The sequence below is a fragment of the Methylocystis sp. genome, assembly GCF_051061225.1.
Classification (GTDB): domain Bacteria; phylum Pseudomonadota; class Alphaproteobacteria; order Rhizobiales; family Beijerinckiaceae; genus Methylocystis.
In genome coordinates, this window is sequence record NZ_JBPFEB010000093.1 from 1 (window position 1) to 55,828 (window position 55,828).

Here is a 55,828-nt window from a genome sequence, read left to right on the forward strand (position 1 = left end):
TGACTTCATGAGAGGGTTCCCGAACGAAATTTGCAGAACGCAGACCTACGCCCCGAAAGGGGACGCCGTTCCGCCAGTGAAGCGAAACGGCGCCCCGCGTTTCAATTAGTGATGATGACCACCGACGGTGTTGCCGTTGGCGGTCAGCGCGCCGGCGAAGGAGTCGTCGACCGCAATGGCGTTGCCATTGAACGAGTCGTTGATCTTCGTCACGTCGACCTTGGTGACGTCGAGCGTGTTGCCGACATGGTCGAGCTTCAGGCCGCCAGCGACGCCGCCACGATCGGCGACGTTGACCGTCGAGTCGATGGAGATCTTCGACACCGAGGTGTTGTCGATGTGGGTGTTGTTCGAGCCGATCGTGACGATGAAGGCCGAGCCGCGGCCGCCATTGGCGTCGATGCCGTTGCCGATGCCGTCCTGCGAGGCGCCCGCGAGGGTGATCGACTTCTGCGAAGCCAGATTCGCCTGAAGCGCGCCGACCTTCGCGCCAGCCTCGGCCTCGTTGCGGCCAACGCCCACGCCAGCGTTGATGGGCAGGAAGTTGTGGTCCGCGTCCTGCAGAGCCACGCCCTGGCCAGCAACAGCCACCGGGATCGCGATCGCGCCGGCGATGCCGCCCTGGTTGATTTCGTTGCTCGACAGAGCCACAGCCGCGTTCACCGCAATCACGTCAACGTGACCGCCGTTGCCGCCGTTGCCCGAGGCGACGATGCTGCCGATCGTGAAGGCGCCCGGATCGATGTCGACGCGCGCATGCTCCTGGTTGATGGCTTCACGGTCGAGATGGACGACGCCGCCGCCGACGAAGCCAGCGTTCTGCACGACCGCGCCGAGGTTGTTCACGCCGATGTTGGTGACGCTGCCGATGTTCACGCCGTTGGCGGAGGACAGGTTCGGGCCAACCTGAACGCCGACGTCGCCGGCGAAGGCCGGGGCCGCAAGAACGGTGGCAATCGCAACAAGAGAGAGCTTCTTCATGACAGGATCCCTTTGTAAGACTTTTTTCGCTGATGCGAGGGGATGACCATTTGCGCCGGCCATCTGCGTCGACAATAGATCGATCAGGGTCAGTTTCGTCTAGTGACAAAAGAAAATGAAACCGGGTTTCACCCAGGATGTGGCCATAATGTCACGACTTTAACAGTGAATGCGTTCCAATTTCAGGGGTGTGCATGCCGCTGAACGGCCGGTATCCAACTGATTTGCAGGGTGAAAATCCCACGGCCTGGGTCAGGCTGAACCTTGACAATTGAACGGGCAACGCCGGGCTGCCTCGTCAGCGTGCCTCTATGCCTTCTTGTTTTCCCGCAGCGCCCGCCGCATAAATTCGGGCAGCGTTGACCGGAGAACACGCCGTGACATTTTCCAAGGCAATTGCCGCATCTTCCCTAATTTTGTGCCTCCTTTGCGCCGAGGCGCCTTCGGCGATGGCCCAGGCGGACATGGGCGCGACCGGAATCGTCGTGCTGGAAGGCATGATTCGCCAACAAAACAGCCCCTGCGGCGACGGCTGGGCGCCGGATCCGCTCATGGGCCTGTTTACATTTCCCGGCTGCGTGGAGGTGATTGAGCCCGTGGCGCCGCGCGCGCCGATCGCAAGAAGGAAGCGCGCAAGATCGTAACGTCTCGGGTCGCGAGCGAAAGGCGCTGCGTGATGGACGCAGCGCCTCCCTGTCGCGCCTGCTCGAGCGTGGCCTTAGGGATCCTGACTCTTCTTGTTGGGCAGCGGAGCCTGCCACTCTGGCGGCGCTGTCGTGCTCCTGCCAGATGAGAACATCCGCTTCCTCGGCGGAAGTCTTCCAGCCCGCGCGCCTGCATGACTCTGCGAGCGCCGCCCTTCGGCCGCACGCCCGCCCCTTTCTGAAGCGTCCACATCATTTGCCGATTCGGCGGACAAGGACGGCCTGATGCTGGCCAAGGTCTTCTGAACGTCCGCCACTGCGGCGGAAGGCTGGTTCGCTTCCAACTGCACTGCCGCCTGTCTCGCGTCCTCCGCGATGGGCAGCGTCGACTCCGCGGCCGGCGCGCTGGACCCGGCGTTCAAGGCGTCGACCGACTCCTTTGTCATTTCAATCTGGTTGGTTGTCGCGCGCGACGCGACATCAGGCAGTGTCCCGGAGACGATGGATGTCAGAAACACGATGATCCACACCGACGCAGCGCCAATCACGCCGAACTGAACCGTCTCGTCCTCCAGCGGACCGAACATCGCCCAACCCTGTCGCACCACCTTATTTGCAAACAATAGACATAACTTATGCAAATTAATGAACTGATAACCTATCCGGCCCGATCGCCGCTGCGACAGGTTGGCCGCGCATTCTCAAATCCTACTCTCCCGGCCGGCCGGACGGCGGACGCGAGCGTGTGAACGCGACGACGTCGTGATGACGATCCCATGCGTGCTCCTGATAAGACACGATGGCGCCGCTGCATCGTCTCACCACTTTCAACGTCCATCGTGGCGACGCCAGAGAGACCCCATAGTGCTGAACGTCGAGATCGGCGCCGGGGTAATCCGCGTAGCCGAAACCCGTCTGGAAATAAGACTCGGCCATCCGCCAGCCGGCGGCATTGTCGACGCCATAGGCCTCGCCCCCCTGAAGCAGAGACGTCACAATTCGCCCTGCCACATAAGGTCCATGCAAGGAAACGACAGCGACGCCTCTCTCTGTGAGATGCCGCAAGACGAACTCGAAAAACGCCGCAATCGCCCCCGCTGGCAGATGTGTGACCAACGAGCCGACCCAGATGAGATCAAACTGCCGGCCAAATGCAAGCGAGCTGAACTCCGCATGCGAGGAAAGTCCGTGCGCTCCAAAGGCGTCTGCACAGAACTCGACGCAATCCTGATCGATATCAGAGACGTAAAGCGCACTCTCCGGAAACGCCGCTTTCAGCGCCCGACTCACGCGTCCGTGGCCACAAGGCAAATCGAGGATGCTTTCAGGCGTCGGCAGTCCGCAGGTCTTGAGAGCCAGAGAGATGTTGGCGAGAGCCGACAGCCCGACCCCGAGGTAGTGGCCGTGATCCTCTCCTGCCAGCATCTGGTCACGCCCCGAAACAACGTCGAAGACATTGCGATAGGGATAGCTCACCGGAATACGCAGCCGCCGCGCCTTCACCGCTTTTTCTCCGCGTGGATGAGGTCAATCTGCTTCATGGTTATGACCTTTGCTCCTCTCGCCACCAGTTGTACAGAGACCATTTTCTTACTTCGAATGGGTCCGGAAACGCTTCCTGCAAATCCGGGCGCGCTCGATACAGGCGACGAAGCCTTTTGTCGATCGGCGCGCCGTTCGAGAAGAATCCATAAGCGAAATGATCCAGCGCGGGGTCGCGATGGCCATTGGCCGCCAGTTCCCTGCCGTAGGCGTCCCAGAGTTCGAGCGCTTCGATCTGTTGCCCGGCATATTTCAGCAGCATGCCTCGACCATCGCCACTGTCATAGCCTGTAAAGTGATAGAACCGAAGGCGCGCGCCGCCAGCCTCCAGCAGCCCGTCCCCGTTCCGTCTTATCGGACGGCGATGAATGTTCCAGGTCGCGACATTGCATCCCTTGTCGCGTACCACGTATACGCCATCAAAAAACGCGGGAGCGAGGTCCACCCATTTCTGATCCGTGAACAAGCCGTTCTGCGGATCGGCGAGGCAATGTCGCTCGAGTCGCGCCGACCACCAATCGATGAAGCGACGCCCCTGCCCTTTCATGCGGACGCCGAGAAACCCGAGATTGAAGACGCCGTGTCGCAAGACGCAAATCTCATTGTCGACGACCGCCTGCGGGTCAGATTCCGGATCGAGGAGATGAGGCGTCAGCACAATCTCGTGATGGTCAAGCAGCTCGGCGAGCGGCTGCAAGGGTGCGCAGACCAGGATGTCCGGATCGAGATAGATGAGACGGTCCTCGCCGTCGCGATCGGCGAGCAGCTTCGCCGCCGCGCCCTTGACGCCGGTGCAGAGTTCGACAACGTCATGCCCAAACGCCCAAGCCTTCCAGTTGGGGAGTCCGAGCTGATCGAGAGTCACCAGTTCATCGAAAGGCTCGGCAGACACATCGAATCCGGCCGGAGGCGTATCACAGAGAATGACGCACAGCCGCCAATCCGGATTGTGCCGCTTCAGCGATCGCCCGAGCACGCGCGCTTTCGGAAGATAACTCTTGGTAATCGACGTGTAGACCAGCATCAGAGCGCGCGCTCCTCTGCCGCTGTCACAGCGAAGCGCCGCCAGCAAGCCGCCAGCGATCGGAAGATTTCTTCAACAGGAGAGTCAGGCGCAATAACCATCCCTCGTTCGTAGCGCCGCACACGCCTGCCCTGCGCTCCGAGATCATGAGCAACGATGGGCATGCGCATCTCCATCGCCTCACTCAACGCATAGCAGAATGTCTCCGGCACGACGGAGCTGATGAACACAAGATTGATCCCATAAGCTTCCATGATGTCCGGAAGGCGCTGCGCCTCATAGGCTCCATGCACCTGCACGAAAGGATCCACGGTGGCGCGCACGTCGCCGATGACGACGATCGCGCAATCCAGACGCTTCATCCGGGCATGGCGTGCGAGCGAATTGACGACGTCCAATCCTTTCGCAAACGTCAGGGTTCCGAGTATGGCGATCGTTAGCCGGTCCCTGTTCAATATTCTGACAGGTCGCAGCGTCCGACTCGGGCGATGCGGCGCAATTCTGCGGATATGCGTCGGTATGTCGAATATGCGCGAGAGGATTTCCTCGCCGGTTTCGTCAAACACTCTGACTTCGTCACACAGGTCGATGAGCGACTGTGAGAGCAGGCGCCATGTCGACATCTGGAACGTTTCTCGCCATTCGGGAGCGATGTTCTCATTGAGACAGACGCATTCGCGGCATTTCACGGACTCGATGGCAGGAAGACCGCAGTATTTCTGGGACGCGTCGAGCAGATGTTGCGAGGGGCAGGCAAGAAGAAAGTCGTGCATCATCAGACGGACGGGCGCATCATTCCCTTTTCGCATGTTCTCGAGCGCGGCTACGAAGCCGCCGAGTTCGCGATAGATCCCGTAAAGCGAGTTGATAACGACCTCCTTTGGCCGGCATCGGGCAAAGGCCTGACCAAAGCTCTCTCCGGGCGCGCCGAGAAGAAAGCGCCTCGACCCCGGCCTGATCTCCTCGTACACAGGCCTGCCAAGCGTGGGATCTCGGTAAAGGCGAATGACGCTCCGATTCTGCGCCTGATATTCCGCGATCAGGCTCTGCAGAAAGATGTTCGCGCCGCCGCCGATATCGTGATCGATCATCAGCACGTCGCACGCCATATCGTCTCGAGCCCTCCAGGCGCCGGCTTCGTCGAAGAGGTCGCTGACATAGGGCGCTGAGTCCAGGTTTTCGTTCAGCGCGAAGATCGGGAAACGCCGCTCGATCGCATGCGCCATCGTGCCGTCAACCTGCCCCGACTCTTCCGGGAAATCTCCCCAGGCGAGACCAAGCCGGTTCATTGAGCGCATCACCTCGCCGCGCATCCAGCACATGGAGCCAGATGGAAAGGACGAATAGACCAGAGGATCGATCGCTTCCGGCCTGACGCCAATTCTCTTCAGAACGGTTTGCGCGGCAGAGGCATTGCCGCCAAGGCGCATGAAAGGCCGTACGGGCGCGTAGGTCGCAGGGTAGAGAACGCCGAGATTCGGCTTCGACTCAAACGTCCCGATCAGCGCGGCGACATTTTCCGGCGAGCCAAGCAGAGTCTCGATGAGATAATCCAGCCAGCCTGAAAGACGTTCGTTGTGAAGTGATTTCTTCGTGTGAAGGTGAAGGATGTACTCATAGTGAGCAAGCGCCTCGCCACAGGCGACAAGAAAGGGCGCAATGTCTCGCCCCCGGTTTTCCGTCACGATGATTTGCAAACGCTCGAGCCGGGGCATGGCCGAAAAAATGTGCTCGACCGTCTCCCGGCCGTTCGGATTCGTGATCGTCACGTAGAGATCAAATGGAAAGGGAATGTGAGCAAGCGCCCCGGCCAGCTTTGGAGCCAGATCAAGATAGAAAGCATGAACATGCACGGCGACGCGCGGCCAGTTTGGTCGTTTCGTGGGAGCGGGCGTCAAGGAAAGCGGCGCCAGCAACATCCGCCCAATGCTGGCTCGTTCGACGCCATGACCAAGTCGAACGTCATGCAGAAACGCAGCGAGCGGATCGGCGGCCTGCGTCTTCGTTGACAGGCCATAGGCGTGAGGATCGAAGAAGGGACCAGGCCGAAGGCCGGCGAAGCGACCAATCCTCAAGAAATGCGAAAGTGGCCGCTCCCCTTCGGGGATCAGGTGTCTGTGCGTCCGTTCATACCAGATCGGGTCGAAGATGAAATTGGGCTTTGCCCCAATGTCGTCTGACTCGACGAAGTGCAAAAGCGGATTGGCGTCGCCGTCGCCAAGATAGGCGTCCCGGCGCCACGACGTCTGAAAGTGCGGATGCGGATCACGGCCTTCGGATGCGCCCGCCTGCAGATAATGCGTCAGCGGATTGACCTTCGCCTGCGCAACGTCAGGATATTGGCGCAGATACCAGCCAGCATCGAACAGCGGATGCGGCGATCGCCCTCTCAGCCCGCCTTCCTCGACAAAATGCGTCAATGCGCAAGCGCCGGTCGCCGCGATTTCCGGGTTGTGTTCGACATACCATGCCGCATCGAACAGCGGGTGCGGATCAAGCCGCCCGGCCGCCCCTTTCTCCAGATAATGAAGAAAGGGATCATCCGCCGCGCCGTCCTGCGCGTAGCGCGCGGCGTACCATTCGGAGTTGAACAGCGGATGAGGACTTCGCCCTTCATATCTGCCAAAGCAGAGAAAATGGAGAAGTGGATCGCAGCGACGCCGCGCCACGTCAGGATATCTCTCAAGATACCATCGCGCGTCGAAGAGCGGGTGCGGATGACGGGCGCCCCGGCGAATGTAGTGGAGCAGCGGGTTGCCGACGCAGCCATACCGCCTGCGATACCAGAGCGCGTCCAGAAACGGGTTTGGCCGATACCCCAGCTTCCAGCCAATTTTCATGTAGTGGTGAAACGGATCGCTCGCGTCGCCATCCAGATAGCGTCGGGAGTACCAGTTCGCGTCGATGAACGGTTTCGGAGAGAGAAATTGGCGCACGACCCAGCCGATCGCCTTGTCCGAAGCCCGCACAGCGGTCTTGATGTGCGTTCGAGCTTTCACGACGCCTGTCCAGAGTCCCGATTGTCGACGGCGATTACGCCGGCCGGGACGTTATTGACGGAAAAAGCGTCGAATGGTCAAGTCTTAGTTATATTGGCGAACGCCACCATTCCGCCGTGATGGTCGCTCTTGATGGCGCAGGAATGGAAAGCGACGCCATCGCTCGAAGCCGTTCGCCGCAAAGCCGGATTGAGAGGGTCGTGGCAAGGAAACAGATCGTTACACTGGCGTTGACCGCCGTCTTTTCGCTGGCTTTGGGCGGCTGCGCGATGAATTTCCACACGCGCTGTCCCACGCCTGGCGTCTCTCCGCTTGCCTCGAATTGCCCCGCGCCGGACGAGGTGAACGGCCGGTGAAGCGAAGCGCGCCTGCGCCTATTGCGCTCCCGAGGGCCGATCGGGAAGGAACCAGAATGGTTTGCTGACTTCCTGCATCGGCCGCCCCTCTTCGCCGGGTTTTTTGCTGTCGCGGATCAAGGCCACCAGATCGGACCGCACTGCTGGGTCCGAGAGGAAATAGCTGTGTCCGATTAACCCGCCGCCCCCCTGCACGCCGATGAAATCCGCGGCGCCGGCGACATGCGGGAGCATGCGCATTTCATCGGGTTCGGAATGGGCGTCCAGCATGCCAAGCCGCAGCGCGCTCCCGAACAGAAAGGTGGACATGCGCAGCGCCCGGTCCGAGAGAGACGAATAGATCGTGAAATGCAGAGCGCCGGATTTGAAGACCTTCGATCGCAGTGGCGCGGCGCCGAACGGCATGTCCGGATCGGACGGGACGCCGAGCAGCCTGGACAGCGCGACATCGATATCAATGTCCGGCGCCGCCAGGATGATGTTCGCGATCCGCAAACGCGACCAAAGCGAGCCCTGCGCCACATAGCTTTCGATGTTGAGGTGCTGCAGCGCCGAGGTCAGCACGTCCGTGCCGCGGCTATGGGCGAGAAAGTGGATTTTCTGCAACCCCGGCGTGCCCGCGATCATGCGGATCGACTTGCGCACGTCGATCACGGCGAACTCGCCGGACTCGCGATCGACATTGTAACCGAACAGGATGCCCTTCGAACCGCCGGCCGGCCAGGTCAGCGCGACGCAGGTGAAATCCTCGGGGCCGAGATCGTTGCAAATCTGGCCGGTGGATTTCGCGGCGTCATCGAAACTGTTATTGTAACCATGTATGAAAACAACGACTTCCTTGCGCCGGGACGCGGCCACCCGCCGCTGCAGTTCGGCCTGCAACTGCGCAAGGGATTGCTCGTGGGCGGCAATCGTTTCCGAGGCGCGGCGCATGCCGCCGGGGGCGGGTTCGATATCATAGGGCGTCGCCGGGAAACGCCCGATTTCCTGTGGCTCGGCGACGACGGCCTCCGCCGCCTCATGGCCCGCAACCGTCACGGAGCCGAACGCCAGCGAATGGGAACGCCCGGCTCCATAGGAGTGCGCGCCGTTCTCATGAGTCACCGGAGCGCGGTTTGTCACGTAAAAAACGTCGACTGCCGGGCGGTTCTTGTGAGCGACGGCAAGGAAGCTGTCCGGCTGGGGCGAAAGGCAGGCCGAGAGCGCCAGCGCCGCCGCCGCGACGCTCGCGCGCGCCCATTGTGAAGGACGGCCGTTGTTCAGCATACGCTTCCTGCAAATAAGTCGGGAAACCAGACAGTAACTTGACGTAGCACATTTTGTTAAAAACATCGCCAGCAACCGCGCATCCGGGCGCCAGAAAGTTTCAAGGCATGATCGGCGCCCCCCTGCCCCGCGCTGGCGGCGGCGGTGGCGTTCCTGGGCGGCGGCGCCTAAAGTGCGGTCGAGGGCGGCGGGCGCCGGCTCGGATGACGCCGCCCGCGCCGCCTGGAAGGAGTTCGATCATGAGAAGCCTCGCCTTTGCGCTGACCTGCGCCGTAAGCTTTTGCTGGAGCGCGCTTGCCGTCGCGCAATCGCCTGTTCCCGCCGCGCCCGACTGCGCGGCGCAGGCTGTCGAAAAGAAGCTCGCGGGCGCGGCGCTGAACAGCTTCATGAAGAAGTGCGAGCGTGACGCCGCCACGGCTGGCTGCGAGGCCGCGGCGGCCGAGAAGAAACTCTCCGGGGCGGCGCGCGCCAGTTTCACCAGGAAATGCGTGAAGGACGCGACGCCGCAGCCGGCGGAGAAGTAACAGACCGTTGCATTCCGGCGACACCTCGCGACGAACGGAGTTCGCGACCAATTGCTCTGCTTGGCGCAACAGCCTGCGCAGCGCTAGCCTGTGACCGTTTTCAGGGGCGCATTTCAGGGGCGCGGCTCGTCTCCGCCAGCCGGGGGCGAGCCGCCTTTCCACAGTCGCGGGGGCTGCGTCATCGCGCGGAAAGCTCTTGAATTTTATCTGACTTGCCGCCAGACTGCGCATCTGCAGGCGTCAGGGCCTCCTTCTTCAGACCACGACTGCACAAGGAGGGAAACATGGATTTTCGTCCTTCAACCGATCGTGCCGGCCGCCCGCGCGGAGCCGAAGAGGGATCGACCCGGCTTCCGACCTTCGAAGATGACGGGCATGATTTCGATGGGCCGGCCTGGCATAGGCCAAGCGGCGTAACGGGTCGCCGTGACATTTGCCTTTCCGGACCGCGGCTGATCGATCTCGAGCGCCGCGCGCGTTTTGCGCAACTGCCGCTCGATCCACGCTGATCCTTTATGTCCGGCTGAGAAGCTCCGTCGAGCAAGAGGCCGAGCGGGAAGCCGCGAACGAGGGCTGGCGCTGTGCGAGTCTCCTTGTAGGGCGCCGGACGGAAGCCTCGGGATGGCCTGCCCTGGCCTGCCCCTCACCCAATCCCCGTAAACGGGGAGAGGGGATTGGGGCGCCCCTCCCTCTTCTCGGGGGAGAGGGCCGGGGCAAGCCGGAGGGCCGCCGTTGCGTCAAAGGGCTCGCCCGGGCTCCCCGCCGCCCTACCTCCTCGAAGGTCAAATCCTCGAAGGTGGGGGCGGAGATGCCCGCCAGGACGCCCGTCAGCCAGAAGACCCCGCGGGACGATCCCGCGCCCGGCACGCCCGGAACGGGCGAGGACATCTGCCCGGAATGTCACGGAACCGGGAAGGCCACCAACCCGGAAACGGGCGCGCGCGCGGACGCGCCCTGCCCGCGGTGCGACGGCAGCGGGCGCATCATCGAGGGCATTGGCGGCGGCTGAGTAGCGTTGACCGCAAGCGCGGCAGGCGCCAAAAATATTATTGTTGGAAATGCTTTAGCTAGCACAGGAGTTTTCTCGTGCCGCTTCGCCTTCTCGCGCTCGCCGTCCTGGCGCTCCCCCTGCTGGCCGCTGCACAGCCGGCGGCGGCTTTTGACGAAGCCGTGCTGACCTATTGCAAGGACGACGTCCAGCGCCTCTGCGCCGGCGTTCAGCCGGGCGGCGGCCGCATTCTGAAATGCCTGAAAGGTCACAAGGAGGAGATGAGCGTCGGTTGCGCGCAGGGGCTCGCGAAAATGAAGAAAGGCATGGGTCAGTAAGGCCTCCGCGCGCGGCGCGTTACAATCGCGTCGACTCGTCCAATGCGCCGGCCCGGAACGGCGTTTCAAACTCCGCGCCCACGCCGCCTTCGAAGTGACGGACAATGATGGCGGGCGTCGAACCGACGACCACGCTTTCCCCAATGTCGGGGCGGGCCTCGGTTTCGACGCCGGCGCCGGAGAGGGAGATATCCCGGATCTTGGCGATGATCTCCTGGCCGTCCGGCAACCGCAGCAGGGTGCGCTGCATCAGCGGCACGATGCGTTCGTGACGGCGATCCTCCGGCAGGCTGCAACTGTAACGGTTGGCAAACCAGGTGAGCTGGTCGGCCAGCCTGTCCCGCTTGGCCGGCGTCAGGGACATGGTGAGGGCGAAGCCTGTCTCGGTCTCCCGGACCGTCACGCCCGCGAACCGGCCGATCTGATCGAGATAAACCACAACCTTTTCCCCGACCCGGGCTTTCACCGGGGCGAACAGCATCATGTCCCCGGGTGACATTTCGAGCGTCTGGCAAGGGAATTCCCGCCGAGATTCGAGCATGTAGCGCCCGAACAGGGTCACGGGCACGCGCTGAAAGCGCCGCTGTGCGCGGACGTCTTGCAGGTAATCAGGTTCGGATGCGGCCATGTTTTCGCTGATTCTGGGCGTCGGGGACCTCCCTCAATACGTCCGCTTGCCTTAAGGATTGCTTACAAGCCATTGGATTCGATTGAAAACACTAGCTCTTTTCCGGATTGCAGACGACGAGCCGGGGTCGCGGGGGCGACGCGTCCCGTGAGGCGGCCGCGACGACGCGCGGCGCGTCGATCATGCGCATCGAGAGAAATTCGAGCGACCCCACGCGCATCTGCCCGATCGCCTCCGCGCCTCGCATGGGCGACAGGGACCCGAGCACGCGCGAATGCGTGCGGCCAAAATGCCGCAGCGGCAAGAGCAGGAACTCGATTTCCATTTCAACGTCCCCTGGCGCGCAGCCGCGCGCTCCGCCGACAAGCGGCGCGACGCCGTCGACGACGGACATGAGCGCCGCGTGAACGCTGCGTCGATCCTCGTTGCGCCAAAGGTCGAGGAACGACGTCCCCTTCAGATCGGCCAGCCAGAGCGCATTGACGCGCGCGCCTGCAACCCTCAGTGGAAACAATCCGTCCGCGTCCACCTCTATGATGAATGTGTCGGCCAAAATGGAACGTATGGCGAGCGGGTCGACGCTGGCGCGGTCCGGGGCCGCGCGCTCTCCACGCAGCGTGTTCCAGTAATTGAATAATTCCCGATTTATTGTGCGTCTCATGATCCTCGCCGTGCAAAGTCGATTGCGCCAGAATGAAACGGACGTCGCTTGCGCGGGCGTCCATGGCTTTACCACAGCATTGCACGTGCCAGTGGTAGAGCCATTAACCCTTTCTCAAGCGAAACCTTGCAGGCGGGCGGGCCGTGTGAGAGCTTTGCGGTGTGGAGCCGAGGGGGAACTGCTCCGGTCCCGGCCTCGCTTCCGCGCAATTGGCTTTTCGTGAAAAGCCAACTCTGGAACGAATGGATCTGGCGAGGGGGAGCGATGCTCCGGCGCTCCCCCTCCGCTTGATCTTCGCAGTCCTTCTCCCCGTCTCTTCCATGCGCAAATTGATCCTGCCGCCGCGCCATGCGACGAAGCGGATCAGACGAGAAAAGAACGCCGGAGGACGGGTGCGCGACCGTGAGAGACTTCTGAACCTGCCGGGCGTCGTCAGCGCCCTCCTCGGCGCCATGGCGGCGATCCAACTTTTCGTCGCGATCGGACCCAGGCGGCTTGTCGAACCTTTCTTCGACAGCCTCGCCTTCATCCCGCTGCGGCTGAGCTTCCTCATTGCGCCCGAGCGCGTGCTGGCTGCGCTCGGGCCGAAGATCAGCGACGGCGACGGCGGCGAACAGATCGTCGCCCTGCTCAGCGCCGGCCCTGCGACCTGGCTGACGCCTTTCAGCTACGCCTTTCTCCACGGCGGCTGGACACATCTCATGATCAACGCCCTGACGCTCGCGGCCTTTGGGGCGCCCGTCGCCAAGCGCCTGGGACCCTGGCTGTTTCTGTGGTTCTTCATGGCCTGCGCCCTCGCCGGGGCGCTGACGCATCTCGCCTTGCACCCGCTCGACCTGGCGCCCGTGGTCGGCGCCTCGGCCGCGATTTCGGGAACAATGGCTGCGATTGTGCGTTTCGCATTCACCCCCGGCGCGCGGCTGGGTGAATATGGCGCAATTGACGGAAGAGAAGCGCGGACCGCGTCTCTTTCGCAGCTCGGCGAAAACAGGCAGGCGATCTTTTTTCTTGTCGTCTGGTTTGGGGCGAACTTCTTGTTCGGCGCCTTCCCGGAGGCGGCGGGGTCTTCCGAACCGATCGCCTGGGAAGCGCATATCGGGGGCTTCCTCTTCGGGCTTTTTGCGTTCGGCGCCTTCGAGCGCCTGGCGCGGCGCCGTTAGGCGCCCCGTCCAACAGCCGCCATAGCCGCAAGCGCGCCACGCGCCTTGGGGATGAGGGCGCGCGGGACGAGCCGAGGAGGGAGCGATGACCGTTTTGACGATTCTTTCTGAAAAAGGCCGCCAGGTCGTGACGGCGCCGCCGACCATGGCGCTTCAGGATATCGCGCGCGAACTGATACGCCACGGCATCGGCGCGGTCGTCATCGTGGATGGCGTCGGGACCGTCGTCGGCGTCATGTCGGAACGTGACATCGTCTGCGCGATTGCAAACGGCGGGGCGCGGGCGCTGCAAGAGCCGGTCGGCGATCACATGCAGCAAAATCCGGTGACGGCGCATGAGAACGACACGGTCGACTCGACCATGCAGACGATGACGCTCGAACGTCGCCGGCATCTTCCCGTGATGCGCGACGGGCGTCTCTGCGGCCTCGTCTCGATCGGAGACGTGGTGAAACACCGGATCAAGGTCATCGAGGAAGAACACCGCTGCATGCGGGAGTATATCGCGCAGGCCTAGGCGGGCCTCCTCCTGTTCGTCCTGATGCTGACATACAAGCCCCTGTCGCTTCCCGCGAGAGGGGCTTTCCATCGCCCCCCGGGACTCTCTGCCGCTACACTGTCGCGCCGGGAATCGGGATATGCGCGAAGATGTTGGGCAAGGCGCGCTTGGCGGCCGAGCGGCCAACGTTGATGAGCTGGTCCGCCTTGTGGAAATCGAACATGCCGATGTCTTCCATCCGCGCCGTGATGGTCGCGTCCGGCGGATCGCCCGCGAGGCGCGAGCGCAGAATGCGGTCCTGAATGATGTTGAAGGCGTCGATCATCGCCGTCGCCACATTCGGCGCGTCGCCGGCCTGACGGTCGAAATAACGCGGCAGAATGCGGTCGACGAAGGAAATGTCGGGCTTCTCGCCAAACGGCCCCGCCTCGGCGGCGCGACGCGCGGCGGCCGGATCGTCGCGGATCACGCGGGCGCGATACATCGTGTCGGCCGTCACATTCACCGCGATGACGAATTCCGCGCCGAGCGCGCGACAGACCGTCACCGGCACGGGATTGACCAGCGCGCCATCGAACAGCCAGCGGTCCCCGATGCGCACGGGCTCGAAAATGCCCGGCAGCGCGTAGGATGCGCGTATCGCCTGCGCCAGCGGGCCGCTCTGAAGCCAGACCTCGTGACCAGTGCCGACCTCGGTGGCCACGGCGGCGAAGGGAATCGGCAGATCGGCGAAGGTCAGGGACTCGAGCTCCTGCTCGAGCGCCGCCTTGAGCCGCTCGCCGGTGATGAGGCTCGCGCCGGAGAAGGACAGGTCCATCAGCGTGAACACGCGCCGCCGCGTCAGCGAACGCGCGAATGTTTCGATCTGGTCCAGTCGGCCCGCCGCGTAGCAGCCGCCAACCACGGCGCCGATCGAGGTTCCGGCGATGATGTCGGGACGTATGCCCTGCTCCGCGAGTTCGCGGAGAACGCCAATGTGCGACCAGCCCCGCGCGGCGCCGGCGCCGAGCGCAAGGCCGATCAGCGGCTGGCCGCCCGGCCGTTCTCGCGCGCCTCCGTCCTCGTTCAGGACCGCGGGCGGCGCGCCCTCCTTCATGTCCGTTGGGTTCATCACATCCCGCAGTTCGCCTGTGATGGAAGCGTCGTTGCGTCTAAGCAGTGATAACATAGCACTATGTCCCGCTCAGTCGTCCCCTCTGACCCTTGCGTTTTTTTGTTATATGGGAGCGAGGCTGCGCCTCGAAAATGGCCAGAAGGTTAACCTTCTGGCCGCCGCCCGAACGTTTGCTGTCGGAAATGGCGCGGTTTCCGCTTCACGGCGCGGGGCTCGAACGGCGGATATGCGCTTTTACGGAGTGGCGCGAGCGTCGCTATTCGGCAAAGACCAGCCGCCGCGCTCCGTCGCCGATCTCAAGCCGGCGATAGAAGCAGGATTTCCGGCCGGTGTGACAGGCCTTGCCGTCGCCGCCCGCCTCCACGGTCAGGAGGATGGCGTCCTGGTCGCAATCCACGGACAGCGAGAGGACGCGCTGCACCTGACCGGATGTGTCGCCCTTGCGCCAGAGCGCGTTGCGCGAGCGTGACCAGTAATGCGCGACGCCCGTCTCGATCGTCTTGTCCAGCGCGAGCTGGTTCATGTAGGCGACCATGAGAATCTCACGCGTTGCCGCCTCGACGGCGATGCACACGATCAGGCCGTTGGAGTCGAAGCGGGGGGCGAAGTCCGCCCCCTCTTCCAGAGCCGCCTTGTCCATCACCGGGCGCCGCGCAGCAGCGTGTAGAAATGCGCCTGCTGCCCCGGATCGTCACGGAAGACGCCGGAAAACTGCACCGTGACGGTCGACGAGCCCTGTTTCAGGACGCCGCGCATGGACATGCACATATGCTCGGCCTCCACCAGCACGGCGACGCCGCGCGGCCTGAGGTGGCTCTCGATGGCCTCGGCGATCTGGGCCGTCATGGCCTCCTGCGTCTGGAGGCGGCGGGCGAAGACATCGACGAGGCGGGCGAGCTTCGAGAGGCCGACGACGCCGCCGGTCGGGTAATAAGCGATATGCGCCTTGCCGACGAAGGGCACGACGTGATGCTCGCAATGCGAGGTGAAGGGGATGTCGCGCACCAGCACGAGATCGTCGTATCCCTCGACCTCCTCGAAGACGCGGGACAGCGCTTCATCCGGGGTTTCGTGATACCCCTTGAAGAATTCCTCATAGGCCTTGACGACGCGGCGCGGCGTCTCCCGCAGGCCCTCGCGATCGGGATTGTCGCCGGCCCAGCGCAGCAAGGTGCGCACGGCCGCCTCCGCCTCCTCGCGGCTGGGGCGTTCGAGCGTGTCCTTGGCCGGCTCCGGAGTCACGGAGCGGGCGGCTGTCGCGGGCGTCGGGTCAATCACGGCGTCGGAACGATCTTCTTCAAAGCTGGGGCGAACGGGAAAGGTCTTAACCACGTCATCCATGTGGCGCCTCCTCAACAATCGCGTCGCAAAAGCCGCAACGCTAACCCCCCATGCGGTCAAGACACATGGGATCCTACCTCAAATTTCGCCCCTCGGACCTGAGAAACCGCGAGAATTCGAGAGCTCGCCTGAGTCAATGCAAGAACTGCGGCGCCTCGGCGTTGCGCCGGGACTTTCGCTTTCGCGCCAGCCCTCGGACCTCTATATAAAGGGCGGCGGGAGCGAAGGTAAGCCCCGCGTCCGAGACCGCGCTGATATGCTCGACCAGGTCTATAACGCCAAAATTCTCGAACTGGCGGGAAACATCCCGCGACTGGGCCGCCTGGAGCGGCCAGACGCCACGGCCAGCGCCTATTCCAAGCTCTGCGGCTCCACCATCACCGTGGACCTCGCCCTGCGCGACGGAAAGGTGACGGACTACGCCCATGAGCTGAAGGCCTGCGCCCTCGGCCAGGCGTCCGCCTCCATCATGGCCCGCAACGTGATTGGCTCGACGCCGCAGGAGTTGCGCGAGGCGCGCGCGGCGCTGCGCCGGATGCTCAAGGAAAACGGCCCGCCGCCGGAAGGCAAATGGGCCGATCTCGCCGTCCTGGAGCCTGTCCGCGACTACAAGGCGCGGCACGGCTCGACCCTGCTGGCGTTTGATGCGGTGGTCGAGGCGCTCGCCCAGGCGGAGGCCGAGAAGGCGGTGTAACCGTTTCCGTTCTGTTCGGCCGTGCTATGTTCGGCCATGTCCGCCCCATCGATTCGCATCATCGGCATCGACCCCGGCCTCAGAAACACGGGCTGGGGCGTGATCGAGTCGCAAGGCTCGCGCCTGTCCTTCATCGCTTGCGGGCGCGTGCGCTCGGACGGCGCGCTCGAAATGGGCAAGCGGCTGCGGCAACTGCACGAGGGCCTCATGCAGGTCATCGCGGATTACGCGCCCCATGAGGCGGCGGTGGAGGAGACCTTCGTCAACCGCGACCCGCAGTCGACCCTCAAGCTCGGACAGGCGCGCGGCGTCGCGCTGATGTCCCCGGCCCTTGCCGGGCTCGAGGTGGCGGAATACGCCGCCAATCTGGTGAAAAAGACCGTCGTCGGCGCAGGCCACGCCGAGAAGGCGCAGATTCAGATGATGGTCCGTGTGCTGCTGCCCGCCAGCCAGGCCTCCTCCGCCGATGCCGCCGACGCGCTGGCCGTCGCCATCTGTCACGCGCAACACAGGGGCGCGCGAGCGCTGAAGGCCCTCGCATGATCGGCAAGCTGAAGGGCCTGATCGACAGCTACGGCGAGGATTTCCTGATCCTCGACGTCAATGGGGTCGGCTATGTCGTGCATTGCTCCGGCCGCACGCTGCAAAGGCTGCCGCGACCCGGCGAGGCGGCGGCGCTCGCCATCGAGACGCAGGTCCGCGAGGACTCGATCAAGCTGTTCGGCTTCGCCAGCGAGGCCGAGCGCGAGTGGTTCCGCCTGCTGCAAACCGTGCAGGGCGTCGGCTCGAAGGTCGCGCTGGGGATTCTCTCGATCCTTTCGACGGCGGAGCTCGGGACGGCCATCGCCACGCAGGACAAATCCATGGTGGCGCGCGCCTCCGGCGTCGGCCCCAAGCTCGCCGCGCGCATCGTCGCCGAATTGAAGGACAAGGGGCCAGCCTTCGGCGCGGTCGATCCGGTTGTCGCGAAACTTGCCGGCGAGGACGAGGGCGCCGGCGCGCCCTCCGCCGTGCGCGACGCCGTCTCCGCGCTCGTCAATCTGGGCTATGGCCGGCCGCAGGCCGCAGCCGCCGTCGCCGCGAGCGTGAAGGTTCTCGGCGAAGGCGCGGAGACGGGCGCCCTCATCCGGCAGGGGTTGAAGGAACTGGCCAAGGTTTCCTGAAAAACGAATGTCTTCTTTAACGAAAATAGCAGAGGTTAAGGCTGACAGTGGCGGGATTGATGGCCGCCTTTTGACAGGACTTTCAAAAATGAGCTTTGAGGGGCGCGCGGCCGTCGTCTGGCTGTGCGGCAGGGTTCGCAACGACCTGCAATTCTCGCGCATCTTCCTCGTGGACCTCACCGCCACGGCGGCCTATTGCGCGACGACGGCGCTGCTTCTGGCCCTTCATGCCGCGACCGCGCAAAGCCTTCCTTTTCTCGCCCTCGCCGCCGTGGGCTACGCCGTGTCGCTCGGCCTCAAATTCGCGCTCGTCGTCTATCTGGAGCGGCGCGGGGGCGACGCCCGGCAATTCGTTGGGTCCGAACGTCTGGTCACGAGCGGACCCTATGCGGTCTCGCGCAACCCCGTCTATGTGCTGGCCCTCGCGCAGAGCTTCTTCTGGTCGCTGGGCCTTCTGGCGCTTGGGCTGGCGGCGGGAGGGGCCTGCGCCGGCCTCGCCGCCCTCGCCGCGCCAGCCCTGCTCTACCTCCACTACTGGGGGATCGACGCTCTGGTGATTCCCTACGAGGAAATGGCGTTGCACGCCAAACATCCGGACGCCTTCGCGGCCTATTGCGCCCGCGTCCACCGCTGGTTCGGGCTGATTTCCTCGCGGCCGCAAGGAAACCTATAATCGGGGCGAGGGCGCGCGATTCACGCGCAGCCGGAGCCGGCGCGCCCGCGGCCCGCACATTGGAGCGATTTTTGAGCACCCCTCCCCGGCTGGTGAGCCCGGCACAGCGCGACGACGACGCCGACGCCAGCCTCCGCCCCCTGACGCTCGCCGACTTCACCGGACAGGAGGCGGCGCGCGCCAATCTGAAGGTCTTCATCGAGGCGGCGAAGACCCGCGGCGATGCGCTGGATCACGTGCTGCTCGTCGGACCGCCGGGGCTCGGCAAAACCACTCTGGCGCAAATCGTCGCGCGGGAGCTCGGGGTCAATTTTCGGTCGACGTCCGGGCCGGTCATCGCCAAGGCGGGCGATCTGGCCGCGCAACTGACCAACCTCGAACCGCGGGACGTGCTGTTCATCGACGAGATTCACCGGCTCAATCCGGCCGTCGAGGAAATCCTCTATCCCGCCATGGAGGATTTTCAGCTCGATCTCATCATCGGCGAAGGGCCGGCGGCGCGCTCGGTGAAAATCGACCTTGCGAAATTCACGCTGGTCGGCGCGACCACGCGGGCGGGCCTGCTCACCACCCCCCTGCGGGACCGGTTCGGCATCCCGGTGCGGCTGAATTTCTACACGCCGCAGGAGCTTGAGCTGATCATCAAGCGCGGCGCGCGGGTCATCGGCGTCGGCATGAGCGACGAGGGCGCCAGGGAGATCGCGCGGCGCGCGCGCGGCACCCCCCGCATCGCCGGGCGGCTGCTCCGGCGGGTGCGCGACTTCGCGGTGGTGGAAGGCGCCGCGACCATCACCCGCGAACTGGCCGACCGCTCATTGACCCTGCTCGACGTGGATTCGATCGGTCTCGACGTCATGGACCGGCGGTATCTCGACATGGTGGCGCTGAACTTCGGCGGTGGTCCGGTCGGCATCGAGACCATCGCCGCCGCCCTCTCCGAGCCGCGCGACGCCATCGAGGACATCATCGAGCCTTACCTGCTGCAACAGGGCTTTCTCCAGCGCACGCCGCGCGGCCGCCTGCTGACGCCCCACGCCTTCCGCCATCTCGGGCTCGCGGAGCCCGCGCGGACGGGGGGACAATTCGGGCTGTTCGGCGACGAAGACGCCTGACCGTTCCCGCCGGCTTGCCCGGACGCCACGGCCGCGTTAGGCGAAGGCTCCCGCTGCAAGGAGGCCACATGACTCCCCACTCGATCCCCGCACGCGTTTATTGGGAGGACACGGACGCTTCCGGGCTCGTCTATCACGCCTCCTACATCCGTTTCATGGAGCGCGGGCGCACCGAGCTGTTGCGGTCGCTCGGCCTCGAACAGCGCCAGCTTCTCGACGGCGCCAGTGGCGCGCCGATCTATTTTGTCGTGCGCGCGATGCAGCTCGATTTTTGCAAACCCGCCGTGCTGGACGATCTGCTTTCCGTCGAGACCCTGATCACCGAAATCGGCGGGGCCTCGCTCACCCTCGACCAGCGCATTCGGCGCCGCGAAGAGACGCTGGCGACGGCGATCGTGAAAGTCGTCTGCGTCGAAGCGGGCCGCGCCCGGCGCATGCCGGCTGAGGTGAGGGAAAAATTCGAGCGGTCGCGCGGCGCGCCGTCCGATTGAAACGACGTCTCCATCACCCGCCGGCGCCATAGCCTGCGGGGGCGGTCCCTGAAAATTACAATGTCTGTGATGTTCGTGACAGAAGCGAAGCCCGGCGCGCGCCATAAAAAGCGGAATGGCAACATCAAGGGAAGCGACCATGTCGGTCACGAACACAACCCCTCTCCTCGCCAATGTCGCGTTGACCCACGAGAGCGACAAGGCGCCGGGTCACAACCCGGTCGCGGCGCCCACGCAGCAGGCATTCATCGAGGATATCGAAAGGGACAACCCGGACGCGGAGACATTCAGCCGCCAGCTCGATCAGATTGCAACGCCCCTTCTACCGGGCGAGACGAAGACCCGAAAGCCGATCATCGAGCGACTCAGCCTGATCTCATATACGGACAGAAGCAACTTCTGGCGTTCGTCCAAATTGGTTCGGGTTGGCGGCCGTGTCATGGCTGCGATCAGACTGGGGAAAATACGGGTTCCATTTTATCTCAGCAGCGGACTCTCGCCGAAGCACGACGTCACGCCAGGGCGGTGGTATCCGTTTTTCGGTATCGGTGACGATAACTGGCTCAACAAAGCCAATGGCATGTCCGAATACTACGGCAGCGCGCTCCTGCGGGAGGTCGCTGAACAACTCGACGCGGAGATAGGGGATATCCGGAACGAGACCGCCTACGCGGATCACAACATTCCCACGTTCCCATCGGGACAGTACCAAATTGCTGATTTCATGAACAAAGACATGAATCCCATCGAACTGAACGACTCCAACCATTGGGAAACCATCAAGAAAAAGGTCGAGGAAATAGAGGCGAGCGTGCTTGCTCATCCAAATGACGCGGAGCCCGAGACGCCCGCCTGCAGGGTGGACTGCGCCCTTCTCTAGCCACCCGATGGATGAGAGGTCTCGCACCGCGGATGGTCGCGGAGGCGCGAGAGACACGGAGGGAGACAGTGTCGATCAACAACAATATCACTCCCATCGCCCTGAACGGCACACCGGGAGAACACGCGCCAACCGAAAGCGACAAATCGGGCGAAGATCCGAGGGCGGCGATGATGGAGCAGATCACCTCCACCAACACCAACAACACTGATTTCGCGCGCAACCTGGAAGAGCGGAAAACCAGCATCGCCAGTTCCGCGGTCTCCGCTCTGACGCCGGTCGGCGGAAACTCGATATACGCGCAACTGGAAAGCATCCCCTACAAGAAAACGAGCGAAGGCATCCTGACGTCGACCTTCGTGAGGCTCTCGGACCGTCCGATGGCGGCGGTTAGAATAGGACCCGTGCGCGTTCCGTTTTACATCAGCAGCGGTCAGGTGGCGAAAGCGGGGATCACGCCCGGCAAATGGTATCCGATCCTCGGGCTCGGGGATAAGACGGGCTGGCTGAATAAAACCGACAATATGGCGTTCTATTACAATAGTCCAAAGCTGCGCGAGGCGGCCGAGCGGCTGGACCGCGATGTCGGAGACATTCGCGACGACGAGACGATCCCTGCGTTCGAGACAAAGAAACGTGTGGCCGACTTTCTGAATAAAGACATGCTGCAAATCGAGCCGACCGACGAGGGCGGCGCCGCCCATATCGAAGCCATGGCCCAGCTCATCGAAGACGGCGTTGCTCCGAACGCCAATCATGGCGCCTGCTGCGGCTCGGCCTGCGTGATTCTTTGACGCCCCTGGACCGACTGAACGGAGGGCGGGAGTCCGGCTGCCTCCCCCTTTCGGCCTGCCGGCTTACCAATCCTTAACCCTTACCGCTTGTTAACGCTTCGCGGTTAAGTATGCTTGTGCGGCGCAACGAAGCCCCAGAAAGGGCGAAATTGCGGGCAATAAGGGCGTCGCCAGCACGAAAGACGCCCAAAATTCCTCTCAGGGACAAATCATGAATCCAGCCGAGATCGCCGCGACCGCCGCCCCCGCCGCCGACATCACCATCTGGAGCATGTTCTGGGGCGCGCATATCGTCGTGAAATTCGTGATGGTCGGCCTGCTGCTGGCCTCGGTCTGGTGCTGGGCGATCATCATCGACAAGACGCTCCTCTTTGCGCGCATGCGGCGTTCGATGGACCGTTTCGAGGAGAATTTCTGGTCCGGCAATTCTCTCGAAGACCTCTACGGCAAGCTCTCGGAGCGCCCGACCACCGGCATGGCCACGCTGTTCGTCGCCGCCATGAAGGAATGGAAGCGCTCCTTCCAGACCGGCGCGAGCGCAAGCTTCATGGGCCTTCAGGCCCGCATCGAGAAAGTGCTCGACGTCTCCATCGCCCGCGAGGTCGAGAAGCTCGAGTCCAATCTGCTGGTGCTCGCCACCGTGGCCTCGGCCGGTCCCTTCGTCGGCCTGTTCGGCACGGTGTGGGGCATCATGACCTCCTTCCGCTCCATCGCGGCCTCGAAAAACACCTCGCTCGCCGTCGTCGCGCCGGGCATCGCCGAAGCGCTGCTGGCGACCGCCATCGGCCTCTTCGCGGCCATTCCGGCGCTGATCGCCTATAACAAGATGCAGGGCGACGTGGCCAAGGCTCAGGCGCGCATGGAAAGCTTCGCCGACGAATTCTCGGCCATTCTCTCGCGCCAGATCGACCAGCACGCGGCCTCCAACCGCGACCGGGCGGCGTAACCCATGGGCGCCTCGATCTCGACGCCCGGCCGCAAGGGCGGCAGACGCCGGCGCGGCGTGCCGCGCTACGGCGCCATGGCCGAAATCAACATGACGCCCTTCATCGACGTCATGCTGGTGCTGCTGATCATCTTCATGGTGGCGGCGCCTCTGCTCGCCACCGGCGTCGCGGTCGATCTGCCGGCGACCAAGGCCGGGCAGCTCAATATCGACCAGAAGCCCATCTCCATCGCCATCGACGACAAGGGCCAGATTTTCCTGATGGATCAGCCCGTCGAGATGGAGCAGCTTCTCGACCGCCTCAAGGAGACGACGAAGCAGGGCTTCGACGAACGCATTTATGTGCGCGGCTCCAAGGCGGTGAATTACGGCCGTGTGGCCGAAGTCATGTCGCTCATCACCACAGCGGGATACAAGAAGGTTGCTCTGGTGACGGAGCAGGAGAAGAAGTGAGGCTGCGACGGTGAGGGTTTCGCGGTCCGAGCCTGGCGTCGTCATCTCCTCCGCGGCCCATGCCGGGCTGTTGCTGGCGGCGTTCGTGTTGTTTTCGGATGCGAGGAAATTCGAAGACGCGCAGGAGATGATCCCGGTGGAGGTCGTGACGGACTCGGCGCTCAATCAGATCGCCAAGGGGGAGAAGACCGCGCGCGATCTGAAACCCTCCCAGCGCGTCGACAAGGTGGCGCCGCAAAGCGACGCGAAACCGCTGCCGCCTGTCGCCGAAGCCAGGAAGGACGTTCCCACGCCGCCGCCGCCGTTGCGCCGCTTGCCGGAGCCCGGCGCCGACGACGCCCCCGAGCCGACCCCGCCCAAGCGCGTCGCCGCCCTGCCCCCGACGCCGGACAAGCCCGAACCGCCGAAGCCCGCCGCGGCGAAGCCCGTTCCCGCGCCGCCCGCCAAGCCGAAGGCCGCCGCGCCCGAGGACAAGCCGGAGGAGCCGAAGGAGGCCGAGGTGATCAAGCCGAAGCCGCCCACGCGTCCGAAGGACGCCAAGCCTGAAAAGGAAGAGGCGAAGGAGACGCCCAAACCCGAGCCCCGGCCGGAAAAGCCGAAGGAGCGCCTGAAGGTCGACGAGGTGGCGAAGCTGCTCGACAGCAAGAAGACGCTCGACAAGCCCGCCAAGCCCGAGAGCCACGAGGGCGAAGTCGCGGAAAAGAGCGTCAAGGGCGCGAAACCGAAATCGGGCGATGAGACCGCGCCGACATCGAAATTCGACGCGGCGGATATCTCCCGGCTCCTCAGCAAGGAGGCGCCCCAGCGGCGCGCGGCGACGGGCAGCGACATCAAGACGGCCTCGCTCGGGGCGCCGGAAGGCTCGGCGCAGAAGATGTCCGCCTCGATGGAGGCGCGCATCGCCGCCTATATCCACGACCATTATCACCCCTGCTGGGCGTCGGCGCTCACGCTCGGCGGCGCGACCTTCGCGCCGGTCGTCGAGTTTCACCTGACGCGCGACGGCGCTCTGGAGGGCCGTCCGCGCCTGATGAATCCGTCGTCCAATCCGGTGGAGCAGGCCCGCGGCGAACAGGCCGTGCAGGCCGTGCGGCGGTGCAGCCCCATGCGCATTCCGGCGGAATTCATGCCCTATTACGACGAAGCGCTGCATGAAGTGACGATCCGCTTCCAGGACGCCAACTGATGCGCGCTCGTCGCGACCCCCTCCCTGCCCTCCCCCTTTCAGGGGGAGGAAGATCATCGGCAACCCCACGCCTTCTCCTGCCCCTTCCAGGGGAGGACTCATCGGCAACTCCGCGCCTTCTCCCTCCCCCTGCAAGGGGGAGGGTCGGGGTGGGGGCCGAACCTCATCGACAAACGGACCAGACATGACACGCCTCATCACACGCCGCGCCGCCACGGGACTCATCGCCTCAGCCGCGCTGGCGCCGTTCGCGCCGGCGCGGGCCGGACGCGTCATCGACCTCAAGGGCGGCAGCTTCCAGCCGACCAATATCGCCGTCGCGCCGTTTGTCGGCGACGAGGCGGCGCGCACCATCACCTCCGTCGCCAACAATAATTTCAAGCGCTCGGTCTTCCTGCGCCCGGTGGACGCCAATGTGCCCGCCGGCTCTCCCGATCAGCCCGATCTCGACGCCTATCGCGCCGTGAGCGCGCAATTCGTTCTCACCGGCCGCTCCGTGCGCGCCGGAGACGGGCGGCTGAAGACGGAGTTCCGGCTCTTCGACGTCACCACCGGCGAGCAGGTGGCCGGCCAGCAATATGTCACCGAAGCGGCCAACTTGCGCCGCGTCGCGCATCTACTGTCGGACGCGGTGTTCAGCCGCGTCACCGGTGAGAAAGGGTTCTTCGACACGCGCATCGTTTTCGTCGACGAGACCGGACCCAAGGAGAGGCGCCGCAAGCGCCTGGCCATGATGGACCAGGACGGCGCCAATGTGCGTTATCTCACCCGCGGCGACGAGCTCGTGGTCACGCCGCGCTTCTCGCCCTCCTCGCTCGACGTGACCTATATGGCGTTCAACGACGATGGCGAGCCCAAGGTTCTGCTCATGAACATCGAGAACAGCCAGCGCGAGGTGGTGGGCAACTTCCCCGGCATGACGTTCTCGCCGCGCTTTTCGCCCGATGGGCAGAAGATCATCATGTCGCTGTCGGAAGGGTCTTCCACCAATCTCTACACGATGGACCTGCGCTCGCGCGCGACGACACGGCTCACCGACACCAGCGCCATCGACACGGCGCCCTCCTATTCTCCCGACGGCTCGCGCATCAGTTTCGAGAGCGATCGGGGCGGCTCCCAGCAGATCTATGTGATGAGCGCGCATGGCGGCGACGCGAAGCGCATCTCCTTCGGCGGCGGCCGCTATTCCACGCCCGTCTGGTCGCCCAAGGGCGATTACATCGCCTTCACCAAGCAGAATGGCGGCAATTTCTCCATTGGCGTGATGAAGACCGACGGCACGGGCGAGCGCATCCTCACCGAGGGCTTCCACAATGAAGGCCCGACCTGGGCGCCCAACGGCCTGTTCCTGATGTTCTTCCGCGATAGCAGCGGCGGCGGCGGGCCAAAGATTTACATGGTGGACGTCTTCGGCCGCTCGGAAACCCAGGTGCCGACGCCCAGCTACGCCAGCGATCCGGCATGGGGGCCGTTGCAGGATTGAAGGCGGGGCGTCTTGGCGCGGGAGCAGCACCGCCCGGCAGCCGAAACCGCATCTTGCGCAATCCATGGCGCGGCAATAAGCTCAAGCTCTCGTCTCTCAGATGGGAGCTGCGACATTGCGCGCTTCGGTTTTTGCTCTTTCGATTTTCCTTCTGGCGTCTGTTCAACCCGCTATGGCGGATTGCCTATGGGACGACCCGCCAGGGTTGAAGGCCAGGTTCGACAAATATGTCGGCAAGCACATCCCGGAAGCCTGCAAGACGGCGACCGACTTCATGCATGAGGAAGCGTTCGCGGTCGACGCGAACACCGTCAAATATGAGATGATGATCGCCACGAGCGATTCCTGCTTCACGCAAATCGCCTCCGCCGTTCAGGCGTCCATGCAGAAAGGCGTGAAGCCGCAGTGCGGTCCCGAACTGGCGCAGGCCGTGGAGGTTTATCCCGGCGCCGATAAATATCTCCTCTTCTCCTTCAAAGTGTCGGAAGCCCACGCCCGGGAGGCGGGCTGGCGGGCCGCCGACGAGAACGCCAGCGCGCCGGGCTGCGAGTTCGCCGATGTCATCACGATTCCGAGAAAGACCGGCAAGAGCCCGCTGCCAGAGGCCCATGCCTATAAATTGCAGGATGGCTCGATCGTCTTTCTCGGCCGCCTGACCGTGGATGCGGACGGATCGCCGCACGCCTATCATCCAGACAGTTCCAAAGGCCTCGACGACAAGCGCAACGCGGGAAGCCCCGGGCATTGGTTCGGGATCGCCACGGACAACTGCGCCGAAGACGGCGAGCCTGTCATTCAGGGGCCAAACGATCCGGCGCCTGGCTTTTATGTCACGCCGACGACCATGCGCTCCTCGACAAAGCTCTCCTGCGAAGTGCAATCCAACTACGTCGACGCGGAAAAAATCCCCTTCGTTGCGTTGCCGACAAAAGTCGCGCGCATCTTCACCGACAAGGCCGCTCACACCACGCAAGGCGCCGCGGTCGTGGTGGCCAATCCGTCGGGGGTCTCCAAGCCGGCGATCCTCGCCGACCAATCACCTGCCTTTGGCCGGGGCGAAGGGTCGGTGAAGCTTGTCTCCGAGCTGGGCTACAATCCGAACGCCCGTAAAGGCGGAACGGAGAAGCGGGAGCTCGTCTACCTCGTGCTGCCGAAAAAGCTCGGTTTTCCTGCCGACGCAGATGCGGTCAAGAACCAGGTGACGCCGTTGTTCGAGGCCTGGGGAGGCGAGAAGCGGCTGGCAGCATGCCGCGCGGCGCTCGAAAAAGCCGCGCCTTAAAGCGCTTTCCGCCGAAGCAGGCGATGCGCGAAAAGACGAAAATCGACAGTCCCGGTCTGCGTCGATCAGACCGGGGCGCGCTTGGCGGCTCCGGCATTGCTGAACCGCGCCGGAGTGGGTAACACCTATACGTGACCAAGCCCGTCCGCATCGACGAAAGCTGGCGGAAACATCTCGCCAGCGAATTCGAGCAGCCCTATTTCGCGGCGCTGCGCGAATTCGTGCGCGGCGAATATGCGGCGCAGGCGATCTATCCTCCGGCGGCGCAGATTTTTCGCGCCTTCGACGAATGCCCCTTCGACAAGGCGAAAATCGTCATCCTCGGGCAGGACCCCTATCACGGTCCCGGACAGGCGAATGGCCTGTGTTTCGCCGTCGGCGCGGGCGTGCCGCCGCCGCCGTCGCTTCAGAATATCTTCAAGGAAATCGAGGCCGATCTCGGCCATGCGGTGTCGCGCGACCCCGATCTTTCACGCTGGGCGCGGCAGGGCGTGCTGCTGCTCAATGCGACTCTCACCGTCCGCGCCTCGCAGGCGGGCTCACACCAGAACAAGGGCTGGGAGCGATTCACCGACGCCGCGGTTCACGCGCTCTCGCGTGAACGCGAGGGCGTCGTCTTCATGCTGTGGGGCTCCTACGCCCGGCGCAAGGGCGCGGGCATCGACCGCCAGAAGCATCTCGTGCTCGAATGCGCCCACCCCTCCCCGCTCTCGGCGCATAACGGCTTTTTCGGCTGCCGTCATTTTTCCAGGGCGAACGAGTACCTCGTTGTCCAGGGAAAGACACCAATAGACTGGTGAGCCACGCCCCTCTCCCTGTTTCACGGGGAATGGGAGCGCTTACTTCGCCGCCGCGGCCTCGTGGACCTTCAGCAATTGCGCGTCCGTCTCCGTCACGCGCGCGAAGGCGGGCCGCGCGGTCACGCGGTCGATATAGGCGGAGATTTGCGGCGAGGCGGGCACGAGGCCGAAGCCCGTCGTCCAGCGCAGGGCCGTCGCCCAGAGAATGTCCGCGGCGGTGTAGCGCGCGCCGAGCAGATAAGGCCCCTGCGCAAGCTGATCGTTGATGAGCGACATCACGCCCTCGAAATCGCCATAGGCGCTCATGCTCCTCGGCGGCTCCTGCTTCATGTGACGGTCCATCACCGCCGGCTCGAAGGCCGAGCCGTAGAACACCAGCCAGCGCAGATACGGCCCACGCAGCGGATCGCCGATCGCCGGCGCCAGCTTCTTTTCGGGGAAGGCGTCGGCGAGATAGATGAAGATGGCCGCGAGTTCCGTCACCAGCGCGCCATCGTGGACGATGGCGGGAACCTTGCCGAGCGGATTGACCGCGAGATAATCGGGCCGCCGCTGGGCGCCGGCCCGAAAATTCAGGTCGCGAAGCTGATAGGGCGCGTCGAGCTCCTCCAGCAGGATCAGCACGCTCGAGGAACGCGTCTGCGGCGAATGATAGAAGATCAGATCGGTCTCGCTCATGGCTCTCGCTTCACGGAACAAAGAGGAAGAAGCCATATGTCGCGAAGACGACGAGATGCACAAGGCCGGTGAAGACATTCGTGCGCCCCGACCCGAAACTGACGACGCTGAGCATGAGCGTCAGCATCATCATGGTTGAATCGCGGGGACCGAGCCCGAGGACAATCTCGCGCCCTGTCCCGAGGCTGAGAAGCGCCACCGAGGGCACGGTCAGGCCGATGGTCGAGACGGCGGATCCCAGCGCCGCATTGAGGCTCGTCTGAAGCGCATTGCGTCTGGCGGCCCGAATGGCGTTCAGGGATTCCGGCATCAGGACGAGCATCGCGACCGCCGCGCCCGCGATCGGGTTCACCTCGGCGACCCCTGTCCAGGCGAGCATTTCCTCCAGGCTGGGCACGAAGCGCTCCGCAAGGAGAGACACGCCCAGCAGGCTGGCGCAAAGCCCGAAGAGCGACACCAGCGTGCGCTCAGCCGATGGCCGGGTTTCGTGCCGCCCGGTCGCCGCCACATGCGCGTCGATGAAATAGGAGCGATGCCGCACGGTCTGGATGAACAGAAACGCGCCGTAAAGCAGGATCGACAGCACGCTGACGAAGATCACCTGGGCCGGCGCCAATGTCGGTCCGTAGGACGACACCGTGTAATTGGGCACGATCAGGGTGAGCGCGGACAGCGCGATGAGGACCGCGAGATAGGCGCTGGCGCCCATCGGCTGAAGCTCCTGCTCCCCGTGCCGGAAGCCGCCGAGCAGCAGGCACAGCCCGACCACCCCGTTGCAGACGATCATGATGGCGGAGAAGACGGCCTCCCGCGCTTCCGTGGGATCGTCGGAGCCGTGCCCGATCATCGACGCCATGACCGTCACCTCGATGACCGTCACGGCGACCGTGAGCACCAGCGTGCCGAGCGGCTCTCCGACTCTGGAGCCGACGACCTCGGCGTGCTCCAGCGTCGCAAACACGGAGCCGACGATCAGCGCCGCCGCCACCAGCGGCACGATGAATTGCATCGAAGGATGGACGCGCTCGATCCAGTGCTCGGTCGCCGCGAAGAAACCGGCGTAACACAGCGCGAGCGCCGGAAAGACGACGCCCCTCACAGACATTCTCGGGACCTGCATCCTCACCCCATCTGCCAAACCGGAGGCTTTGCCGCCGAAGCGCGGAAGCTTTGCCGGCCGCGGCTCTTCCCATCGCCGCAATCGGCGAATAAATCTAGCCCGATGATCCCTCCCTCCGAACAAAAGCGCGACCTCCCGCCCGAGGACGACGAGGCTTTCGAAGCGGCCGACGCCGCCCCGGAGGACGCCGGGGATCCGCTCCCGGAGGATGACGCGCAGCAGACGCCCGAGAGCGTGAAGCGCGGCGTGGCGGTCATCAAGAAATATTGGAAACACGCGCCCAACGGCCCCGGCGTCTACCGCATGATCGCCGAGACCGGCGAAGTGCTGTATGTCGGCAAGGCCAAGAATGTCCGAAAGCGCGTCGCGAGCTACACACGGCTGGCGGGCCATGTGAACCGCATCGCGCGGATGATTTCGGCGACCGCGTCGATGGTCTTCATCTCGGTGGAGACGGAGACCGACGCGCTGCTGCTCGAAGCCAATCTCATCAAGCAGATGAAGCCCCGCTTCAATGTCTTGATGCGGGACGACAAGTCCTTCCCCTATATTCTCATCGCCCGCGACCATGAGGCGCCGCAGATCACCAAGCATCGCGGCGCGCGCGTGCGAAAGGGCGATTATTTCGGGCCGTTCGCGAGCGTCTGGGCCGTCAATCGCGCGCTGAACGCCCTGGAGCGGGCCTTTCTGCTGCGCTCCTGCGCGCAAAGCTTCTATGACAACCGCACGCGCCCCTGCCTGCTCTATCAGATCAAGCGCTGCGCCGGCCCCTGCACGGGCGAGATTTCAACCGAGGATTACGCCGAACTGGTGCGCGAGGCGCGGGACTTTCTCTCTGGCAAGAGCCGCAGCGTGCGCGAACAGCTCGCTCAGGAGATGACCGAAGCGGCCGAGCGGCTCGAGTTCGAGCGCGCGGCTCGATTGCGCGACCGAATTTCCGCGCTCTCAACGATCCAGGGCGCGCAGGGGATCAATCCTCGCACGATCGAGGAGGCGGATGTCTTCGCGATCGCCAAGGACGCCGGACGTTTCTGCATCGAAGCGTTTTTCTTCCGCGCCTACCAGAACTGGGGCAACCGCTCCTATTTCCCGCGCGCCGACGCGAGCCTGACGGAAGCCGAAGTCCTCGACGCCTTTCTCGCGCAATTTTACGACGAGCACCCGTCCGCGCGCTGCGTGCTCCTCTCGCATCCGATCGAAGACAGCGCCCTGCTGGAAGAGGCGCTTTCCGCCAAGCTTCGCAAAAGCGTCGACGTCATTGCGCCGCAACGCGGAGAAAAACGCGAACTGGTGGAGCATGCGCTCAACAACGCGCGCCAGGCCCTGGGGCGCAAGCTCGCCGAGGACGCCAGCCAGCAGCGCCTGCTCGCCGCTCTCGGCGAGGTGTTCGGCCTGCCCGCGGCGCCGCGCCGCATCGAGGTCTACGACAATTCGCACACCGGCGGATCACAGGCGATCGGCGCGATGATCGTCGCCGGCCCGTCCGGATTCATGAAGACGCACTACCGCACCTTCAACATCAAGGGCGCGGAGATCACGCCCGGCGACGATTACGCCATGATGCGCGAGGTGCTGACGCGCCGCTTCGCACGGCTCGCGAAGGACGGCGAGAAGGACACGGACCCCGACGCATTCCCCGCAAGGCCGGACCTTGTGCTGATCGACGGCGGACGCGGGCAGTTCGATGTGGCGCGAGAGGCCCTGCGCGAAAGCGGCGTTGATGGCGTCGCGCTCGCATCCATCGCCAAGGGCCGGGATCGCGACGCCGGGCGCGAGACCTTTTTCATCGAAGGCCGCGAGCCCTTCCGGCTGCCTCCGCACGACCCCGCCTTGTATTTCGTGCAGCGGTTGCGTGACGAAGCGCATCGCTTCGCGATCGGAACGCATCGCGCCCGGCGCAAGAAGGACTTCACCAAAAATCCGCTGGACGACATTCCGGGCGTCGGCCCCTCACGCAAGCGTGCGCTGCTCCTCGCCTTCGGCTCCGCCAAGGCGGTCGCCCGCGCCGCCCTGTCCGATCTGGAAAAGGCCCCCGGAATCAACAAGGCGACGGCGCGGATTGTCTACGACCATTTTCAGCGCGGGGATTGACCCCGGAGGTTTGGCGAAATCGGCCCGGTGAATGGCGAGACCCGTCCTGTCGCGGGTCAGCGCCCTGGATATGATGACATCAATTCGGCTATCCAGGTTCCCCACTTCGCCCGGCCCCGCGCCGGGCGCTTTTTTAGGTCACGCCGTTGCGCCGGCGTCGACGGTCACCACTGTTCCAGTAATGTTCCGCGCCCGGGCGTCGAGCAGAAAGGACACCGCATTGGCGACATCCTCCGGCGCCGCCAATCGGCGCAGGGCGGCGCGCCGGGCGATCCTGCCGCGATCCTGATCGTCGAGCGCGGCCGTCATCTCGGTTTCGATGAACCCAGGCGCAACGGCGTTCACGGTGACGCCCATGCGGCCGACTTCCCGCGCCAGCGATCGGGTGAATCCGACAAGCGCCGCCTTGCTCGCGCCATAGACCGATAGGCCGTGGTAGCCGGTGGAGGCGATGATCGAGGAAATATTAACGATGCGGCCCTCGCCCGCCGACATCATGTTGCGCACGGCATATTTCGTCAAAATGACAGGCGCCGTCACATTCACGCGCATCAGCATGTCGATCTGCGAATTGTGCATGGTCGCGAGCAGACCTTCCGTTCCGAGCCCGGCATTGTTCACAAGGCCATAAGGCGCGCCGAACTTCTTCTTCAAACCCAGAACGAACTCCGGAATGGAGTCGATCTGCGCCAGATCGAGCGGCTCGAAGGACAGCGCCTCGCCGCATTGCGTTGCCAGCGCGCCAAGCTCGTCGCTTTCCCGTCGCGCAACCGCGACGACGTGAAACCCGTCTTCGAGGAGCCGGCGCACAATGGCGAGCCCGAGCCCCCGGCTGCCGCCCGTCACGATCACATGACGCATCACGCCTCCCTGCGCAGAAGTTTGCCCGCCGGCGATATAGCGAGCGCCGACACGAAGCCGAGCGCGGCGGGAACCTTGTGCCGTTCCAGACGCGCGCGGCAGATGGCGAGGATTTCATCCTTCACCATGCGCTGGCGTTCCGGCGGCGCGGCGTCCTCCTTCAGCACGACATCGGCGGCGATCAGATCGCCTGTGATCGGATTGCGGCGCGCCTTGACCAGAGAGGCCCGTACCGCCGCGTGAAGGTTGATGACCTGCTCGACCTCTTCGGGATGCACCTTGAGGCCGCCGACATTGATCGTTCCCGCGCGTCTCCCCCGGAAGAACACGCGATCCCCGATCCTTTCAACGAGATCGTCCGTATCGACAAAGCCGTCGCCATCCCTGAGCGCCAGATCGTCGCGTCCAACATAATAAGACGCCGTGCGTGGGGAACGGATGCGCAGCGACCCGTCGACGACGCTCATCTCGACGCTGCCTGAGCGTTCGAGCCAGGAGGCCGGAAATCCCTCACGGCCGTCGCTCACTTCAAATGCGACGCCCGCTTCCGTCGAAGCATAGGCATGAACGATCTTCGCGCCCGGATAGGCCGTCGCGAGCGCATCGAGGATCGCACGATCCGCGATTTCCCCGGACAATCTGACGTAATGCGGAGAGAGGCGAGACGCGTCACCGCTCATCAGCAAGCGTCGCCAATGCGAGGGCGTGCCGGAGACATGGGTGACGCCAGCGGCCGCCATCCGCGCGACGTGATCCGCGGGGCGCTCATTCGAGTCCGACAGCGTCAGCGACGCGTCGCCTGTCGCCGCCCGAAGGAAGATTTGCAAGCCGCCATAGCGGCGAATGTCGTAGAAGGTGCCCCATACCGGCGTTGTCGCCGGGCGCCCCTGCATTGCGCCAAGCAATCCTTCGAGCCGATGCGCCACCAGCTTCGGCTCCCCGGTCGTGCCGGAGGTTGGCGCCACCCATTCTGTCTCGATGGCCTCCCCTCGCGCAGAGGTCTCCACAGCAGGCGTGGACAGCACGATGCAAGGAAGCTCCAGGTCGAAATTGCGATGGCTCTCGTCGCAAACGATGATCTCAATCGCCGCCTGACGGATCGCGGCGGCGAGACGCTCTCCGGAGAAATCCGGCGGAATCACCAGCATGCGCCTGGCGACGCCATCGAGCTCAAGCATCGCAAGCGCTGCATCGAACGGATCCGCGACCAGGATCAGGACCGACTTGTCGCGGAGCAGACGCCGTTTGCCCGCAAGGACCGTGCATTCAAGCGCGGTTCTCCAGTCAATGGCGCGACCGGGCGCGAGGATCGCCGCGCCCTCCGGAGGACACGCGGCGCGCGCCAGAGCCGACAGGTCAAGCGGCGGCGGCATTTTCATACAGTGAAATGAAATCGGCGAAGGTGACCGGGAAATAGACGTTCTCGGACGCAGTGAAGGGATCGACGCCCAGCTCGTCCTCCAGCCGCGCGACGATGACCGCGAAGCAGAGCGAGTCGAGACCCGACTCGGCCAGGAGCGCGTTGTCCTGCACCGCAGCCAGCGTCTTTTCCTGCTCTGCTGCAACCTCCTTCATAACCGAAAGAACTTTTAACCTTACGCTCATGGATCGGAGCCTCTTCATTCCCGCTAACGGAAGCTTGGCGATTTCTTGCAAGAGTAGAGATAAATTTCCGCCTGCCAATCCTGAAAGTTCGCGCGGATGGTTAAGCTTGCATGACTGAAGACACCCATCGGCGCATTCGCTGTCGGACGATCCGCGCATCGGACGCGCCCGGAATTGCGAAACTCCTGGCGCGCGGATTTCCCAACCGCCCGGCGCACTACTGGCTGCATGCGTTCGAGACGCTTGCAAAACGGGAGGCGCCCGAGGATCTCCCGCGCTTCGGCTATCTGCTCGAAGACGACACGACGCCTGTCGGAGCCATATTGATGATCTTTCGGAAGGTCGACGAGCGCGATGTCAGATGCAATATTTCAAGCTGGTATGTCGATGAGGCGTTTCGTGGCTATGCGTCGCTGCTCATCGCCGCCGCCCTGAGGCGCAAGGATGTCACCTATATCAACATCTCGCCCGCGCGGCACACATGGCCGGTCATCGAGGCGCAGGGATTCAAGCGCTACTGCCACGGTCAGATGCTGACGCTTCCAATTCTCACCGCCGCCGGCGGCTACACTGTCGTCGAGAGCTTCGACGTCCAAGCCCATGCAGGCGTCCTGACAGAGGCGGAAAGCGAAATGATGCTCGATCATACGAGCCGCGGCTGTCTTGGCTTCGTGGCGCGTGATGGCGCCGCCGCCAGTCCGTTCCTCTTCCTGCCAAGGCGCATTTTCCGCCAGCAACTTCCCGTGTTGCAACTGGTCTACTGCCGGGACGTTTCAGATTATGTGCGTTGTGCGGGCGCGCTCGGCCGCGCCTTGCTTGCCTGCGGGCGCCTCGTCGTCCTTGTCGACGCGGTCGAACGCATCCGGGGCCTGCACGGCATATATTTTAAGGACCGCGGGCCCAAATACGCCAGAGGTCCCTGCCCTCCACGGCTGGGCGATCTCGCCTATTGTGAGAGCGTCCTGTTTGGATAGGCGATCGAGGAACGCAAAATGCCTGACGTCACCGCAGCCGAAGCTCTCGTCGATCAGCTTTTGATCAACGGCGTCGATCATGTCTTCTGCGTGCCCGGCGAAAGCTATCTCTCCGTACTCGACGCCTGCTACGGGACGGGCATCAAGCTCACCGTCTGCCGCAATGAGGCCGGCGCCGCCATGATGGCCGACGCCTATGGCAAAGCCACGGGACGGCCGGGGATATGCTTCGTGACGCGAGGCCCGGGCGCGGCCAACGCCTTTGCCGGCATTCATATCGCCCAGCATGACTCCACGCCCATGATCCTGTTCATCGGCCAGATCGAGCGCCGCAACCGTGACCGCGGAGCCTTTCAGGAGGTCGATTACCGCGCCATGTTCGGCGGACAGACGAAATGGACCGCCGAGGTCGATGACGCTTCCAGAATTGTGGAATATGTCTCACACGCGTTCCAGGTCGCCCTCGCCGGTCGACAGGGACCCGTCGCGCTCGCCCTGCCGAAAGACATGCTGGAGGAGCGCATCCCTTCCGTCACGCGCCCTCGTGTGAACGTGATCGAGACCGCGCCCGACCCGGCGGCGATGGCGACGCTCTCGGCCATGCTGAAACAGGCCCAACGCCCGCTTTTCCTTCTCGGCGGAACCCGCTGGGATGACGCCGCAACGCGAACCATGATGGATTGGGCGCGGACCGCTCGCGTTCCGGTCGCGACGAGCTATCGCCGCCTTCCCCTCTTCGATCCTCTGCACGAATGCTACGCCGGCGATCTCGGTCTGGCTGCGAACCCGAAGCTGATCGAACGTATCAAGCGAAGCGACCTCTTCGTCGTTGTCGGCGGCCGGCTCGGTGAGATCCCCTCACAGGGTTACACCCTCTTCGATCCCACCCAGCCTCAAACGCGCTTCGTCCACATCTATCCGCAGGCCGAGGAATTTGGCCGCGTCTACGCTCCAGCGCTCGCAATTCACGCCTCTCCGAAGCCCTTCGTGGAGGCGCTCGCCCAATTGCCGCCGCCGTCATCGCCGGTCTGGCGCGATCATACGGCCGAAGCGCATCGCGATTATCTGGCGTTCTCCACAGACTGCGAACCATCGGCCGACGTCGATATGGGGCGAACCATGATCTGGCTGAGGGAGAATCTGCCCGCAGACGCGATCATCTGCAATGGAGCGGGCAACTACGCGTCCTGGATTCACCGCTATTTCCGCTTTCGCACATTTGGTTCCCATTTCGCGCCAACGTCGGCCACGATGGGTTACGGCGTCCCCGCCGCCGTCGCGCTACAGCGTCTCCATCCCGACCGCCTTGTGGTTTCAGTGAATGGCGATGGCGACTTTCTCATGAACGGGCAGGAATTCGCGACAGCTGTGCAATATGCGCTGCCGATCATTGTCATCATCTGCGACAACGGCAGCTACGGCACGATCCGGATGCACCAGGAGCGTACCTATCCGGCGCGGGTCGTCGGCACCGATCTCGTCAATCCGGACTTTGCGGCCTATGCGCGCGCCTTTGGCGGCTTTGGCGCACGCGTCGAGAAGACAGCCGACATCCCGGAGGCTTTCGCGGCGGCGCGGGCGTCTGGCCTGCCGTCCATCCTGCACTTGCTGATCGACCCGGATCGGGTGACGCCCACCACCAATCTTTCTTCTCTGCGCGCAGCGGCCCTCGCGGGCCCATGAATCCGAGTCCGTCAGGCGACGGCCAAACGGGAATAGCGGGAATGCGCAAAATCCCAATAGAGCGCGCGCGCCCGCTTGTAGAGCGGACCCGGCTCCAGCGATCTGTCATCAATCGCGGACATCGGCGCGACTTTCTGGAAATTCCCAGTTGAAAAAATTTCATCCGCCTCAAGGAAATCCGTGTAGCCGAGAGTTGTCTCCACGACGGAGACCCCGTCGGCGCGCAACAGCGCAATCACGCGTTGGCGCGTGACGCCGTTGAGAAAGCTTCCGTTTGGCGCGGGCGTATAGACGACGCCCCCCTTGGCGAGAAGCGCATTGGAATTTGCAAACTCGGCAATGTTTCCGAGCATGTCCCGCATCAGGCAATTATCGAAGCCGCGCTTCGACGCTTCGATCAGGGCTCTGCCGCCATTGGCGTAGTGACAGCTCGCCTTGGCTCCGACCGGCGCGGTTTCAGCGCTCGGCCGCCGGAAGGGAGAAAGTGTAATCGCTCCCCCTCGTGGCGTGGGCATCGGCGCTTCATAGATGACGAGACACCAGTTCGTGGAGGAAGGATCGAACCGGACACCGCCGCCCAACCCCTCCTCCGCCCAATACATCGGCCGGATGTAGAGCTCGGCGTTCGCGGCGAACTTCTTCAGGCCGTCTTCGACAAGGCCGCGCCAGTCGCCGACGCTGAGCTTCGGCTCCAGCAGCATCTCGCGCGCAGAGGTGTTGATGCGCGCCAGATGAAGATCGAGATCGGGCGTCACGCCCTCGAAGGCGCGAGCCCCATCGAACACCACGGAGCCAAGCCACGCGCCATGCGTTCGCGCTCCGAGGATCGGAGCATTGCCCTCGCGCCATTTTCCCTGGAAAAACGTCCAGGTTGGGGAGACTGGCTTCATGCGCCGCTGTCCTGGTTCGCGAACATGGGAGCCGCCGCCGGCGCCCGCGATCTCAAGCCGGCAAGTGTAGAAAGCTTGCGAAGAATGCGCGTCGCGAACAGGATCGGCGCAGGCACGGGGGTACGGCAGAAGGCGACCTTTCGCACATAATCGTCGACGCGCCAGACGGCATGCGATCCCGCCCGAAACAGCGCGTGGTCGCCTGGGCCGAGAAAGCGCTCAACCCCGGCGTTATCCCTTACGATCACGCCGCCCTCCAGCACGAAGACAGTCTCATCGATATTGTAATGCCAGTTGAAGACGCCCCGCGTGCAGTCCCACAGCAGCGTCGTGGCGCCGCCGTCACGGCTACGCGACAGGATGCAATTGCGCGCAACCGGCGCGCCCTCGATGACCCACGCCGGATTGATCGGGCAAGCCAACATTTCGACGTCCTTACCGTAGTAGAAGGCGATATCGGATTCCATCATGTTTTGCTCCTTGCCCCAGGCATTCAATCAAGCCGCAGCACGTCTCGGACTTCTGATGGCCAGCGAGAGACCTCCAGCCCGTGCGTCGAAAACAGCGCCACCGCCAGACGGTCGACGCCGAAAGCGACACAGCCCGAATGCGCGACATCGCCCGAAGCGCGAACGAGGGACCATGTCTTCCCGAAATGGTCGCGATGGTAGTTGAAGCTCATGCAGGCCGTGGGCCCAGCGTTCGTGCGCATCGGGATCAGCAATTCAAATTTCAGCGCCTGCTCGACCTGATTTGCGGCCATGAGCTGACCCACGCGACCAAAGAACGGATCGCTGGCGCGATCGATTTCATATGGCAATTGTAGAGCCGAAGCCATTTCCGTGGCTCGCTCCATCCACTCGTCCCGGAACGCCGCAACCTGATCCGGCGATCCGATTACGACGAACTCTCGCATGCGGAAGGATTGCAGGCGGTCGATCTCCTCTGACGGCTCATGCCGAAAGCAGTCCGCCGCTACGTCAAACACGAGGCCGGAGTCCGCGACGGGCCCTCTTGCCGAGACGAGCGGATAGATCGGATAACAGGCGGCCGGACTGAGCACGAGCTCCGCCGCGCGCGTCTCACTCGTCCAGTCTGCGCGGCTCGCCGCCGCCGCGATTTCACCGTCGTCTCCGTGAAGGCAACAGACACAGCCGAGCAACTGCGGGAAGCTGTTCAGATAGCCTTGCTTCTCGAGCTGTCTGAGACTCATTACCGGCGGAAACCGCAAAACCTCCGCCTCCGCTGGACGGCCTCTTGAAACGAACGACTGCAGCGCGTCGACGACATCCTCGTACTGCCGCGTTCTTGCGTAAACGCCCGCGACGCCCATCCGATGAAAGAGCTTGTCGACGAGCTCTTTGTCCTTCCGTTCAGTCTGCATCACCGCGGCCCTCTCACTGAAGTCTGGAAAGGGAGTCGGGCACGCCGCCGATCAGGCAGGATGTCGAGACATTCGCGAGGATGCGGCTGTTGTTGATCATGATTGCGGAAGACAGGATGTCTCGCAGGGAACGGGAAACGCTGAAGTCGCCATCGTTTCGGTAGGCGGCGATGCCGCAGGCGTTGAACGCATGCATCACGGTCGTGATGGCAAGTTCAGAGGCCGAGACCTTCCGGAGGTTGAGCTCGGTTTGAAAACCGAGTTCTTCCAGCGCCTTGCCGTCGCTCGCCCGCGCAAGATAATTCGCCAGCGCCGAGTCCACGAGACGGACAAGCGTCGACAGGGAGAGAGACGCCTGCGTCGCACAGGGCGCGCCGGGCGGCAGAGCCCCTTTCTGCGCCCGCGCGACCATGCGCACGAATGACTGCGCGCGCGTGACGGCGCCCGCTGCGACGCCCGCCCAACACGCGGCCCAAAGAAGATGCGTCACCGGAACCATGCTGCGCCGATGGATACGATCATAGGGTTCCGACAGGACCTGCTCGCGCCGGCCCTTCGCCATCAGACGAAACCCCTCGCTGCATGTGCCGCGCATGCCCATGACGTCCCACTTCGACGTGCGCTGAAGCGAGTAATCGTCGTGAAAGAAGAGCGCGAGAACCTGGTCGCTCGGCAAGGACTCGGGCGAACGGCGGGCCGTCGTCACGATTGCGTCGGCGTCGGCGCCATAGGACAGCACCGACGCGTCACGATCGAGCGAGACAATGTCGCCTGTGTGGACGAGCGATGCGGCGCTGGCGCGGACATTGGCGCCGTTCTGCCCCTCCGTCGTCGACGAGGCGAGCAGCATCTGGTTCACACCGATCCGGCGCAGACAGGCAAGAAAGTGCTCGCTATCGTCGCGATGATTCACGACACAGGCGACATTCGCCGAATGCATTGCGTAGATCATGGAGGTGGAAGAGCAGACCTTCCCGAGCGCATAGCAGATCTGCGCGGCGTCGGCGACGCTGCGCCCTTCGCCGCCAAAGACATGCGGCAGAAGAACAGCCATGAGCTTTTGCGCTTTCAGCTCGGCAAAGGCTTCTGCAGGAAAGCGCGCGTCCGCGTCGACGGTATCGGCATGTCTCGCGGCGACAGCCGCGACAGCGGCAATTCGCGCCGCAAGATCGCCTTCCATCGGCGCTCCCGGCTCATGGATGTTCGTCGAGCTTTCCGCCATAGACATTGGAGCAGGCCTCGCTTCTCTTCAAAACCACAGCAAAAGCTAGGCTGTTGATGTTAAGAATCCGGCGCCAGGCGGGAATTGTGAAGGTAAAGGTTAATGGATTGAAACCGTGGCATAATCCGTCAGTTTTGTTTACCTGCGGCGGATAGTCTCGCGTCATATGTATGAGTAACGGAGTATCCCATGGACGCCTCGATCCCAGAGACCGCAGCCCGCATTCAGTCCCTCCTCTGCCCGCTCATCGGAAATCCGGAAGGCGTCGCGCGTCAGCAGGATTTGCAGGAGCTCGGACTCACGTCGATGCAGATGGTCAATTTGATGCTGTCGATCGAGGCGGAATTCAATCTGACGATCCCCACGACGAAGCTCGTGCCGTCAAACTTCCGCACGATCGAGAGCATCGAAACGCTTGTTCAGGAGCTCAGGCATTAAGCCTGCGCGCCCCAAAGGGCGCGCCGCCTTCATGCAATTTGGCGGCGTGCCCGGCTTCTCTCCCAGGCGACGCCCAGCCAGGCCCTGAAAAGCTGGCTGGCGTCTTCCGCCCAGCTTGCGGAGCACGTTCCCGCCGCCAGAATCTGCCTGAGCGCGACGGCGGGATGCGCTTCCGTTCCACTCATGATGCGGGCCTTCAAGGCCTCCAGCTTCGCCGAGGTTGGCGTCTCGAAGAGATTTGCCGGCGGGCGCGGATAGTCCGCTCGCTCTCCATCGACAAAGCGCAACACATCCCTGCGATATTCCTTCAGCAGCGTGTCGGCGTCATATTCAGGATGACCCTGCAAGAAGACGAAGAGACTCGGCTCTTCTCGCCAGAAAATGTCGACGCCGATGTCAGCGGACCCTGCTCCGATGCGAAAGTCATGCGCCTCGAGATGCTCGCGCGCAAGATCGTTGTGACGAGAGTGAGGAACCAGGAAGTTCGCCCTGACCCCTGGCGCCCAATCGAGGTCGAGCCGTGAGACGGGATAGACGCCGCTGATCTTTGCGGGCGCCCTTCGACGCTGGACGCCGGCGAGGTGAAGCGCCGCCGCATGCGCGGCAAGGCAGGACCAAAGCGTCGTGAGCGTGTGATCGCGCGCCCAGTCCACGAGTCTGCGCATGTGGGGCCAGTAGGGCTCTTCCTCCAGCCGCGGCGCGCGTGGTTCGCAGCCGGTCACGATCAGCATATCGGCGCCCCGCCGGTAGAGGGTCTCGATATCGTCGTAACCGCGCGCGAGATATTTCTCGGCGGCGTCGCTGCGACTGTGACCGGGCAGCGTATAGCGACGCCAGATGATGTCGCGATCACCACCGGCCGCGCGCACGAGACGCGAAAACTGCGCATTCGTCGCCGCGAGCGCGGTGTCGGGCATATTGTTGACGAATGCAACCTCCAGAGCGCCAGTCATTCGGCAGCCTCCAGCCGCGCCGACGCGGCGGCGGCGAGCGCCTGATCGAGATCGTCGATCAGATCGTCGACATGTTCGATGCCCACGCTCAGCCGCAACATCTCTGGCGACACGCCCGCCCTCGCCTGCTCGTCACGCGACATTTGCCGGTGAGTCGTCGAGGCAGGATGACAGGCGAGCGACTTCGCGTCTCCGATGTTGACGAGACGTTTGATGAGACGCAGGGAGTCGTAAAGCTGCTTGCCGGCCTCGAGCCCGCCCTTCACGCCGAAAGTGAGCAGGGAGGGCGCCGCGCCATTCAGATATTTGCGTGCAAGCTCGTAATAGGGGCTCTCCGGAAATCCGGCGTAATTCACCCACGCCACGCGCGGATCATCACGCAGGAAGGCGGCGACGCGGCGGGCGTTCTCCACATGCCGCTCGATGCGCAAGGCCGCCGTCTCCAACCCCTGCAACAGCAGAAATGCGCTCAACGGCGGCAGCACGGCGCCTGTGGTGCGCTGGTAAACGCTGCGCGCGCGGGCGATATAGGCGGCTTCGCCGAAGCGGTCGACATAGACGAGTCCCTGATAGGATGCGTCCGGCCCGTTGAATGTCGGAAATCGCTCCGGATAATCGCGCCAGGGAAAACGGCCGGAATCGACGATCATTCCGCCCAGCGTCGAGCCATGTCCGCCGAGGAATTTGGTCAGCGAATGCACGACAATGTCGGCGCCATGCTCGATCGGCCGCAACAGGAAGGGCGTCGCCACGGTGTTGTCGACGATGAGCGGAACGCCTCGCGCATGCGCAACTTCGGCAAGCGCCGCGATGTCACAGATATTGCCGAGGGGATTGCCGACGCTCTCGCAAAACAGCGCCTTGGTGTCCGCGTCGATCGCCGCGGCCATGTCGGCGGGCGACTCACTCGCCGCGAAGCGCGCCCGAACGCCCTGACGCGCCATCACATGCTGAAGCAAAGTGTGAGTCGCGCCGTAAAGCCTCGGCGCCGCGACGATGCCGCCGCCGCTGTCCGCGACATTGGCGAAGGCGTAATAAAGGGCCGCCTGTCCGGTCGCGACGGCAAGCGCGCCGACGCCGCCTTCCAGCTCGGCGACGCGTTTTTCCAGAACGTCGGTTGTCGGATTGGCGATGCGGCTGTAGCGAAACCCCTCCTCTTCGAGATTGAATAGCGCGGCGGCGTGGTCCGCGCTGTCGAACTCATAGGCAACCGTCTGATAGATCGGGACCGCGACCGCGCGGGTCGCGGGATCGCCGTCATAGCCGCCGTGCACCGCAATTGTTTCCTTACGCATGAACCGCTCCGCCAAGGCGACGTTTACGCTCTGTCGACAAGATGCAGCGAATTCCTTAAAAACCACCGCCATCCCGGCGCGCAGGGCGGCTGTCGAGCGGCCGCGCCACAAGGCGCCTGTCCGTCATTGACACGGCCTTTCCGGAATATTCATGGTCGCGCGCCTATTTGAGCCTGTGAACATTCGTGGAGCAAAAGGCCGATGGCGGCGCGTGCATCAGGCGGTTCGGTTAACAAAGACTGGCTCCGCGCGCTGAAACTCACCGCGCGGATCAACGAAACGCCCGAAGTCGTGCTTGCCGATGTTTTCGATGAGATCGTCCGCGCATCGCCTGATGCGCCCGCGCTGCTCTCTGGGACGCAGACGTTTACCTTTCGTGAACTCGCGGAGCGGTCCTTGCGTTACGCCCATTGGGGACTCGGCGAGGGGCTCCGCAAGGGCGACGCCGTTGCGCTGGTCATGGAGGGCGGGCCTGAATATATCGCGATCTGGCTGGGGCTCTCGCGCCTTGGGGTCGTGACCGCGCTGATCAACAACAATCTGACTGGCGCGTCTCTGGCTCACTGCATTCGCATCGCCACGCCCCGCGTCATTCTGTGCTCGCAGCGATTCCAGCACGCCTGCACGGAGGTCCAGGCGGATTGCGGCGGCGCGCGGCTCGTCGTTTGCGATCACGCTTTCTCGGAGCGGCTGCAGTCGCAGCCGGCGGCGTCGCTCGAAGGCGCGACGATGCGCCCGACGCTGCGCGACCATGCGCTTTATATTTATACGTCCGGCACGACCGGCCTGCCCAAGGCCGCCATCGTGTCTCATCGCCGCATCATGAATTGGGCGCTGTGGTTTCGGGGCCTGATCGACGTCACCCCGCAAGATCGCATGTATGATTGTCTGCCGCTCTATCATTCGGTCGGCGGCGTCGTCGCCATATGGGCGACGCTGCTCGGCGGCGGCTCGGTCGTGTTGCGCGAGCGCTTTTCGGCAAGCGGCTTCTGGCCCGATATCGTCAGCTATGAGTGCACGCTGTTCCAATATATCGGCGAGCTCTGCCGCTATCTCACCCATGCGGCGCCCTGCCCCGAGGAGACGCGGCATCGGCTGCGCATGGCTGTCGGCAACGGGCTGCGGCCAGAGGTCTGGCCGGTGTTCCAGAAGCGCTTCGCGGTTCCGCGCATCCTCGAATTCTATGCGGCGACCGAGAGCAATTTCTCGCTCTATAATGTCGAGGGCGAGGCGGGTTCCATCGGCCGCATCCCAGCCTTTCTGGGCGCGAGCCAATCCGTGCGGCTGGTGAAATATGACCCTGAAAGCGACTTGCCGCTGCGAGGGTCCGATGGTTTCTGCGTCGCCTGCGGGCCGGACGAGCCCGGCGAGGCGATCGGGCGCATCGCCAACGATTTCGAGGGCTATCTCGATCGCGCGGCTTCGGAAAGGAAAATCCTCCGCGACGTCTTCGAGACGGGCGACGCGTGGATGCGCAGCGGCGATCTCATGCGCAAGGACGCGCGCGGCTTCTTCTTCTTTGTCGATCGCGTCGGAGACAGTTTTCGCTGGAAGGGCGAGAATGTCTCCACGGCGGAAGTGGCGCAAGCGATTGCCGCCTATCCCGGTGTGTGCGACCTCGCCGTTTACGGGGTGGAGATTCCCGGCTGCGACGGCCGCGCCGGCATGGCCGCCATTGTCGCGGATGCTGCGTTCGACCTCGCGGGCCTTTATCCGCACCTGGCCGCGCGGCTCCCGGCCTATGCGCGCCCGGTGTTCTTGCGTCTTGCGCCCGAGCTCAAATCGACGGAGACTTTCAAATATCGCAAGCAGGAGCTTGCCGGCGAAGGCTTCGATCCACGGCGGGTCCTCGACCCTGTCTTTTTCGCGTCGTCGAAGGGTTCTATATATACTGCCTTGGATTTGGCGCTTTACGAGCAAATCATCGGCGGCGCCGTTGCCTTGTGAGCCACGAAAGGTTGCCGCATGAATGCCGGGCTGGGCGCGATCTCGGTTGTGCTGAATGAAGGCGCGGACGGTCCCGGGCCGTTGTCGGGCTCGACCTTCGTCGTGAAGGAAAACATCGACGTCGCCGGCAAGGTTTCGACAAACGGCCATCCGCAATGGGCGGCGTCGCACGCGCCGGCGCGCAGCAACGCCGCCGTGGTCGACCGGCTGCTGGCGGCCGGCGCGCGGTTGGTCGGCAAGACCCATATGGACGAGATGGCCTATAGCCTCATGGGCGCCAATCCACATTACGGCACGCCGATCAATCCTTCGGCGCCGGACCGGCATTCCGGCGGATCGTCCTCCGGCTCGGCTGTCGCCGTCGCGGCGGCCCTTGTCAATTTCGCCCTCGGCACCGACACCGCCGGCTCCTGCCGCGCGCCTGCCGCGTTTTGTGGCGTCTTTGGTTTTCGGTCTTCGCACGGCGCCATTCCCATGGATGGCGTCGTGCCTCTCGCGCCGTCGCTCGACGTCATCGGCTGGTTCGCGCGCGATGTCGCCCGCATGGGCACGGTGGGCGATGTGTTGCTGCCGCCGGACAAGGATCATGCCGGCTTCGATGAAGCCGTGATGTTCATCGACGCCTTCAGCAATGTGGGAACCGCCTTTGCCGAGGCGGCCGCGCCCGCGATCGACATGCTGAAGGGCGGACATTGGCGGGAGGGGCGTCTCGACGAGGAGTTCTTCAAGACCGCGCTCGCGCATTTCCGGAATTTGCAGGCCTTTGAGGCATGGGCGTCCCACGGCGCCTGGATTCAGGCGGAACATCCCACCTTCGGCAAGGGCGTGGAAGAGCGCTTCGCCATCGCCTCGAAAGTGACGCTGGATCAGAAGCGCGCCGCCGAGGCCTTTCGCGAGGAAGCGCGCAAGCGCGTCGACGCGCTGCTCGGCGATAAGGGGTTTCTCGTCATGCCGACAGCGCCCTTCCGTTCGCCGCTGCTGAGCGAAAGCGAGGAAGAGCTCGACGCCAAGCGTTATCAGATGATGCGGCTGTTCCTGATCGCCAGCTACTTCTCGCTGCCGCAGATCAGCCTGCCGCTGCCGACGAGCGGCGCGCCGGTGGCGCTCTCCTTTGTCGGACGGCGCGGCAGCGACCGCCAGCTTCTCGCGCTCGCCCAGCGTTTCTGCGCCAGGATGAAAAAATAGGCGTCCAAAACGCCGACGGAGGGCTTCCGCGCTTCACGTGAGACTTCACTCTACGACATTCAGAAAGTTTTTCTGCGCCGGCGAGCCTGATCTGCCCGAGGCCCCCACGGCCGGCAGCGTGACGAGATCATCGGCGGCGTTTCCATTGTCGTTGCCCACGCTCGAAAGAACGCCTGCATCAGCTCGAGCGGCGTGGCTCAGGCGCCGCCGACCGGCGGACGCCCCAGCAGATCCCTGATCCGGGCGGTCAGACGGTCGCGCACGTCGCGATAGGCGGAGAGGATCGCCTCCCGCGAGCCCTGGGCGGCGGTTGCGTCGGGGGTCGGCCAATAGACGACGTCGACCGCCATGGTTCGGGTGAACTCGAGCGCCTTGTGATGCGCCTCGGGCGAGAGGGTCACGATCAGATCGAAATTCGAGTCTTCGAGATCCTCGAAGGTGTGCGGCCGATGCCGGCTGATGTCGACGCCGATCTCCTCCATCGCCGCGATGGCGAAGGGGTCCGCCTCGCCGCGCTTCAAACCCGCCGAGGCGAAGTAGATTTCCCGGCCGAAATAGTGCCGCGCGATCGCCTCGGCCATGGGCGAGCGAACCGTATTCATGGTGCAGGCAAAGAGGATTGATTGCGGGCGCGCCATGTCGCTACCGCATCCGGGTCCGACGAGCGGCGTCCCGCATCAAAGCGTCAGCGCTCGGCAAAGTGACGCGAAGTCTCACGGTGCTCCAGCAGTTTGAAGGACGGGCCACCCCCGGACGGCCGCCGGCCGGCGGAAACTAGGGAGATTTTGCCTCGCCAGCAAGGCGTTCAAACTTGAGCTTGACACGTCCTGCATATCGCCACCGACCAACTTGGCGCGACCTTCATCCACTGCGATCTTGTCACCGAGGGCACGAAAGTGGTGGGCTACTGCGGAGACTATTGCGGGCTCCCCCCATTCCGTAGCCTGGCCCCGTTCCGCATCGACGGCGAAACCGCGGAGGCGGCGTTTCAGGCGCCGGGCGTGGATGTGAAATTGAAAGACATGGCGTCTTGCGAGCAGTTCGAGGCCATTTGGCTCGACTCTCTCGTCCGGACGCGCATCGGCGGCGAACTGAAGCCGCAGGATATGGAAAAAGTCTTTCGCCAGCTCGGTCATCAGCCGGATATCCGGCTGGAGCTGGAACGCCGTCTCGCCTTCGCCTGACCTTTTCGTCAGCCTTTCCAGTGCAACGCCGTGATCAGCGTGAACAGCCGTCGGGCGGTGTCTGAATCTGTTTCGATCTTGCCTTTCAGACGCTCGGCAAGAAGCAGCGCGCCCTCATTGTGCAAGCCGCGCCGGCCCATGTCGATGGCCTCGATCCGGCTTGGCGTCGCCGTGCGGATCGCGGCATAATAGCTCTCGCAGATGAGGAAATAATCTTTGAGAATACGCTTGAACGGCGTCAGCGACAGAATGTGGGTGATGATGCTCCCGCCGTTCTGGTCGCGAATGTCGAAAACGAGCTTCGCGTCCACCAGCGAAATGCTGAGCGCGTAGGGTCCGCCCTCATGGCCGGCGAGCGCGAAGCTGTTGTCTTCCAGCAGATCATAGACCGCGATGGCGCGCTCGTGCTCCTGATCGGCCGAGCCACGCCCGATCGACATCTCGTCGAGCGTAACCGAAATCAGCCGTTTCTTCGCGCTTGCGTCCACTCCTAGGCCCCAAGCGCGTTGAGGCGGATGGAAACGGATCGCGCATGCGCCTGAAGACCTTCGGCGTCGCCCAGAGTCACGGCGGCGCCGCCGATGGCGCGCAGGGAGTCCGCGTCGCATTTCAGGATGGAGGTGCGCTTGAGGAAATCCAGCACACTCAGCCCGGAGGAGAAGCGCGCCGACCGCGCCGTGGGCAGGACGTGGTTGCTGCCGCCGACATAATCGCCCACCGCCTCCGGCGTGTAAGCGCCGATGAAGATGGCGCCGGCGTTGGAGACGCGCGCGGCGAGGTCTTCAGCGTCCTCGCTGATGATTTCCAGATGCTCGGCGGCGATGCGGTCGGCGAGCGGGAGCGACTCGGCCAGGCTCCGCACGAGAATGACCGCGCCATAATCGCGCCAGGAGGCGCTGGCGATCTCGACGCGGGAGAGCGTCGAAAGATGGCGCTCCACGGCGGCGACAGTGGCGTCGGCGATCTCCGGGCTGTCGGTGATGAGGATGGATTGCGCGGACTCGTCGTGCTCGGCCTGCGCCAGCAGATCGGCGGCGATCCAGTCCGGATTGGCGGTCTTGTCGGCCAGAACCAGCACTTCCGAGGGACCGGCGATCATGTCGATGCCGACCTGGCCGAAGACGCGGCGCTTCGCCGCGGCCACCCAGGCGTTTCCGGGGCCCACGATCTTGACGACGGGCGCGATGGTCTTCGTGCCATAGGCCAGCGCGGCGACAGCTTGCGCGCCGCCGACGCGGTAGATTTCATCGATGCCCGAGCGCCTGGCGGCAGCGAGCACCAGCGGCTCGACATGGCCGCCCGGCGTCGGAACCACCATGACGATGCGCTTCACGCCCGCGACCTTCGCGGGAACCACATTCATCAGCACCGAGGACGGATAGGCCGCCGTCCCGCCCGGCACGTAGAGACCGACGGAATCGAGCGGCGACCAGCGCCAGCCGAGCTCCACGCCGGCCGCGTCGCGGAAGCGCAGATCCTCCGGCTTCTGCCGTTCGTGGAAGGCGGTGATGCGCTCCAGCGCCAGATCGAGCGCGGCGAGCTGCTCCTTCGAGCATTTGGCTTCCGCGGCGGCGACTTCGGAGGCCGACACGGCGATGCCGGTCTGGGCCAGATCAATGCGGTCGAAACGCTTCGAATAGTCGATCAGCGCCTCGTCGCCACGGGCGATGACGTCCTCGATGATGGCCCGCACCGTCGCGTCGACGTCGTGCGACGACTCCCGCTTCATGGCGAGCAGCGAGACGAAGCGCTGTTCGAAATCGGGGGCGGCAGCGTCCAAACGCAGGGTCATTTCCATCTCCAACCGGGTTTCCCGGTTGTCATGACCCTCACGACGCGCTTTCGTCAAGTTTGTTGCGCGCGGTCTCGCCCGGCGTGCTTAAAGCGGCGGCCCCCGGCGGCGCGAAAAACGGAAAAGGCCAAGCCTTTCGGTCCGGCCCCGGGCTCAGGCGCGCGCCCCGTCCTCCTGCGCGGAAATGTCGTGGCTGGGCCGGGCGGCGGTCTTCCAGCGCGGGCCGATGTCGCAGAGCTGGGCCTCGACGCATTCGACGTCCAGGCAAATCGCGGCGCCGCCCGCGAAAGTGAGGCGGATCGTCCCGCCCGGCGCCTCGGGGCCGGGCTCGAAGGTGATGGCCAGGAGTTCGAGCAGCGCATCGGGTTGTTCACGCGAGACCCGCTGGCAGCGCACGCGCTCGACGCTCTCGAAATGAAGGCCGGCGCGGCAGCGCTCGAGGCGACCCTCCAGTTCGGCGGCCCAGTCGAAGCGGGAGCCCACGAGCGCGAAACGGCGCTTGCCCGGCAAATAGGCGATGTCGCCGACGCGCACCAGAGCGTCCTGCACATGAGCGGAAAGAAGCGCGAGATCCTCGCTGTCGAGCGCATGCAGACGCAGCGCCGGCGCCTTGTCGAATGGTGTGACGGCCATGCTGATCCTCCCCTGCGCCCGATATGGCGAGAGGCGCGACGCGGCACAACCCCGCAGGCGCTCCACGATCTCCATTTTGCGGAAGATGCGTAGACGCCGCGCCTTGCAAACCCGCCATGCAAACCCGCCATGTCGCCGCCGGCTTTTTGGGCCTATGATGCCGACCCATGGGAATCGTCAGGACAGCCGAGTGCATCGAGGCCGCCGATCGGTCCGAGCCGATCGAGACGGGTGTGCTCACCGTCGATCTCGGCGCGCTTGTCTCGAACTGGCGCAAACTTGCCGCGCTGTCTCAGGGCGCGGACTGCGGCGCGGTGGTCAAGGCGGACGGCTATGGGCTCGGTCAGGCCGCCGTGATGCGCGCGCTCCTGAAGGCTGGCTGCGAGACCTTCTTCGTCGCCAGCCTCCTCGAAGGCGAGACGGCCCGCGCGTTGGCGCCCGGAGCCGACATCTATGTGTTCGACGGGATCGTTCCGGGCTGCGCGCCGCGCCTCGCCGCCGCCGGCTTGCGCCCCTGCATCGGCTCTTTCGCGGAGCTCGAGGACTGGAGCGCGCTGGGCGTCACGCTCGCCCGCCGGTTGGAGGCCGCGATTCATTTCGACACCGGCATGAACCGGCTCGGCTTCTCGCCCGCCGACGCCGCGGCCGTCGCGGAGCGCGCCAGAACCATCGCGCCGAAGCTGGTGATGAGCCATTTCCTCAGCGCGCAACTGCCCGACTCGCCGGTCAACGCCCGTCAGATCGCTGATTTTCTTGCCGCCCGCGCGCATTTCCCCGGCGTCGCCGCGTCGCTGGCGGCGTCTTCGGGCGTCTTCCTGCCACAGCGCCCGCATTTCGATCTCATCCGCCCCGGCTATGCGCTCTACGGCGGCAATCCCACGCCCGGCGCCGCCAATCCCATGGCGCCGGTGGCGTCGCTTGCGGCCAGAATCATCTCGCTGCACGATCTCTCGACCGGCGAGACGGTGGGCTATGACGGCGTCTGGGCGGCGCCGCGTCCGAGCCGCGTGGCGACCATCGGCGCCGGCTATGCGGACGGGCTGCCGGTTTCCGCCACGGCCGCGCCGGGCAAGGCGGCGGGAGAGGCCGTGGTGGGCGGCGTGCGCTGTCCCTTCGTGGGGCGCGTGTCGATGGATTACATCGTGCTCGACGTCACCGACGCGCCCGAGGCGGCCTCCCGCCGTGGCGAATGGGTCGAGTTGCTGGGCGCGACTATCGGCGTCGAGGAGCTGGCTGGCCGCGCGCGCACGATCGGCTATGAGGTGCTGACCCGTCTCGGCCGGCGCTATGCGCGCCGCTATGTGGGCGGGTGAGGATGAAGGGCGGCGATTTTCGTCCGTTAACGCCGGGGGGTCACGCCTTGGCGAACCAGGGCTGAAGCACCGGATAGCCCTCGCCCGCGAGCAGCGAGACAGTCTCGTAGAGCGGCAGGCCGACAACCGCCGTATAGGAGCCGACGAGCTTCACGACGAAGGAGCCGGCCAGGCCCTGAATGGCGTAACCGCCCGCCTTGCCCCGCCATTCGCCGGATGAGAGATAGGCGTCGACCTCCATGGAGCTCAGGCGCTTGAAGCGCAGCCTCGCCTCGACGAGGCGCTTGCGCTCGAAGCCGCGCGGGGTGATGAGGCTGATCGCCGTGTAGACCCGGTGCTGGCGCCCGGAAAGAAGCTGGAGGCATTCCTCGGCCTCCTCGGTCGTATCCGGCTTCGGCAGGCTGCGCCGCCCGACCGCGACGACCGTGTCGGCGGCGATGAGGAACGAGTCTTTCAGATCGGCGTGCGCCGCCCGGACCTTCGCCGACGCGGCGGCCTTTTCGCTCGCGAGGCGGATCGCCAGCGCGCGGGGCGATTCGCCCTTGTGCGGCGTCTCGTCGATGTCGGCGGGCAAAAGCGCGTCGGCGTCCAGCCCGGCCTGCTGCAACAGCGCCAGACGGCGCGGCGAGGCCGAGGCCAGAATGAGCTTCGTCTTGGGAGCGGCGGGGTTGGCAGTCACGAAAGCGTCTCCGCCCGAAAGAAATTACCGGAAACGATAGGTAATGCGGCCTTTGGTCAGATCATAAGGCGTCATTTCGACGAGCACCTTGTCGCCCTCCAGCACGCGAATGCGGTTCTTGCGCATCTTGCCGGCCGTATGGGCGATGATTTCGTGATCGTTCTCGAGCTTCACCCGAAACATCGCGCTGGGCAAGAGTTCCGTGACGATGCCGGGAAATTCGAGGAGTTCTTCCTTGGCCATGTGGTTCCTTCTGGGCGCTTGCTGGCCTGCTGAAGGGTCAGATAGCGCGGGAAAGCAAAAAGGCCGCAGCGCCCGGGCGGGCGGCGGAGTCGGCGCGGACCCTAATGGAGAAAGTCGATCTTGTGAACTGGAATCTCCCCGGCCCGCCTCGGCCCGTTACACAGTCGTTCGCCGCATGCCCCGCATGAGGCCGGCGATGAGGTGATCCTTGTCGTGGATGCGCAGGCAGAGCCGTTTCGCGATCAGCCTGTGGAACTCCAGCGCGAGATGCGGATGCGACGCCTCCAGCCTGGCGATGTCGGCGGGCGCCACCCGGATCACGCGGCAGTCGGCGTCGGCCCGAATCGTCGCGGTTCGCGCCGCGCCGACGTAAAAGCCAAGTTCCCCGATCATCGTGCCCGCTGCCAGCGTGCGGACCCGCACCGGCGGCCGGTCTTCGTACGCCACATGGACGCTCGCCCGCCCGCTTTCGATGAAGGCCAGATCGTCGCTTTGCTCCCCCTGCTCCATCAGCGTCGCGCCGGCGGGGACGTCGATGATGTGGAAATGGTCGAGAAAGACGCGCGCCGTCTCCGCGCCGAACTGAGCCGAAAGCTTCGCGGACAGGGTTTCCGGCGCGTTCGAGACGTGGTCGGCCTCGGCGAGGGCGCGCTCCTCGCACCATTCCAGCGCCTCGTCCAGCGTGGGCGCGAAGATCGGCGACGCCCCCGGGCGCGCCTGCCGCAGGCGCTCGACGACCTCCCCCGGCATCGCGGCGAAGAGCACGCCGATGTTTCGTTCGGCGGCAAGCTCGCAGATGCGCTGAAAGGTGGACAGGGCCGAACTGTCGACGCCTTCGACGCCGCCGAGATCGAAGACCAGCCAGCGCAGGCCGCTCGCGCGCTCAATCTCCGCCCGCACGTCCCTGAGCAGGCGATTGGCGGTCCCGAAGAACAGAAAGCCCTGAAGATACAGGACGAGGCGCTGCCGGGCGGTTTCCCACAGCACTTCCCTGTCGGCATGGGAGCGCCACACATTGCTCAGCGCGACGTCGCCGAAATAGCGCGCGCGCACAGGCGCGCCGAGCCCATAGGTCGCGGTGAAATTCACGCAGCCGAACAGGAGCCCGGCAAAAACGCCGACGATGACGCTGTAATGGACGGAGAGCGCAATGACCGCGGGAATGGCCGCCCATTCGCCAAAGGACATTCTGGCGCGGGTCGCATAGACCCATTTATGAAGAAGCCCGGCGCCGAGATAGAACAGAAGGCCGCCCAGCGCCGTGACGGGAATGACGCCCAGCGCCTCCGGAAAGACGAACGGCAGGAGCCCGATCAGCAGCGTGGCGACGACAGGCGAGGCCCGGCTCGCGGCGCCCGCTTCTCTCAGCGTCATGCTGCGCGCGAAAGTGATGAAGCCGATCGTGCCGCCGGCCGCGCCGCTCAGCAGCGACGAGGCGCCGCCGACGATGAGTTCGCGGTCGATCTTCGCGTCCCCGCGCGTGGCGGCCTCCAGCCCGGTGGCGGTCAGCAACAGGCTGATCGGCCCCACCAGCCCCAGAACGATGAGCGCAAGCCCCTGACGCGACAGCGCCCCCCAGTCCACCTGGGTCAGGGTCGACATGCTCCAGGGGAGCGTCGCCGAGAGGTTCGACGGAAAGGCGATCAGCCAGCCTGTTTCGCGCTGCGCGGCGAGGTCGACGCCCAGCGCGGCGAAGGCCGCGTGATGCGCGGCGATGGCGACGGCGATCAGCGCGGGGAGGACCAGCGGCGACCTCGCGCGCGGCGTGATCAGGGCGATGGCGCCCGCGATGGCGAGGATGGCGGCGAGCCGGCAGCTCAGCGTGGCGTCGGTCAGGACCGCGAGGTCGGGACGCCGGCCCAGGCCGACACGCAATCCGCCGGCGGCGAGAATCCAGCCGGTCGTGCCGAGGAAGCCGGCGGTCACCTGAAGCGGCATCAGCCGCACCACGCCGCCCGCCCGCGCCAGACCGATGGCGAGCATGGACGCGCCCGCCGCCACGCCCGCGATCGCCATGCCGACGATCACCGTCGCCAGAACGGCGTCGGGGCTGGCGCCCGCGCCCATATCCGCGGCGATCGCCCCCGCCACGGTCGCCATGATGGCGGTGGCGTTGTTATCCAGCGTGCCGCAGGCGAAGCGGAAAGAGCTCGACAGACCCGTGACGAGCCCCGCCACGAGGCTCGTGACCAGCATCGCCGCCAGCCCCGCAGGCCGTCCGAACGCGAGCGGACCGGAATAGACGAGCGCGGTATAGGAGAGGAGATAGGTGGCCGAGACAGGGAAGAGGACGAGGGCCGAGAGCGCATCTCCAATCGCGTGTCTCAGCCGCCCGGCGACAAGGGAGATGGACCCGGCCGCCCGGCCGCCATTCGAAATCTGCTCGACCATTCCAATATCCACGCAATGCATGAACCACACATAAGCTTATGGTCATTAGCGCAATTTCGCCGAACTCTCTACTAATTTTATCGACTGTCCGCCGAACAGGCCGGTCCCCCTGTTTCGGCCTCCCCTTCACTGCGCCCCGCTGGCGCGCGTGAGGCGCCGTCACCCTCGCACGGGACTCAAACTCTTATCATCGCGGCCATCTCCGCATTTAGCGGCGCCGCCGTCGCCTGCCCGCGATCAGACTCGCCCGAGAGCATCTCGGCCCAGTCCCCCACGACGGCGGCGAAGGTTTCAATCGTGCGCGCAAACTGCGCGCCCGTCTTGCCGCGCCAGTCGAACGCCTGTGACAGCACGACCCTCGGCGGATCGTCGTTCGACAGGCTCAGCGTGGCGCCCGAGGTTCCCTCCCAGAAAAGATTGGCGCCCAGCAGATCGCGATAGGTCTCCAGCCTTGGAGGCGGCGCGCCGAGAATGGCGTAAAGGTAGAACGCGTCGTCCTCATCGCGGTATTGCAGATTGACTGTGGTCCGCCCGCCGAAGCGAAGCGCGCAGCCGCGCTCCTCGTCGAGGCGCAATTCGCCGAATGAAAAATGCTGTCCGATTTCAGCGAGCAAATTCCGCAACGCCATTTCGATCGACATCCCGCAGATCCTTCGCATCCCTGGAGAAGCAGGGTCCCCAGACAAAATCAGGACAGGCGCGTTCCGCCGAGCCTGAGGTGAGGAGTCCGTTCGAACGGCGCCGCCTTGCGCTGCTCAATCATTCGGAACTCTCGGACTTCCTGTCGACGTCGCGATTATCCTGGACCGGTGAATCGAACAGACTGCCGCTGAAGGGATCCGAGAACGAATTATCGACCTTCGCGCCGGGGCGCGCGGGAGAGATGGTGCTTTCCGCATTGTCAGGATCGTGGGACGGACTGGTGGACGGATTGCCGGGCAAACTGAAATTGAGACCGCTCGTTTCCGACTCGTCACGATTGTCGGGCTGAGGCGGCTTGGAGGGCGTATTGAAATTCAGACTGCTCGTCTCGGAGTCGTCACGATTGGCGGGCTGCGGCGGCTTTATGGGTGTATTGAAATTCAGAGTGCTCGACTCGGAACTCTCGGGATGGCTCATATGCAAATATTCATCCCAATATTTGAATTCGCGCAGGATGTAGCTGTCATCGACGCGCTGGCCGTCGCCCAGCAACCAGCTTTTGACGACCGGCTTGCCCCATTCCTTCGGATCGACAACCCTGCCGCC

59 protein-coding genes (1 of these 59 cut by a window edge) are annotated in these 55,828 nt (G+C 64.3%); 28 read left to right on the plus strand and 31 right to left on the minus strand.

All coding sequences use genetic code 11. The features are described 5' to 3' along the window. Positions 1-105 precede the first annotated feature (105 nt). Positions 106-981 (minus strand): hypothetical protein, encoded by an 876-nt coding sequence (locus ACR652_RS15675; RefSeq protein WP_434507411.1) that lies wholly within the window; start codon positions 979-981, stop codon positions 106-108. A gap of 449 nt (positions 982-1,430) precedes the next feature. Between ACR652_RS15675 and ACR652_RS15680 the strand changes: the two genes are divergently transcribed. Continuing rightward, complete coding sequence (locus ACR652_RS15680) at positions 1,431-1,625, plus strand: hypothetical protein (protein WP_434507412.1); 195 nt, start codon at positions 1,431-1,433, stop codon at positions 1,623-1,625. A 74-nt stretch (positions 1,626-1,699) separates the two neighbouring features. Here the strand turns inward: ACR652_RS15680 and ACR652_RS15685 are convergent, their stop codons facing one another. The 5 genes from ACR652_RS15685 to ACR652_RS15705 form a co-directional block, all read right to left on the minus strand. After that, entirely contained in the window at positions 1,700-2,212 is a 513-nt protein-coding gene (locus ACR652_RS15685; protein ID WP_434507413.1) for a hypothetical protein, read from the minus strand. Positions 2,213-2,333: 121 nt separating this feature from the next. Next, positions 2,334-3,128, minus strand: a complete 795-nt coding sequence (locus ACR652_RS15690) for a class I SAM-dependent methyltransferase (RefSeq protein WP_434507414.1) — start codon at positions 3,126-3,128, stop codon at positions 2,334-2,336. 40 nt (positions 3,129-3,168) lie between these two features. Next, on the minus strand, positions 3,169-4,191 hold the full coding sequence (locus ACR652_RS15695; protein WP_434507415.1) for a hypothetical protein: 1,023 nt from the start codon (positions 4,189-4,191) through the stop codon (positions 3,169-3,171). Further along, on the minus strand, positions 4,191-7,190 hold the full coding sequence (locus tag ACR652_RS15700; protein WP_434507416.1) for a rhamnan synthesis F family protein: 3,000 nt from the start codon (positions 7,188-7,190) through the stop codon (positions 4,191-4,193). Before ACR652_RS15700 ends, ACR652_RS15695 begins: the two co-directional genes overlap by 1 nt. A 374-nt stretch (positions 7,191-7,564) precedes the next feature. After that, entirely contained in the window at positions 7,565-8,812 is a 1,248-nt protein-coding gene (locus tag ACR652_RS15705) for an alpha/beta hydrolase (RefSeq protein ID WP_434507417.1), read from the minus strand. 239 nt (positions 8,813-9,051) lie between these two features. Between ACR652_RS15705 and ACR652_RS15710 the strand changes: the two genes are divergently transcribed. The 3 genes from ACR652_RS15710 to ACR652_RS15720 all read left to right on the plus strand — a co-directional run bounded on the left by ACR652_RS15710 (position 9,052) and on the right by ACR652_RS15720 (position 10,662). Continuing rightward, entirely contained in the window at positions 9,052-9,336 is a 285-nt protein-coding gene (locus ACR652_RS15710; RefSeq protein WP_434507418.1) for a hypothetical protein, read from the plus strand. Between the two features lie 808 nt (positions 9,337-10,144). Continuing rightward, positions 10,145-10,345, plus strand: coding sequence for a hypothetical protein (locus tag ACR652_RS15715; protein ID WP_434507419.1), 201 nt, complete (start codon positions 10,145-10,147; stop codon positions 10,343-10,345). Positions 10,346-10,422: 77 nt separating this feature from the next. Continuing rightward, complete coding sequence (locus ACR652_RS15720) at positions 10,423-10,662, plus strand: cysteine rich repeat-containing protein (protein WP_434507420.1); 240 nt, start codon at positions 10,423-10,425, stop codon at positions 10,660-10,662. Positions 10,663-10,681: 19 nt separating this feature from the next. Here ACR652_RS15720 and ACR652_RS15725 read toward each other — a convergent pair whose 3' ends face one another. Next, positions 10,682-11,290, minus strand: coding sequence for a PilZ domain-containing protein (locus tag ACR652_RS15725; RefSeq protein WP_434507421.1), 609 nt, complete (start codon positions 11,288-11,290; stop codon positions 10,682-10,684). A gap of 91 nt (positions 11,291-11,381) precedes the next feature. Next, entirely contained in the window at positions 11,382-11,951 is a 570-nt protein-coding gene (locus ACR652_RS15730) for a PAS domain-containing protein (RefSeq protein ID WP_434507422.1), read from the minus strand. A gap of 392 nt (positions 11,952-12,343) precedes the next feature. Here ACR652_RS15730 and ACR652_RS15735 point away from each other — a divergent pair, with 392 nt between their 5' ends. Both ACR652_RS15735 and ACR652_RS15740 read left to right on the plus strand, forming a co-directional pair. Continuing rightward, complete coding sequence (locus ACR652_RS15735; protein ID WP_434507423.1) at positions 12,344-13,111, plus strand: rhomboid family intramembrane serine protease; 768 nt, start codon at positions 12,344-12,346, stop codon at positions 13,109-13,111. 85 nt (positions 13,112-13,196) lie between these two features. Beyond that, positions 13,197-13,628, plus strand: a complete 432-nt coding sequence (locus ACR652_RS15740) for a CBS domain-containing protein (protein ID WP_434507424.1) — start codon at positions 13,197-13,199, stop codon at positions 13,626-13,628. Between the two features lie 94 nt (positions 13,629-13,722). On the opposite strand, the gene ACR652_RS15745 is transcribed toward ACR652_RS15740, so the two are convergent. The 3 genes from ACR652_RS15745 to folE all read right to left on the minus strand — a co-directional run bounded on the left by ACR652_RS15745 (position 13,723) and on the right by folE (position 16,065). Then, positions 13,723-14,778: a patatin-like phospholipase family protein gene (locus ACR652_RS15745; RefSeq protein ID WP_434507425.1), complete on the minus strand. Its 1,056-nt coding sequence runs from the start codon at positions 14,776-14,778 to the stop codon at positions 13,723-13,725. Positions 14,779-14,980: 202 nt separating this feature from the next. Further along, positions 14,981-15,364, minus strand: a complete 384-nt coding sequence (gene hisI / locus ACR652_RS15750; protein WP_434507426.1) for a phosphoribosyl-AMP cyclohydrolase — start codon at positions 15,362-15,364, stop codon at positions 14,981-14,983. Further along, entirely contained in the window at positions 15,364-16,065 is a 702-nt protein-coding gene (folE, locus tag ACR652_RS15755) for a GTP cyclohydrolase I FolE (RefSeq protein WP_434507427.1), read from the minus strand. The genes hisI and folE overlap by 1 nt, the downstream gene beginning before the upstream one ends. Before the next feature lie 256 nt (positions 16,066-16,321). Here folE and ACR652_RS15760 point away from each other — a divergent pair, with 256 nt between their 5' ends. From ACR652_RS15760 to ung, 14 genes are all read left to right on the plus strand, one after another. Continuing rightward, positions 16,322-16,759 carry an iron-sulfur cluster assembly scaffold protein gene (locus ACR652_RS15760; protein WP_434507428.1) on the plus strand — a complete coding sequence of 146 codons (438 nt, stop codon included), beginning with the start codon at positions 16,322-16,324 and terminating at the stop codon, positions 16,757-16,759. A 36-nt stretch (positions 16,760-16,795) separates the two neighbouring features. Next, entirely contained in the window at positions 16,796-17,302 is a 507-nt protein-coding gene (ruvC, locus tag ACR652_RS15765) for a crossover junction endodeoxyribonuclease RuvC (RefSeq protein WP_434507429.1), read from the plus strand. Beyond that, positions 17,299-17,922, plus strand: a complete 624-nt coding sequence (gene ruvA / locus ACR652_RS15770) for a Holliday junction branch migration protein RuvA (RefSeq protein ID WP_434507430.1) — start codon at positions 17,299-17,301, stop codon at positions 17,920-17,922. The genes ruvC and ruvA overlap by 4 nt, the downstream gene beginning before the upstream one ends. Before the next feature lie 88 nt (positions 17,923-18,010). Further along, positions 18,011-18,595, plus strand: coding sequence for a methyltransferase family protein (locus tag ACR652_RS15775; protein WP_434507431.1), 585 nt, complete (start codon positions 18,011-18,013; stop codon positions 18,593-18,595). A gap of 71 nt (positions 18,596-18,666) precedes the next feature. Next, entirely contained in the window at positions 18,667-19,707 is a 1,041-nt protein-coding gene (ruvB, locus tag ACR652_RS15780) for a Holliday junction branch migration DNA helicase RuvB (RefSeq protein WP_434507432.1), read from the plus strand. A gap of 68 nt (positions 19,708-19,775) precedes the next feature. After that, the gene (ybgC, locus tag ACR652_RS15785) at positions 19,776-20,198 is read left to right on the plus strand and encodes a tol-pal system-associated acyl-CoA thioesterase (protein ID WP_434507433.1); all 423 of its coding nucleotides are present in this window, start codon (positions 19,776-19,778) and stop codon (positions 20,196-20,198) included. A 139-nt stretch (positions 20,199-20,337) separates the two neighbouring features. Beyond that, a complete protein-coding gene (locus ACR652_RS15790; protein ID WP_434507434.1) occupies positions 20,338-21,078 on the plus strand; it encodes a hypothetical protein in 741 nt (246 codons plus the stop codon). A 68-nt stretch (positions 21,079-21,146) separates the two neighbouring features. Continuing rightward, positions 21,147-21,872, plus strand: coding sequence for a hypothetical protein (locus tag ACR652_RS15795; protein WP_434507435.1), 726 nt, complete (start codon positions 21,147-21,149; stop codon positions 21,870-21,872). A gap of 211 nt (positions 21,873-22,083) precedes the next feature. Continuing rightward, on the plus strand, positions 22,084-22,818 hold the full coding sequence (gene tolQ, locus ACR652_RS15800) for a protein TolQ (RefSeq protein ID WP_434507436.1): 735 nt from the start codon (positions 22,084-22,086) through the stop codon (positions 22,816-22,818). Positions 22,819-22,821: 3 nt separating this feature from the next. Next, positions 22,822-23,271 (plus strand): protein TolR, encoded by a 450-nt coding sequence (gene tolR / locus ACR652_RS15805; RefSeq protein WP_434507437.1) that lies wholly within the window; start codon positions 22,822-22,824, stop codon positions 23,269-23,271. 10 nt (positions 23,272-23,281) lie between these two features. Continuing rightward, on the plus strand, positions 23,282-24,457 hold the full coding sequence (locus tag ACR652_RS15810; protein WP_434507438.1) for a cell envelope biogenesis protein TolA: 1,176 nt from the start codon (positions 23,282-23,284) through the stop codon (positions 24,455-24,457). A gap of 184 nt (positions 24,458-24,641) precedes the next feature. Continuing rightward, positions 24,642-25,940 carry a Tol-Pal system beta propeller repeat protein TolB gene (tolB, locus tag ACR652_RS15815; protein WP_434507439.1) on the plus strand — a complete coding sequence of 433 codons (1,299 nt, stop codon included), beginning with the start codon at positions 24,642-24,644 and terminating at the stop codon, positions 25,938-25,940. Between the two features lie 115 nt (positions 25,941-26,055). After that, positions 26,056-27,219 (plus strand): hypothetical protein, encoded by a 1,164-nt coding sequence (locus tag ACR652_RS15820; protein ID WP_434507440.1) that lies wholly within the window; start codon positions 26,056-26,058, stop codon positions 27,217-27,219. Positions 27,220-27,350: 131 nt separating this feature from the next. Beyond that, positions 27,351-28,019 (plus strand): uracil-DNA glycosylase, encoded by a 669-nt coding sequence (gene ung, locus ACR652_RS15825; protein ID WP_434507441.1) that lies wholly within the window; start codon positions 27,351-27,353, stop codon positions 28,017-28,019. 39 nt (positions 28,020-28,058) lie between these two features. Here the strand turns inward: ung and ACR652_RS15830 are convergent, their stop codons facing one another. Beyond that, positions 28,059-28,697 (minus strand): glutathione S-transferase family protein, encoded by a 639-nt coding sequence (locus tag ACR652_RS15830; RefSeq protein WP_434507442.1) that lies wholly within the window; start codon positions 28,695-28,697, stop codon positions 28,059-28,061. A gap of 10 nt (positions 28,698-28,707) precedes the next feature. Then, positions 28,708-29,802, minus strand: coding sequence for a calcium:proton antiporter (locus ACR652_RS15835; RefSeq protein WP_434507443.1), 1,095 nt, complete (start codon positions 29,800-29,802; stop codon positions 28,708-28,710). A gap of 117 nt (positions 29,803-29,919) precedes the next feature. On the opposite strand from ACR652_RS15835, the gene uvrC reads away from it, so the two are divergent. Further along, complete coding sequence (gene uvrC / locus ACR652_RS15840) at positions 29,920-31,908, plus strand: excinuclease ABC subunit UvrC (protein WP_434507444.1); 1,989 nt, start codon at positions 29,920-29,922, stop codon at positions 31,906-31,908. Between the two features lie 138 nt (positions 31,909-32,046). On the opposite strand, the gene ACR652_RS15845 is transcribed toward uvrC, so the two are convergent. The 3 genes from ACR652_RS15845 to ACR652_RS15855 are packed head-to-tail and all read right to left on the minus strand — an operon-like array spanning position 32,047 to position 34,374. Beyond that, positions 32,047-32,769 carry an SDR family NAD(P)-dependent oxidoreductase gene (locus ACR652_RS15845; RefSeq protein ID WP_434507445.1) on the minus strand — a complete coding sequence of 241 codons (723 nt, stop codon included), beginning with the start codon at positions 32,767-32,769 and terminating at the stop codon, positions 32,047-32,049. Further along, positions 32,769-34,142: an AMP-binding protein gene (locus ACR652_RS15850; RefSeq protein ID WP_434507446.1), complete on the minus strand. Its 1,374-nt coding sequence runs from the start codon at positions 34,140-34,142 to the stop codon at positions 32,769-32,771. The genes ACR652_RS15845 and ACR652_RS15850 overlap by 1 nt, the downstream gene beginning before the upstream one ends. After that, positions 34,126-34,374 (minus strand): phosphopantetheine-binding protein, encoded by a 249-nt coding sequence (locus tag ACR652_RS15855; RefSeq protein ID WP_434507447.1) that lies wholly within the window; start codon positions 34,372-34,374, stop codon positions 34,126-34,128. Before ACR652_RS15855 ends, ACR652_RS15850 begins: the two co-directional genes overlap by 17 nt. 110 nt (positions 34,375-34,484) lie before the next feature. Between ACR652_RS15855 and ACR652_RS15860 the strand changes: the two genes are divergently transcribed. Together ACR652_RS15860 and ACR652_RS15865 are read left to right on the plus strand one after the other, a co-directional pair. Continuing rightward, positions 34,485-35,348, plus strand: coding sequence for an acyl-CoA acyltransferase (locus ACR652_RS15860; protein WP_434507448.1), 864 nt, complete (start codon positions 34,485-34,487; stop codon positions 35,346-35,348). Positions 35,349-35,366: 18 nt separating this feature from the next. Further along, on the plus strand, positions 35,367-37,031 hold the full coding sequence (locus ACR652_RS15865; protein WP_434507449.1) for a thiamine pyrophosphate-binding protein: 1,665 nt from the start codon (positions 35,367-35,369) through the stop codon (positions 37,029-37,031). Positions 37,032-37,042: 11 nt separating this feature from the next. Here the strand turns inward: ACR652_RS15865 and ACR652_RS15870 are convergent, their stop codons facing one another. Genes ACR652_RS15870 through ACR652_RS15885 form a run of 4 tightly spaced genes read right to left on the minus strand, consistent with a single transcriptional unit; the run spans position 37,043 to position 40,485 of the window. Continuing rightward, the gene (locus tag ACR652_RS15870) at positions 37,043-37,921 is read right to left on the minus strand and encodes a branched-chain amino acid aminotransferase (RefSeq protein ID WP_434507450.1); all 879 of its coding nucleotides are present in this window, start codon (positions 37,919-37,921) and stop codon (positions 37,043-37,045) included. Then, the gene (locus ACR652_RS15875; RefSeq protein WP_434507451.1) at positions 37,918-38,391 is read right to left on the minus strand and encodes a cupin domain-containing protein; all 474 of its coding nucleotides are present in this window, start codon (positions 38,389-38,391) and stop codon (positions 37,918-37,920) included. The genes ACR652_RS15870 and ACR652_RS15875 overlap by 4 nt, the downstream gene beginning before the upstream one ends. A 23-nt stretch (positions 38,392-38,414) precedes the next feature. Beyond that, positions 38,415-39,305: an amino acid--[acyl-carrier-protein] ligase gene (locus ACR652_RS15880; RefSeq protein ID WP_434507452.1), complete on the minus strand. Its 891-nt coding sequence runs from the start codon at positions 39,303-39,305 to the stop codon at positions 38,415-38,417. 13 nt (positions 39,306-39,318) lie between these two features. After that, positions 39,319-40,485, minus strand: a complete 1,167-nt coding sequence (locus ACR652_RS15885; RefSeq protein ID WP_434507453.1) for an acyl-CoA dehydrogenase family protein — start codon at positions 40,483-40,485, stop codon at positions 39,319-39,321. A gap of 231 nt (positions 40,486-40,716) precedes the next feature. Here ACR652_RS15885 and ACR652_RS15890 point away from each other — a divergent pair, with 231 nt between their 5' ends. Continuing rightward, positions 40,717-40,965, plus strand: a complete 249-nt coding sequence (locus tag ACR652_RS15890; RefSeq protein WP_434507454.1) for a phosphopantetheine-binding protein — start codon at positions 40,717-40,719, stop codon at positions 40,963-40,965. A gap of 29 nt (positions 40,966-40,994) precedes the next feature. On the opposite strand, the gene ACR652_RS15895 is transcribed toward ACR652_RS15890, so the two are convergent. Further along, on the minus strand, positions 40,995-41,918 hold the full coding sequence (locus tag ACR652_RS15895) for a homoserine O-acetyltransferase/O-succinyltransferase family protein (RefSeq protein ID WP_434507455.1): 924 nt from the start codon (positions 41,916-41,918) through the stop codon (positions 40,995-40,997). Next, entirely contained in the window at positions 41,915-43,213 is a 1,299-nt protein-coding gene (locus ACR652_RS15900; RefSeq protein WP_434507456.1) for an O-acetylhomoserine aminocarboxypropyltransferase/cysteine synthase family protein, read from the minus strand. Before ACR652_RS15900 ends, ACR652_RS15895 begins: the two co-directional genes overlap by 4 nt. 201 nt (positions 43,214-43,414) lie before the next feature. Here ACR652_RS15900 and ACR652_RS15905 point away from each other — a divergent pair, with 201 nt between their 5' ends. Both ACR652_RS15905 and ACR652_RS15910 read left to right on the plus strand, forming a co-directional pair. Then, positions 43,415-45,160, plus strand: a complete 1,746-nt coding sequence (locus tag ACR652_RS15905) for a long-chain-acyl-CoA synthetase (protein ID WP_434507457.1) — start codon at positions 43,415-43,417, stop codon at positions 45,158-45,160. A gap of 18 nt (positions 45,161-45,178) precedes the next feature. Continuing rightward, positions 45,179-46,345 carry an amidase gene (locus tag ACR652_RS15910; protein WP_434507458.1) on the plus strand — a complete coding sequence of 389 codons (1,167 nt, stop codon included), beginning with the start codon at positions 45,179-45,181 and terminating at the stop codon, positions 46,343-46,345. Between the two features lie 197 nt (positions 46,346-46,542). Here the strand turns inward: ACR652_RS15910 and ACR652_RS15915 are convergent, their stop codons facing one another. Continuing rightward, complete coding sequence (locus tag ACR652_RS15915) at positions 46,543-46,983, minus strand: low molecular weight phosphatase family protein (protein WP_434507459.1); 441 nt, start codon at positions 46,981-46,983, stop codon at positions 46,543-46,545. Positions 46,984-47,244: 261 nt separating this feature from the next. Here ACR652_RS15915 and ACR652_RS15920 point away from each other — a divergent pair, with 261 nt between their 5' ends. After that, entirely contained in the window at positions 47,245-47,529 is a 285-nt protein-coding gene (locus tag ACR652_RS15920; protein WP_434507460.1) for a hypothetical protein, read from the plus strand. A gap of 8 nt (positions 47,530-47,537) precedes the next feature. Here the strand turns inward: ACR652_RS15920 and ACR652_RS15925 are convergent, their stop codons facing one another. The 3 genes from ACR652_RS15925 to ACR652_RS15935 form a co-directional block, all read right to left on the minus strand. Further along, positions 47,538-47,969, minus strand: coding sequence for a UPF0262 family protein (locus ACR652_RS15925; RefSeq protein WP_434507553.1), 432 nt, complete (start codon positions 47,967-47,969; stop codon positions 47,538-47,540). Between the two features lie 50 nt (positions 47,970-48,019). Next, positions 48,020-49,321, minus strand: coding sequence for a histidinol dehydrogenase (gene hisD / locus ACR652_RS15930; protein WP_434507461.1), 1,302 nt, complete (start codon positions 49,319-49,321; stop codon positions 48,020-48,022). Positions 49,322-49,474: 153 nt separating this feature from the next. Further along, on the minus strand, positions 49,475-49,954 hold the full coding sequence (locus ACR652_RS15935) for a DUF2948 family protein (protein ID WP_434507462.1): 480 nt from the start codon (positions 49,952-49,954) through the stop codon (positions 49,475-49,477). A 167-nt stretch (positions 49,955-50,121) separates the two neighbouring features. Here ACR652_RS15935 and alr point away from each other — a divergent pair, with 167 nt between their 5' ends. After that, on the plus strand, positions 50,122-51,267 hold the full coding sequence (gene alr, locus ACR652_RS15940) for an alanine racemase (RefSeq protein ID WP_434507463.1): 1,146 nt from the start codon (positions 50,122-50,124) through the stop codon (positions 51,265-51,267). A 40-nt stretch (positions 51,268-51,307) separates the two neighbouring features. Here alr and ACR652_RS15945 read toward each other — a convergent pair whose 3' ends face one another. The 5 genes from ACR652_RS15945 to ACR652_RS15965 form a co-directional block, all read right to left on the minus strand. Next, positions 51,308-51,946, minus strand: a complete 639-nt coding sequence (locus tag ACR652_RS15945) for a Maf-like protein (RefSeq protein ID WP_434507464.1) — start codon at positions 51,944-51,946, stop codon at positions 51,308-51,310. 24 nt (positions 51,947-51,970) lie between these two features. Beyond that, on the minus strand, positions 51,971-52,189 hold the full coding sequence (gene infA / locus ACR652_RS15950) for a translation initiation factor IF-1 (protein ID WP_016920926.1): 219 nt from the start codon (positions 52,187-52,189) through the stop codon (positions 51,971-51,973). Between the two features lie 156 nt (positions 52,190-52,345). After that, on the minus strand, positions 52,346-54,580 hold the full coding sequence (locus ACR652_RS15955; RefSeq protein ID WP_434507465.1) for a SulP family inorganic anion transporter: 2,235 nt from the start codon (positions 54,578-54,580) through the stop codon (positions 52,346-52,348). 176 nt (positions 54,581-54,756) lie between these two features. Beyond that, entirely contained in the window at positions 54,757-55,221 is a 465-nt protein-coding gene (locus ACR652_RS15960; protein ID WP_434507466.1) for a type III secretion system chaperone, read from the minus strand. A gap of 118 nt (positions 55,222-55,339) precedes the next feature. Beyond that, on the minus strand, positions 55,340-55,828 hold the 3' end of the coding sequence (locus ACR652_RS15965) for a hypothetical protein (protein ID WP_434507467.1). Its footprint extends 1,629 nt past the window's final position; only the last 489 of its 2,118 coding nucleotides appear in the window; the start codon falls outside the window, past its right edge; its stop codon occupies positions 55,340-55,342.

Coding starts and splice junctions, on each gene's coding strand:
- hisI (WP_434507426.1), bottom strand. CDS start 15,364: ATGGACAAGGCGGCTCTGGAAGAGGGGGCGGACTTCGCCCCCCGCTTC.
- tolR (WP_434507437.1), top strand. CDS start 22,822: ATGGGCGCCTCGATCTCGACGCCCGGCCGCAAGGGCGGCAGACGCCGG.
- alr (WP_434507463.1), top strand. CDS start 50,122: ATGGGAATCGTCAGGACAGCCGAGTGCATCGAGGCCGCCGATCGGTCC.
- ACR652_RS15835 (WP_434507443.1), bottom strand. CDS start 29,802: ATGTCTGTGAGGGGCGTCGTCTTTCCGGCGCTCGCGCTGTGTTACGCC.
- ACR652_RS15895 (WP_434507455.1), bottom strand. CDS start 41,918: ATGACTGGCGCTCTGGAGGTTGCATTCGTCAACAATATGCCCGACACC.
- ACR652_RS15790 (WP_434507434.1), top strand. CDS start 20,338: ATGTCGGTCACGAACACAACCCCTCTCCTCGCCAATGTCGCGTTGACC.
- ACR652_RS15730 (WP_434507422.1), bottom strand. CDS start 11,951: ATGAGACGCACAATAAATCGGGAATTATTCAATTACTGGAACACGCTG.
- ACR652_RS15680 (WP_434507412.1), top strand. CDS start 1,431: ATGGCCCAGGCGGACATGGGCGCGACCGGAATCGTCGTGCTGGAAGGC.
- infA (WP_016920926.1), bottom strand. CDS start 52,189: ATGGCCAAGGAAGAACTCCTCGAATTTCCCGGCATCGTCACGGAACTC.
- ACR652_RS15905 (WP_434507457.1), top strand. CDS start 43,415: ATGGCGGCGCGTGCATCAGGCGGTTCGGTTAACAAAGACTGGCTCCGC.
- ACR652_RS15705 (WP_434507417.1), bottom strand. CDS start 8,812: ATGCTGAACAACGGCCGTCCTTCACAATGGGCGCGCGCGAGCGTCGCG.
- ruvC (WP_434507429.1), top strand. CDS start 16,796: ATGTCCGCCCCATCGATTCGCATCATCGGCATCGACCCCGGCCTCAGA.
- ACR652_RS15740 (WP_434507424.1), top strand. CDS start 13,197: ATGACCGTTTTGACGATTCTTTCTGAAAAAGGCCGCCAGGTCGTGACG.
- folE (WP_434507427.1), bottom strand. CDS start 16,065: ATGGATGACGTGGTTAAGACCTTTCCCGTTCGCCCCAGCTTTGAAGAA.
- ACR652_RS15915 (WP_434507459.1), bottom strand. CDS start 46,983: ATGGCGCGCCCGCAATCAATCCTCTTTGCCTGCACCATGAATACGGTT.
- ACR652_RS15775 (WP_434507431.1), top strand. CDS start 18,011: ATGAGCTTTGAGGGGCGCGCGGCCGTCGTCTGGCTGTGCGGCAGGGTT.
- ybgC (WP_434507433.1), top strand. CDS start 19,776: ATGACTCCCCACTCGATCCCCGCACGCGTTTATTGGGAGGACACGGAC.
- ACR652_RS15675 (WP_434507411.1), bottom strand. CDS start 981: ATGAAGAAGCTCTCTCTTGTTGCGATTGCCACCGTTCTTGCGGCCCCG.
- ACR652_RS15710 (WP_434507418.1), top strand. CDS start 9,052: ATGAGAAGCCTCGCCTTTGCGCTGACCTGCGCCGTAAGCTTTTGCTGG.
- ACR652_RS15885 (WP_434507453.1), bottom strand. CDS start 40,485: ATGGAAGGCGATCTTGCGGCGCGAATTGCCGCTGTCGCGGCTGTCGCC.
- ACR652_RS15860 (WP_434507448.1), top strand. CDS start 34,485: ATGACTGAAGACACCCATCGGCGCATTCGCTGTCGGACGATCCGCGCA.
- ACR652_RS15760 (WP_434507428.1), top strand. CDS start 16,322: ATGCTCGACCAGGTCTATAACGCCAAAATTCTCGAACTGGCGGGAAAC.
- ACR652_RS15890 (WP_434507454.1), top strand. CDS start 40,717: ATGGACGCCTCGATCCCAGAGACCGCAGCCCGCATTCAGTCCCTCCTC.
- ACR652_RS15850 (WP_434507446.1), bottom strand. CDS start 34,142: ATGCCGCCGCCGCTTGACCTGTCGGCTCTGGCGCGCGCCGCGTGTCCT.
- ACR652_RS15695 (WP_434507415.1), bottom strand. CDS start 4,191: ATGCTGGTCTACACGTCGATTACCAAGAGTTATCTTCCGAAAGCGCGC.
- ACR652_RS15925 (WP_434507553.1), bottom strand. CDS start 47,969: ATGTCGATCGGGCGTGGCTCGGCCGATCAGGAGCACGAGCGCGCCATC.
- tolQ (WP_434507436.1), top strand. CDS start 22,084: ATGAATCCAGCCGAGATCGCCGCGACCGCCGCCCCCGCCGCCGACATC.
- ACR652_RS15910 (WP_434507458.1), top strand. CDS start 45,179: ATGAATGCCGGGCTGGGCGCGATCTCGGTTGTGCTGAATGAAGGCGCG.
- ACR652_RS15745 (WP_434507425.1), bottom strand. CDS start 14,778: ATGTTATCACTGCTTAGACGCAACGACGCTTCCATCACAGGCGAACTG.
- ACR652_RS15880 (WP_434507452.1), bottom strand. CDS start 39,305: ATGCAGACTGAACGGAAGGACAAAGAGCTCGTCGACAAGCTCTTTCAT.
- hisD (WP_434507461.1), bottom strand. CDS start 49,321: ATGACCCTGCGTTTGGACGCTGCCGCCCCCGATTTCGAACAGCGCTTC.
- ACR652_RS15875 (WP_434507451.1), bottom strand. CDS start 38,391: ATGATGGAATCCGATATCGCCTTCTACTACGGTAAGGACGTCGAAATG.
- ACR652_RS15715 (WP_434507419.1), top strand. CDS start 10,145: ATGCCCGCCAGGACGCCCGTCAGCCAGAAGACCCCGCGGGACGATCCC.
- ACR652_RS15725 (WP_434507421.1), bottom strand. CDS start 11,290: ATGGCCGCATCCGAACCTGATTACCTGCAAGACGTCCGCGCACAGCGG.
- uvrC (WP_434507444.1), top strand. CDS start 29,920: ATGATCCCTCCCTCCGAACAAAAGCGCGACCTCCCGCCCGAGGACGAC.
- ACR652_RS15935 (WP_434507462.1), bottom strand. CDS start 49,954: ATGGCCGTCACACCATTCGACAAGGCGCCGGCGCTGCGTCTGCATGCG.
- ACR652_RS15855 (WP_434507447.1), bottom strand. CDS start 34,374: ATGAGCGTAAGGTTAAAAGTTCTTTCGGTTATGAAGGAGGTTGCAGCA.
- ACR652_RS15955 (WP_434507465.1), bottom strand. CDS start 54,580: ATGGTCGAGCAGATTTCGAATGGCGGCCGGGCGGCCGGGTCCATCTCC.
- ruvA (WP_434507430.1), top strand. CDS start 17,299: ATGATCGGCAAGCTGAAGGGCCTGATCGACAGCTACGGCGAGGATTTC.
- ACR652_RS15900 (WP_434507456.1), bottom strand. CDS start 43,213: ATGCGTAAGGAAACAATTGCGGTGCACGGCGGCTATGACGGCGATCCC.
- ACR652_RS15865 (WP_434507449.1), top strand. CDS start 35,367: ATGCCTGACGTCACCGCAGCCGAAGCTCTCGTCGATCAGCTTTTGATC.
- tolB (WP_434507439.1), top strand. CDS start 24,642: ATGACACGCCTCATCACACGCCGCGCCGCCACGGGACTCATCGCCTCA.
- ACR652_RS15960 (WP_434507466.1), bottom strand. CDS start 55,221: ATGTCGATCGAAATGGCGTTGCGGAATTTGCTCGCTGAAATCGGACAG.
- ACR652_RS15830 (WP_434507442.1), bottom strand. CDS start 28,697: ATGAGCGAGACCGATCTGATCTTCTATCATTCGCCGCAGACGCGTTCC.
- ACR652_RS15685 (WP_434507413.1), bottom strand. CDS start 2,212: ATGTTCGGTCCGCTGGAGGACGAGACGGTTCAGTTCGGCGTGATTGGC.
- ACR652_RS15845 (WP_434507445.1), bottom strand. CDS start 32,769: ATGCGTCATGTGATCGTGACGGGCGGCAGCCGGGGGCTCGGGCTCGCC.
- ACR652_RS15870 (WP_434507450.1), bottom strand. CDS start 37,921: ATGAAGCCAGTCTCCCCAACCTGGACGTTTTTCCAGGGAAAATGGCGC.